47 protein-coding genes and 1 pseudogene (1 of these 48 running past the window's edge) are annotated in these 50,550 nt (G+C 64.6%); 26 read left to right on the top strand and 22 right to left on the bottom strand.

What is annotated here, in order from left to right:
- The first annotated feature begins 472 nt into the window (after positions 1-472).
- Entirely contained in the window at positions 473-1,435 is a 963-nt protein-coding gene (locus tag GRS80_RS14800) for a hypothetical protein (RefSeq protein WP_160048236.1), read from the top strand.
- Positions 1,436-1,634: 199 nt separating this feature from the next.
- Here GRS80_RS14800 and GRS80_RS14795 read toward each other — a convergent pair whose 3' ends face one another.
- The 3 genes from GRS80_RS14795 to GRS80_RS14785 all read right to left on the bottom strand — a co-directional run bounded on the left by GRS80_RS14795 (position 1,635) and on the right by GRS80_RS14785 (position 4,959).
- Positions 1,635-3,194 carry a hypothetical protein gene (locus GRS80_RS14795; RefSeq protein ID WP_160048235.1) on the bottom strand — a complete coding sequence of 520 codons (1,560 nt, stop codon included), beginning with the start codon at positions 3,192-3,194 and terminating at the stop codon, positions 1,635-1,637.
- A gap of 104 nt (positions 3,195-3,298) precedes the next feature.
- Complete coding sequence (locus GRS80_RS14790) at positions 3,299-4,276, bottom strand: ROK family protein (RefSeq protein WP_160048234.1); 978 nt, start codon at positions 4,274-4,276, stop codon at positions 3,299-3,301.
- Between the two features lie 221 nt (positions 4,277-4,497).
- The gene (locus GRS80_RS14785) at positions 4,498-4,959 is read right to left on the bottom strand and encodes a universal stress protein (protein WP_160048233.1); all 462 of its coding nucleotides are present in this window, start codon (positions 4,957-4,959) and stop codon (positions 4,498-4,500) included.
- Between the two features lie 120 nt (positions 4,960-5,079).
- Between GRS80_RS14785 and GRS80_RS14780 the strand changes: the two genes are divergently transcribed.
- Together GRS80_RS14780 and GRS80_RS14775 are read left to right on the top strand one after the other, a co-directional pair.
- Positions 5,080-5,820 (top strand): SDR family oxidoreductase, encoded by a 741-nt coding sequence (locus GRS80_RS14780; protein WP_160048232.1) that lies wholly within the window; start codon positions 5,080-5,082, stop codon positions 5,818-5,820.
- Between the two features lie 291 nt (positions 5,821-6,111).
- Positions 6,112-6,699 (top strand): cysteine hydrolase family protein, encoded by a 588-nt coding sequence (locus tag GRS80_RS14775; protein ID WP_160048231.1) that lies wholly within the window; start codon positions 6,112-6,114, stop codon positions 6,697-6,699.
- Positions 6,700-6,707: 8 nt separating this feature from the next.
- Here the strand turns inward: GRS80_RS14775 and GRS80_RS14770 are convergent, their stop codons facing one another.
- On the bottom strand, positions 6,708-7,952 hold the full coding sequence (locus GRS80_RS14770; RefSeq protein ID WP_160048230.1) for a digeranylgeranylglycerophospholipid reductase: 1,245 nt from the start codon (positions 7,950-7,952) through the stop codon (positions 6,708-6,710).
- Between the two features lie 315 nt (positions 7,953-8,267).
- Between GRS80_RS14770 and GRS80_RS14765 the strand changes: the two genes are divergently transcribed.
- The gene (locus GRS80_RS14765) at positions 8,268-9,047 is read left to right on the top strand and encodes a MarR family transcriptional regulator (RefSeq protein WP_160048229.1); all 780 of its coding nucleotides are present in this window, start codon (positions 8,268-8,270) and stop codon (positions 9,045-9,047) included.
- Positions 9,048-9,208: 161 nt separating this feature from the next.
- Here GRS80_RS14765 and GRS80_RS14760 read toward each other — a convergent pair whose 3' ends face one another.
- The 5 genes from GRS80_RS14760 to GRS80_RS14740 are packed head-to-tail and all read right to left on the bottom strand — an operon-like array spanning position 9,209 to position 11,446.
- A complete protein-coding gene (locus tag GRS80_RS14760) occupies positions 9,209-9,979 on the bottom strand; it encodes a proteasome assembly chaperone family protein (protein WP_160048228.1) in 771 nt (256 codons plus the stop codon).
- Between the two features lie 6 nt (positions 9,980-9,985).
- Positions 9,986-10,165, bottom strand: coding sequence for an RNA-protein complex protein Nop10 (locus tag GRS80_RS14755; RefSeq protein WP_160048227.1), 180 nt, complete (start codon positions 10,163-10,165; stop codon positions 9,986-9,988).
- Between the two features lie 23 nt (positions 10,166-10,188).
- Positions 10,189-10,989 (bottom strand): translation initiation factor IF-2 subunit alpha, encoded by an 801-nt coding sequence (locus GRS80_RS14750; protein ID WP_160048226.1) that lies wholly within the window; start codon positions 10,987-10,989, stop codon positions 10,189-10,191.
- Positions 10,986-11,159 carry a 30S ribosomal protein S27e gene (locus GRS80_RS14745; protein WP_160048225.1) on the bottom strand — a complete coding sequence of 58 codons (174 nt, stop codon included), beginning with the start codon at positions 11,157-11,159 and terminating at the stop codon, positions 10,986-10,988. Before GRS80_RS14745 ends, GRS80_RS14750 begins: the two co-directional genes overlap by 4 nt.
- 5 nt (positions 11,160-11,164) lie before the next feature.
- Positions 11,165-11,446 (bottom strand): 50S ribosomal protein L44e, encoded by a 282-nt coding sequence (locus GRS80_RS14740; protein ID WP_149080602.1) that lies wholly within the window; start codon positions 11,444-11,446, stop codon positions 11,165-11,167.
- Positions 11,447-11,596: 150 nt separating this feature from the next.
- Between GRS80_RS14740 and GRS80_RS14735 the strand changes: the two genes are divergently transcribed.
- On the top strand, positions 11,597-11,863 hold the full coding sequence (locus GRS80_RS14735) for an HAH_0734 family protein (protein ID WP_149080603.1): 267 nt from the start codon (positions 11,597-11,599) through the stop codon (positions 11,861-11,863).
- A gap of 217 nt (positions 11,864-12,080) precedes the next feature.
- Here the strand turns inward: GRS80_RS14735 and GRS80_RS14730 are convergent, their stop codons facing one another.
- The 5 genes from GRS80_RS14730 to pyk form a co-directional block, all read right to left on the bottom strand.
- On the bottom strand, positions 12,081-12,644 hold the full coding sequence (locus GRS80_RS14730) for a helix-hairpin-helix domain-containing protein (protein WP_160048224.1): 564 nt from the start codon (positions 12,642-12,644) through the stop codon (positions 12,081-12,083).
- Positions 12,645-12,814: 170 nt separating this feature from the next.
- A complete protein-coding gene (locus tag GRS80_RS14725; protein WP_160048247.1) occupies positions 12,815-13,618 on the bottom strand; it encodes a shikimate dehydrogenase in 804 nt (267 codons plus the stop codon).
- 103 nt (positions 13,619-13,721) lie between these two features.
- Complete coding sequence (locus GRS80_RS14720; protein ID WP_160048223.1) at positions 13,722-14,435, bottom strand: hypothetical protein; 714 nt, start codon at positions 14,433-14,435, stop codon at positions 13,722-13,724.
- A 120-nt stretch (positions 14,436-14,555) separates the two neighbouring features.
- Positions 14,556-14,918, bottom strand: a complete 363-nt coding sequence (locus tag GRS80_RS14715) for a hypothetical protein (RefSeq protein ID WP_160048222.1) — start codon at positions 14,916-14,918, stop codon at positions 14,556-14,558.
- A gap of 50 nt (positions 14,919-14,968) precedes the next feature.
- Complete coding sequence (pyk, locus tag GRS80_RS14710) at positions 14,969-16,717, bottom strand: pyruvate kinase (RefSeq protein ID WP_160048221.1); 1,749 nt, start codon at positions 16,715-16,717, stop codon at positions 14,969-14,971.
- Positions 16,718-16,881: 164 nt separating this feature from the next.
- Between pyk and GRS80_RS14705 the strand changes: the two genes are divergently transcribed.
- Both GRS80_RS14705 and GRS80_RS14700 read left to right on the top strand, forming a co-directional pair.
- Positions 16,882-17,169 (top strand): GYD domain-containing protein, encoded by a 288-nt coding sequence (locus GRS80_RS14705; RefSeq protein ID WP_160048220.1) that lies wholly within the window; start codon positions 16,882-16,884, stop codon positions 17,167-17,169.
- Between the two features lie 121 nt (positions 17,170-17,290).
- A complete protein-coding gene (locus GRS80_RS14700; RefSeq protein ID WP_160048219.1) occupies positions 17,291-19,681 on the top strand; it encodes a serine hydrolase in 2,391 nt (796 codons plus the stop codon).
- 157 nt (positions 19,682-19,838) lie between these two features.
- On the opposite strand, the gene GRS80_RS14695 is transcribed toward GRS80_RS14700, so the two are convergent.
- A complete protein-coding gene (locus GRS80_RS14695) occupies positions 19,839-20,330 on the bottom strand; it encodes a response regulator (protein ID WP_160048218.1) in 492 nt (163 codons plus the stop codon).
- A gap of 150 nt (positions 20,331-20,480) precedes the next feature.
- Between GRS80_RS14695 and GRS80_RS14690 the strand changes: the two are divergent.
- Positions 20,481-20,996: pseudogene (locus GRS80_RS14690) on the top strand (transposase); the annotation flags it as partial.
- 77 nt (positions 20,997-21,073) lie between these two features.
- Here the strand turns inward: GRS80_RS14690 and GRS80_RS14685 are convergent.
- Positions 21,074-21,595 carry an SRPBCC family protein gene (locus tag GRS80_RS14685; protein WP_343161593.1) on the bottom strand — a complete coding sequence of 174 codons (522 nt, stop codon included), beginning with the start codon at positions 21,593-21,595 and terminating at the stop codon, positions 21,074-21,076.
- A 238-nt stretch (positions 21,596-21,833) separates the two neighbouring features.
- On the opposite strand from GRS80_RS14685, the gene GRS80_RS20795 reads away from it, so the two are divergent.
- The 12 genes from GRS80_RS20795 to GRS80_RS14625 all read left to right on the top strand — a co-directional run bounded on the left by GRS80_RS20795 (position 21,834) and on the right by GRS80_RS14625 (position 36,135).
- Entirely contained in the window at positions 21,834-24,653 is a 2,820-nt protein-coding gene (locus GRS80_RS20795) for a PAS domain-containing protein (RefSeq protein WP_160048217.1), read from the top strand.
- Positions 24,654-24,749: 96 nt separating this feature from the next.
- Positions 24,750-24,965 (top strand): PLDc N-terminal domain-containing protein, encoded by a 216-nt coding sequence (locus GRS80_RS14675; RefSeq protein ID WP_149082047.1) that lies wholly within the window; start codon positions 24,750-24,752, stop codon positions 24,963-24,965.
- A 325-nt stretch (positions 24,966-25,290) separates the two neighbouring features.
- Positions 25,291-26,073 carry an NAD(P)/FAD-dependent oxidoreductase gene (locus GRS80_RS14670; protein ID WP_160048216.1) on the top strand — a complete coding sequence of 261 codons (783 nt, stop codon included), beginning with the start codon at positions 25,291-25,293 and terminating at the stop codon, positions 26,071-26,073.
- A 74-nt stretch (positions 26,074-26,147) separates the two neighbouring features.
- A complete protein-coding gene (gene coaBC, locus GRS80_RS14665) occupies positions 26,148-27,302 on the top strand; it encodes a bifunctional phosphopantothenoylcysteine decarboxylase/phosphopantothenate--cysteine ligase CoaBC (protein WP_160048215.1) in 1,155 nt (384 codons plus the stop codon).
- A gap of 244 nt (positions 27,303-27,546) precedes the next feature.
- Positions 27,547-28,107 carry a hypothetical protein gene (locus GRS80_RS14660; protein ID WP_343161595.1) on the top strand — a complete coding sequence of 187 codons (561 nt, stop codon included), beginning with the start codon at positions 27,547-27,549 and terminating at the stop codon, positions 28,105-28,107.
- A gap of 152 nt (positions 28,108-28,259) precedes the next feature.
- Positions 28,260-28,829: a hypoxanthine/guanine phosphoribosyltransferase gene (gene hpt / locus GRS80_RS14655; RefSeq protein WP_160048214.1), complete on the top strand. Its 570-nt coding sequence runs from the start codon at positions 28,260-28,262 to the stop codon at positions 28,827-28,829.
- 284 nt (positions 28,830-29,113) lie between these two features.
- Positions 29,114-30,733, top strand: coding sequence for an ABC transporter substrate-binding protein (locus GRS80_RS14650; protein WP_160048213.1), 1,620 nt, complete (start codon positions 29,114-29,116; stop codon positions 30,731-30,733).
- 249 nt (positions 30,734-30,982) lie between these two features.
- Entirely contained in the window at positions 30,983-31,936 is a 954-nt protein-coding gene (locus GRS80_RS14645; RefSeq protein WP_160048212.1) for an ABC transporter permease, read from the top strand.
- Positions 31,933-33,072 (top strand): ABC transporter permease, encoded by a 1,140-nt coding sequence (locus GRS80_RS14640; RefSeq protein ID WP_160048211.1) that lies wholly within the window; start codon positions 31,933-31,935, stop codon positions 33,070-33,072. Before GRS80_RS14645 ends, GRS80_RS14640 begins: the two co-directional genes overlap by 4 nt.
- Positions 33,072-34,169 (top strand): ABC transporter ATP-binding protein, encoded by a 1,098-nt coding sequence (locus GRS80_RS14635; RefSeq protein ID WP_160048210.1) that lies wholly within the window; start codon positions 33,072-33,074, stop codon positions 34,167-34,169. The genes GRS80_RS14640 and GRS80_RS14635 overlap by 1 nt, the downstream gene beginning before the upstream one ends.
- Positions 34,159-35,481 carry an ABC transporter ATP-binding protein gene (locus GRS80_RS14630; protein ID WP_160048209.1) on the top strand — a complete coding sequence of 441 codons (1,323 nt, stop codon included), beginning with the start codon at positions 34,159-34,161 and terminating at the stop codon, positions 35,479-35,481. Before GRS80_RS14635 ends, GRS80_RS14630 begins: the two co-directional genes overlap by 11 nt.
- Positions 35,482-35,613: 132 nt before the next feature.
- A complete protein-coding gene (locus tag GRS80_RS14625) occupies positions 35,614-36,135 on the top strand; it encodes a hypothetical protein (RefSeq protein WP_160048208.1) in 522 nt (173 codons plus the stop codon).
- Positions 36,136-36,243: 108 nt separating this feature from the next.
- Here GRS80_RS14625 and GRS80_RS14620 read toward each other — a convergent pair whose 3' ends face one another.
- Positions 36,244-37,353, bottom strand: coding sequence for a GTP-binding protein (locus GRS80_RS14620; RefSeq protein WP_160048207.1), 1,110 nt, complete (start codon positions 37,351-37,353; stop codon positions 36,244-36,246).
- Between the two features lie 167 nt (positions 37,354-37,520).
- Between GRS80_RS14620 and GRS80_RS14615 the strand changes: the two genes are divergently transcribed.
- Positions 37,521-37,724, top strand: a complete 204-nt coding sequence (locus GRS80_RS14615; RefSeq protein WP_160048206.1) for a hypothetical protein — start codon at positions 37,521-37,523, stop codon at positions 37,722-37,724.
- A 52-nt stretch (positions 37,725-37,776) separates the two neighbouring features.
- Here the strand turns inward: GRS80_RS14615 and GRS80_RS14610 are convergent, their stop codons facing one another.
- On the bottom strand, positions 37,777-40,491 hold the full coding sequence (locus GRS80_RS14610) for a PAS domain S-box protein (RefSeq protein ID WP_235019756.1): 2,715 nt from the start codon (positions 40,489-40,491) through the stop codon (positions 37,777-37,779).
- Positions 40,492-40,679: 188 nt separating this feature from the next.
- On the opposite strand from GRS80_RS14610, the gene carB reads away from it, so the two are divergent.
- Positions 40,680-43,865, top strand: a complete 3,186-nt coding sequence (gene carB / locus GRS80_RS14605; protein ID WP_160048204.1) for a carbamoyl-phosphate synthase large subunit — start codon at positions 40,680-40,682, stop codon at positions 43,863-43,865.
- A gap of 343 nt (positions 43,866-44,208) precedes the next feature.
- Here the strand turns inward: carB and GRS80_RS14600 are convergent, their stop codons facing one another.
- Together GRS80_RS14600 and GRS80_RS14595 are read right to left on the bottom strand one after the other, a co-directional pair.
- Complete coding sequence (locus GRS80_RS14600) at positions 44,209-44,466, bottom strand: hypothetical protein (protein WP_160048244.1); 258 nt, start codon at positions 44,464-44,466, stop codon at positions 44,209-44,211.
- Between the two features lie 22 nt (positions 44,467-44,488).
- Entirely contained in the window at positions 44,489-44,737 is a 249-nt protein-coding gene (locus tag GRS80_RS14595; RefSeq protein WP_160048203.1) for a HalOD1 output domain-containing protein, read from the bottom strand.
- 278 nt (positions 44,738-45,015) lie between these two features.
- Here GRS80_RS14595 and GRS80_RS14590 point away from each other — a divergent pair, with 278 nt between their 5' ends.
- Entirely contained in the window at positions 45,016-45,318 is a 303-nt protein-coding gene (locus tag GRS80_RS14590) for a transcriptional regulator (protein ID WP_160048202.1), read from the top strand.
- Between the two features lie 114 nt (positions 45,319-45,432).
- Here the strand turns inward: GRS80_RS14590 and GRS80_RS14585 are convergent, their stop codons facing one another.
- Positions 45,433-46,620, bottom strand: coding sequence for a Xaa-Pro peptidase family protein (locus GRS80_RS14585; RefSeq protein ID WP_160048201.1), 1,188 nt, complete (start codon positions 46,618-46,620; stop codon positions 45,433-45,435).
- A gap of 156 nt (positions 46,621-46,776) precedes the next feature.
- On the opposite strand from GRS80_RS14585, the gene GRS80_RS14580 reads away from it, so the two are divergent.
- From GRS80_RS14580 to aroA, 3 genes are all read left to right on the top strand, one after another.
- The gene (locus tag GRS80_RS14580; RefSeq protein ID WP_160048200.1) at positions 46,777-47,925 is read left to right on the top strand and encodes a DUF2092 domain-containing protein; all 1,149 of its coding nucleotides are present in this window, start codon (positions 46,777-46,779) and stop codon (positions 47,923-47,925) included.
- 70 nt (positions 47,926-47,995) lie between these two features.
- On the top strand, positions 47,996-48,379 hold the full coding sequence (locus GRS80_RS14575) for a hypothetical protein (RefSeq protein WP_160048199.1): 384 nt from the start codon (positions 47,996-47,998) through the stop codon (positions 48,377-48,379).
- Between the two features lie 137 nt (positions 48,380-48,516).
- A complete protein-coding gene (gene aroA / locus GRS80_RS14570) occupies positions 48,517-49,806 on the top strand; it encodes a 3-phosphoshikimate 1-carboxyvinyltransferase (RefSeq protein ID WP_160048198.1) in 1,290 nt (429 codons plus the stop codon).
- Between the two features lie 191 nt (positions 49,807-49,997).
- On the opposite strand, the gene GRS80_RS14565 is transcribed toward aroA, so the two are convergent.
- On the bottom strand, positions 49,998-50,550 hold the 3' portion of the coding sequence (locus GRS80_RS14565) for a bifunctional 4-hydroxy-2-oxoglutarate aldolase/2-dehydro-3-deoxy-phosphogluconate aldolase (RefSeq protein WP_160048197.1). The gene runs 101 nt beyond the window's last position; the window shows 553 of its 654 coding nt (coding positions 102-654); its start codon lies beyond the right edge, outside the window; it ends in the stop codon at positions 49,998-50,000.

Genomic DNA, 50,550 nt, shown 5'->3' with positions numbered 1-50,550 from the left:
TGGTTGAGGTATGGTGAACACATTCTCTCAACCGGACATTCTCCCAATCAGAGCAACGCTTTAGCTTCGGCTCTCACACCGGTCGGGAAGTACCGATATTGCGTTTAGGGATATTGAACCAGGTTCGTATACGTTCACGTTTGACAGCCCAGACACGACCGCTGAAGACCATGCTACAATATATATTGATGAAGGAGATAACAAGGTTGAGCTTTCGGTTTCATCAGAAACACCCATTGATATAACCGCGGGAGAAAGTCGCTCCCTTCCAATTGTAGTTAGTGATGCAACCCAGGGAATTAGTAGTTATACTATTGATCTCGAGCTTGCAGAGAGTCAATTAGCCACCTTTGATGACGTTGAACTGAATGGAGAGAACTCGGGCGTTGACATCACGTTAGAAGAAGACTTTGTATCAATTGCTGTTTCGGAGGTCTCGCTAGATTACCTTCAGGAAGCGGAACTAGCACATGTGACAGTTGATACCCAAGACCAAACCACATCAGCAGATACCAACCTCAAAATAGTGGAAGGCACTACACCAACCATCTATAACGACTTAAATGACCAGTACAACGTTTCTACGCCAGATTCACACGAAATTCAAGTCTCGCCACCGATGCCATCAGATGACAATATTGTAGACCTCAACGGTGTCGTATGGCAGGGGCAAACAGGAGCTACCAAGGGCGAACATATTGTCCCAAATACTGCCTACAATCTTCTAGAAGTAACGTCAACTGATGGCAATGAGATTGAAGATGCAAGACGTTACAGGCAAGTGTTGTCTGACGATAGCGGTCAGATCAAGGTTGATACTGGTGACTTAGATCCTGCGTTATATTTCATCGACATCGACGACCTTGATGCCACACTCGAGAACACATTCGAAATCGTCACCCAAGATTTTGATGTTGAATTCACTACCGCACAAGTGGATCAAGGTGAATCAACAACGGTTTCGGTTAATTCGAATCGAGGTTCGTTCCCTGTGCTGGTCTCCGCAAATGGCGAACTTCTCGGTGATGATTTAACCCAATCTTTTGTTAAGAGTGGTAGCTTTGAACTTGTGGACCAGCACCCAGAGAATGCCGAATTAATTACAATTGAGATGGAGGGCGATACTACAGAGAGCTTTTTCGCTGACGGAATCAGTCCAGGGACATATACGCTTGACTTTGAGGTTGCCGATACTGGTGTTAGCTCTACGGAAGTGGTCACTATTTCATCAAACGATGGTAACGGTGGAAGTAGTGAACTACCGGTTGATGAAGAGGTCTACGATGCAGTTGCCTCTCTCACCCACTCAGATGAAGTTACAGGTAGTGACCTAACACTTCTTCGTGGGAGGCTCCTTGACGGAGATAATGTTATTGAAGGTGTTGAGGTATCTGGGGGAGATTACACACTGCTTCAAGGCCACCTCTTGAGTTAGAGTTACAACCGGTCGCTCTGTCGGCTGAACGAGCGCCGAATCCCGCGGAAGACTTTTCGACCCGCTCGCGAAGCGTCGAGTCGGTGTCGGATTCGGTCGTTGGTCGCGTTAGGTGCTCGAGCGGTGAATAGGTTTGGTCACGCGACCGAAATCGTCAGGAACGACCCTGATGGTCCCCGGAAACGGTGACGGACGTCGATCAGGATCCGCCTCGATCGTTCACCCGGCTACGGCGTCGAAACCACTCGAGAGCCGCGACTCCCCCGACGACTCCGACCGTCCCGGCGGCGGTGAACCCCGGTGTTCGGTCGGTGCTTCCGGACGTGTCGTCTTCTGCGTCGTCGCTCGCTGCTGACGCGTCGTCGGTGGCGGCCGTCGCCGTCCCAGCAGCGTCGGAGCCACCACCGTTCGACGATTCGTTTCCACCGGTAGCCGGCTCGTCGAACTCGAGGGCGTCGAGGTCCGTAAGCGGCGGCTGGTCGGCCTGCTCGCCGGCCCGGATCGGGAACGTGTAGAGTGCCCCGTCGGTCAGCCCGTGGGGAATCGCGGGCGTCGAACTCGCCACGAACGTCTCGCCGGGATCGGCGACGCGTGCCGTCCAGAACGCCGCTGTCTCGGGATCGCGCCAGGAGGCGCGTTCTGTCGGCTCGGCAGGGTCGCTCACGTCGTGGATCGTCACGCCCCCTTGGTACCACGAGGCGTAGAGGTCGCCGTCGCGAAGCTCGAAGTTGTGGGCGGTCGTCCACAGCGGCCCGTAGTAGCGCTCGTCGGCGGCCCGCGGCGCGTCGATCGCCGCCCGAAACGCCGGCTCGGCGGGGTCGCTCACGTCGTAGAGGTCGATCCCGCCCGGCCCGTCGGGCTCGCCGCCGCCGGTCGCCCACGCCTCTCGCCCGACAGCGAGGAGGTCGCCCGTCTCGTCGACCGCGGCGTAGTGGTCGTTGCCCGGCAGGCCGAGCCGGGCGTCCCGGTCGTCGTCCATCTCGCGTTGGGACTCGAGGTCCGTATCGCTGACGTGTGAGAGGTATTCGGGCTCGGCGGGGTCGCTCACGTCGAGCAGGTAGGTGCCGGCGTTCCAGTGAGCGAGGTACGCGACGTCGTCGTGGACGGAGACGTCGTGGAGGTATCGTGCGAGCCAGTCGACGTCGCGCCAGCCGGGTTCGCGCTCGAGAAGCGACCAGCGACCGATCTCCTCGACGACCTCGCCCCCGACGTCGTAGACGACCAGCGGGTTCTCGTCGGTATCGTTCGCGACGACGTACAGCACCTCGCCGTCGAGATAGCAGTTGTGGATGTGGTATCCGGTCTCGTACGGTTCGCCGATTTCGACTGGGTTGGCGGGATCGCTCACGTCGTACCGGAGGAACCCGTGGAAAAACTCGTCGGAGCCGCGGTTCGCCGGTCCCGGGACGATCAGCATCTCGTCGTCGACTTTGACGTCGAGGATCTGGAGCACTGGCGCGCCGTCGACGTCGATGGCCCGTTCCTCCGCGAGGAGTGCCGGGTCGTCGGGGTCGCTCACGTCGACGGTCGCAAAGCCGGTCGTCGCGGCGAGGTACGCGACCGCGCCGTCGTCGCCGAGGACGGCTTCAGCGGCCCCCTCGACGGAGACGCGACCGAGCGGTTCGTAGGATTCCTGGGCCGACGCGAGCGTCGACCGGTCGGACGTTTCCCCCCACCGATCGGCTGCACTCGTCGATGCTGGGACGGTCAGGCCGAGTGAGGTGACGCCGCTCGTTCGGAGAAACGATCTGCGCCGCATACCCATCCCAGGTGACGAGCGAATAAATAGCGCTGGGTCGTTTTCGGCTGATCGAGGAGCGCCCACGAACTCGAGCGGTGTCAGCCGACGGGCCGAATCACGGCTCAGCCCCTGAGTCGGCGGCGATCTCCCGTCCCCCTCGTCATCGCGCTCGCGAGTGCTCCCTCGAGGACGACGTCGTCGCCGAGGTCGGTCACCCGGATCTCGGGGACGTTCGACATCACCATCTCGGAGACGCGCTCGCGGATCGGGTCGACGACCAGTTCCTCGTTGTGGAGTGCAACGGCGCCGCCGAAGGAGATGACGATCGGTGCGAACGAGTGGACGACGTTGGCGACGCCGATCGCGTTCCAGTGGGCGAGCTGGTCGATCACGTAGTCGGCTAGTTCGTCGTCGCCTGCGAGTTCGAAGACGTCCCTCGCGGTGAAATCCGGGTCCTCGAGCGGGAGTCCGGTCGAGATCGTCGGATCGTCCTCGGCGAGCAGTCGGGCGTAGTCGGGGATGGCGTTGCCCGAGCAGTACGCCTCCCAGTGGCCGTCGTGGCCACAGCCACAGGTCAGCCGGCCGCGCGGGTCCACGACGCAGTGACCGACCTCGCCGGCGTTGCCGTCCCAGCCGCCGATGATCTCGCCGTCACAACAGACGCCGGCACCGATCCCCGAGGAGATGGTGATGTAGACCATGTCGTCGGGGTTTCGACTCGCGTGGAACCGTTCGCCGATGACGCCCGCGTTCGTGTCGTTGTGAAGGTAGACCTCGTCGCTGTCGACCAGCTTCTCGATGGGGCCGGTCAGCGGGATGCGATCGATCGAATCCGGCAGGTTCGCGGGGTCGATCACGGCACCCTCCGCGAGGTCGAAGGGACCGATCGAGCCGATTCCCACGGCAACGATCTCCTCGGGATCGACGCCGGCATCGACACAGGCCGCTCGAAGCGTCTCGAGGACGCCTTCCGTCACGTCGATCCCCGTCGGGCCACGCGGCGTAGCGTTGCGACTTCGGCCGATCGTCGTTCCCTCGTCGTCACCGACGACGGCCCGCACGTTCGTCGCGCCGAGATCGACGCCCGCATAGTAGACCATGCTACCTGAAAGACGTCCGTCGCGACACTTAACTGCACATATTGTACTCGCCGACGAGTTCAGATTTCCTCGAACGACCGACCGGCGTCTCGGACGGTCGTCGCCGGCCACCACGGCGACACTCGTGACTGTCCTGTGGGGGCGTCGGGTCGGTACGCACGAACCTCAAAATGTGGGGGCGATCGACTGCCGGCGTCACAACCTGCAGTCGATGCCTGGTACTACTCCGCTTCGCTGCTCCGGACGAACGTCACCGGGCAGGGTGCCGATAGCAACACCTCCTGTGCGGTGGATCCAAACACCGCCTTCCCGGTCGGCGATCGGCGGCGGCCGCCGACGACGACCCGATCCGCATCGACGTCGGTCGCGACGTCGACGATCGTCGCACCGTGTTCGCCGACCGCTCCCTGAATCCGGTACTCGACGCCGCGGTCGTCGAAGACCGAACGGAGGTTTCGAACCGTCGAGTGGCGCGCTGCGACCTCGTCCGGATCGATCTCGTCGTTGTCGACGTCGAACTCGAGTTGCGTGAGTACTTCGTCGTACTCCGAGTCGGTGAAGACGTGTGCGAGGACGATCGTCGCATCGGTGGGTGCCGCGACCTCGACGACCGCTTCGGCCAGCTCGTCGCTCCGTTCCGCGTCGCCGGGTCCGATCGCGAGTAGGATTGTTTCCAGTGTCATGGGTCGGCTATCGCCCGGGTCCTACTTAAATTCAGGACTTTTTTCGAACAGTCGAAGTCCGAAACCGGTCGGAGAGTCCGGTTCCGAGCGATTTTTCGGCACAGTTCTCGAGGAATCCGTATGGACGGACCTGACCTCGAGGGGCGGACGGTCCTCGTCACGGGAAGCGCGAGAGGCGTCGGGCGCGAACTGCTGGTGGCGACCGCCGACTGCGGCGCGAAAACCGCGGTCCACTACCACACGAGCGCCGACGCGGCCCGCGACGTCGCCGACGGGGCGGCCGACCGTGGGGCGTCGGCGACGATGACGGTCCAAGGCGACGTCACCGATCCCGAGAGCGTCGACGGCCTCTTTGCGGCCGTCGAGTCGGAACTGGGCTCCGTCGACGTTCTCGTGAACAACGTCGGAGAGTTCGCGCCCGAACACTGGGAGGAGACGGATTTCGATCGGTGGAACCGGGTACTCGAGACGAACCTGAACGGAACGTACCTCTGTTCGAAACGTGCGCTGCCCGCGATGCGCGAACGCGAGTTCGGACGGATCGTCAACGTCGGCTACGCCTCCTCGGAGAAGGGACTAGTGAGCCCGAAGAACTTCCCGTATTTTGCCGCGAAAGCGGGCGTCCTGATGTTCACGCGAATGCTCGCGGCGGACACGCAAGATGACGGAATCACGGTCAACGCGATCTCACCGTACGTCGTCGAGAACTCCGCGGAGTTTCCCGACGAGTTGCCTCGAGACCGTCCCGCGAGTTTCGAGGATCTGATCCGGCCGCTGTACTTCTTCCTCGACCCCGACAACGAGTACGTCAGCGGCGAGAACATCGAAGTCGACGGCGGCTGGCTCCCCGAAGACGTCTGATACGGACCGCTGTCCCGGCCTCCCGGTTGGACCCCACGACGTGCCGTATTCGTACCGGAGCTAACGACATGAATATCGGTTGATATTAACCGCGAGGGAGTGAAAGGCAACTCCGGAGAAAAGCTAAACATACATTGGTACGAACGCCAAGTCGTACGCAATGAACGAGCCTGGATTCCAGACGGCAATGGACCAGGAAGCCCCCATTCAACGAGTTCGGCCCGGAAAGTTACGGTCGAAAACGGCGCCCAAGGTGGCTCGAGACCCGGCGATTCGTGCCGGCCGGTTCTCATGAGTGACGGAGCGTCGGCGCTCGACCATGAGGCGAATTCGGCGCTCGAGCGTGCCGTGTTGCTCCTGATCGACTTCCAGTCTGGGTTCGACGACGAGTCGTGGGGAGTTCGGAACAATCCCGACGCGGAACGGCGGGCGGCGACGGTGCTCTCGCGGTGGCGCAAGACCGACCGCCCCGTCGTTCACGTCCGACACGACTCGACCGAACCCGACTCGCCGCTTCGGGGTGATCAGCCGGGATTCGCGTTCAAGCCCGACCTCGAGCCCCGCGGTGACGAACCGGTGTTCGTCAAGTCCGTCAACGGGGCGTTCGTCGACACCGACCTCGAGGCGTGGCTCCGAGAACGCGGCCACGAGACGCTCGTGGTGATGGGGTTGACCACCGACCACTGCATCTCGACGACCGCACGGATGGCCGAGAATCGCGGCTTCGACGTGACCGTCGTCGCGGACGCGACCGCGACGTTCGACCGGCGGTTCGAGGGAGAACAGTTCGACGCCGACGTCGTCCACCGGACCGCACTGGCCCACCTCGAGGGAGAGTTCGCCACGATCACTCGAGCGGCCGAGATCATCGGTCGCTGACACCGAGTTCAGTTCAGGTCGCCGAGCCCGAGCTCCCAGCGGGCGAGCCTGGTGATAAGCGGCAGATCACCGAGTTCGAGCAGTTTCGCGATGGCGATGGGACTGCCACGGTTGGCCTTCGACAGCGTCTCGTCGTCCATCCGGTTTAGATCCCGCATGAACGCGTCGTATCGGTCGTTCTCCGCGAGATAGAGCAGTTTCGTCATCCAGAGCCGGTTTCGCACGTTCGGTGCGACCTCCTGGTGCCAGAGGGTGTCGTACACCTCGAGGTTCTCCGCAGTCGGCTCGAGATCGCCGTGTTTGAGACAGCTGTCGGCTGCGGCGGCGGCCATCCGACCCGACTGCATACACTTGTTGATCCCCTCACCCCAGAGCGGATCGACCGTCGGCACGGTATCGCCGATGGCCATGAACCGATCGGTGTGCATCTGTCCTGGCGGCTGGATGTGTGCCGACCCGCGGTGTTGTTTCCCCTCGAGTCGCTCGGCGTTTCGAAAGCGTGGATCGGTCTCGAGCCAGTGTTCGAGATAGTCGTCGATGGTAAATCCATCACGGGCGTAACGGCTGTGGATGTCGTTCTGGATGTAACAGAGACCGACCTTCGCCGTATCCTCACCGGTGTGGAAGATCCACGAGTAGCCGCCGGGTGCGATCGCGTGGTCGAGTCGGAGCATCATCGCGTCGTGGAGGTCGGCAAAGCCGGGACGATCGATATCGATGCCTTCGAACTCGTACTCGATGCCGACCGCGTGGTTCTCGCGTTTCAGGTCGACGACGTCGAGTTTCTTCGCGAGGGGGGCCGCCGGTCCCGTCGCGTCGATCACGATCTCGCCGTACACTTCCTCGTCGCCGTTGTATCGGACGCCGACCATCTCGCCGCCCTCGGTGATCGGCGCTGTTACGCGCGCGTCGAAGCGATACTCCGCGCCGTCGTCCTCGCCGTCGGCCACGAGGTATCGCTTGAAGTCGGCGAACTCGAGGACGGCACCCGGCTGTTCGCGCACGTAGTGGTCTTTCGGCGACTCGAGGACGACGCTGTCGGTATACTGCATCACCACGTCGTCGGGAATCCCGAAGGAGGCCATCATCGAGGGGAACGTCCCCGCGGTCGATTTGTTGCTCTGGCGGGGGAACTCATCTTCGGACTCCGTCTCGAGCACGACGACGTCGTAGCCTCTGGCAGCGAGGTCACGCGCACACTGGGCACCGGCCGGACCCGCGCCGGCGATCACCACGTCGTAGCGGTCGTTCATGCTCTCGAGACTGTGTCGAACCCTAATGAGTTTGTTCAGTCGTCGTCGCGCCCCCGTTCTCCGGTAGACGGGGCGTTAGACGCCCTTGGAAGCGCAGAGATCGGTTGGCCGGTTCGGTCAGGTGCATGACGTTACGGACGACGGCCACGAGCTTCGTTCTTGGCCGTGGATCGAAGATCCGATCGAACGCATGTGTGGAGATCCGGTCGATCGAGCCGACCGACCGATCCCGACGATCCGTTTCGAATCGCCTCGAGCCGGCGTTCGGAGGCCACGACCGCGGAACTTTTGCAACGCTGGTGAGAAGGGAGTGGTATGGTCGACGTCCTCGACAACAAGCGAGCCGCGACGCGGTTTCGGATTCTCGTGCAGATCGCCGAGCGCCAGCCCGCCGTCAGCCAGGGCGAGATCGCCGAGGAGGTCGGCGTCACGAGTCAGGCCGTCAGCGAGTACATCCGCGAACTCGTCGACGAGGGACTCGTCGAGAAGGAGGGACGATCACGCTACCGCGTCACCCCGGAAGGAGTCGACTGGCTGTTCCAGACCGCAGACGACGTCCGCCGGTTCGCCGATCACGTCACCGGCGACGTCCTCGACGCGATGAGCGAAGCGGCGTACATCGCCACCGACGACATCGACGAGGGCGAGACCGTCTCCCTGTTCGTCGAGAACGGCCTGCTCCACGCTCGTTCCGGCGACCAAGGGCCGGCGACCGGCGTCGCGACGACCGATGCCGAGGCCGGCACCGACGTCGGCGTCACCAGTTTCGAGGGCGTCATGGACCTCGAGCCGGGTTCGGTCACCGTCCTCCAGGTGCCGGCGGTCCGTACCGGAGGGAGCCGTGCCGTCGACTCGCGGTTCGTCGCAGACCACTGTGAAGACGCGGACCTGATCGTCGCGGCCGGCGTCGAGGCCGTCGTCGCCTGTCGCGAGGCCGGAACCGATCCCGCCGTCCCGTTCGCGGCCGGCGAAATCGCCGCTGAAGGGGCCGAACGCGGCCTCGCGGTGACCGTCGTCGTCACGACCGACGAGGTGGGTCGTGTCACCGACACGCTGCGCGACGCCGACGTCACCTACGAAGTGCTTGAGGGCTGATACCGGACGCCGGACGTTTCGGATCGAATCTTGAGAGTAACAGCTATTGGGTCGCGGCGTCACAGTCGGGCGAATACTCTCGGTAGTTGACGACCGCAAGAGCATCGCGCACCAGTCGCGCTCACATCGTGCGATCGGGGCCGCTGTCGCGAAACAGTTCGTTACCCGATGTAGCGCAGGTCGTCGTCCGTCGGCATCTCCATGTTCTGTTGTTGCTGTTCCATCTCCTGGATCTTGCCGATGACGTCCTCCATCTCGCCGGCGCGTTCGTCCAGCGACTCGTAGTCGAGGTCGAACTCGAGGACCGCCTCGAGCACCTCGAGCACGGCACGGGCGCTTTTCGGATCGACGAGATAGCCGCTGGTCTCGCCCATCAGACAGGCCGCCTCGAAGCCCCGGCGTTCGCCGAGGCCGAGCAAGAGCCCGGAGACCCCGACGATGCCGCCGGCGGGTTCGTCCTCGCGGAACTCGACGCCAGCCTCCTCGAGCGGGTCGAGCAGCGACTCGTCGCTGACCGCCCCGACGACGGCGTACTCGTCGATGAGTTCACCCGTCGGAACGCCGCCGAGTGCGAACGCCTCCGATGCGCCGAACTCCTCAGCGATGTCGAGAAAGGCGGTCGTCAGCACGTAGTGGCCCTCGTTAGTCTGTGCCTGGTTGTCGCCCGTCAACAGGAGCACGTCACGCCCCTCAGGAACGGTGATAGCGTAGATCTCTGCGCAGGTTAGCTCCGAGACGCCGTCCTCGATGGTCACCTGCGGCGGAAACTCCTGTGAGTAGACGCGGCGAACCAGCGTACTCTCCCCTTCGAGTTCCTCGAGTACGTGATCGACCGCAAGCTTTCCGACGTGGCCGACGCCCGGCAACCCCTCGACGAGAACGGGGTCGTCCAAGTCGGCCTCGGCGACTGCGTCGATCTCGAGTTCGTCCATACCGTATCAGCGACTGCGACGTTTAAGAGCGCGTCGGTACTCGCCGTACGGATCTTCGGGATCGAACGGGGCCGGGGCGCTGTTTTCCGTTTTGGCGCTACACTCCGGACACTCCGACGAAAGACTGTAGACCGGGCGGTCGTGTCGCTCGCGCCAGGCCGAACACACCCGGATATCTGATTTCATTGCTCGAGAGTCGATGTCGAACGTTACTCGTCGTCGGTTCGTCGCTCGCGGTGGAACTCGCCGTCGCCGTCGTGGCCTTCGATGGCGGTGACCGCCCGCTGGGCGCTCTCCTCGAGTTGGGCCTCGGCGGTCTTGTAGTTCGGTGCTTTGACCTTGATGCGGTACTCGGGTGCGCCGACGTAGTTGACCTCGAGGTCGACTTCGTCGGGAATGCCGCCGTTGCCCTCGGCGGCCTCGAGTGCGTCACGAATGCCGTCGACGCCGGTCGGCGACGGGTTCTCGAGGTCGACGTAGCCGGTGACGTTGACGTACGGGACCGAGACGTTTTCGCGGGCGGTCTCGACGATCGATTCGATCTCCTCGTCAGTGAGATCGGTACCCGAGAGCGCCTCCTCGCCGTGGATCGCCGCCTGCTTGAAGCCGTCGTAGAGGCTGCCGTGGGCACCGATCAGTTCGTTCGCGATCGCGGTGTACGCCTCGTCGTCGATCCCCTCGGTGACCGCCAGATCCATCCAGTTGTCGGCCTTCTGCTCGTTTTTCCACTGCTGGATCTTCTCGGAGCGCTGGTGGTCGTTGACGTCTTTGAGCGAGAGATCGATCTGCTCGTGTCCTTCGTCGACGTCTAACACCTTACAGACGACGATCTGGCCCTCTCGGACGTGGTCGCGGACGTTCTTGATCCAGCCGCTTGCGACCTCCGAGATGTGGATCAGCCCACGTTTGTCCTCGTACTCCTCGAGATCGACGAAGACGCCGAAGTCTTCGATCTCGTCGATCTTGCCGACGACGAGGTCGCCGGGATCGGGCCAGCCGGTGAATTTCATCGTGACTCGACTGTTTCTAAGATCTCGTGTTCGATCTCGGCTTTTCCTCCCGTCGGTCGGGCGAGGGTCGTACCGCAGACGGCGCAGGCGACCTCGGTGGAGGCCTTGCCGAAGACGACCTGTTCGTTCTCACAGTCACCGCATCGGACGCTGTAAAAGTTTCCTGCCATTGAAATCACTCCTGGAACTCGAGTCGACCGGTTCGCCACCCTTCGCGGAGGTGGGCTCTGCCACACTCGCTGCAGCGGTACTTGAGGTCGGTCTTCTTGGTCGGCTTCTCGCCGGCTGGCACCTTCGAGAAGCGACCCGAGTTACCGATCGACGCGGAGTTGCGCTTCGTTCGGCGAGCGTCCCACTTCATTCCCGAGGAGCGGCCGGTTCGGGCCTTCTCGACTTCGTGCTCGTGGTGTTCGTGGCAGTGCGGACAGTACGTATTGAATCTGCGTGGCATCTGCATGGTTATCTCACTTGCGGTGGGCTAAGGTAGGGCTGTTTAAAACCCGTTTGGTTCGTCGCCGTCCACTGGTGGTCCGGCTTGCGAACTGTTGGCAGTCCTCGCCGTGGCCCGGTCGAAGCGTTTAATCCGTCTTCTGTCGAACCGTCCCGTATGAAACAGCTCATCATCCACGGGGATCCCGGCATTCGTTCGGGCGCGATCATCGAGTACGAGGGCGAAGAGGTGGTCTGTTTCGGGATCAATCGAAACGGGGAGTGGAACGGTCCCGAGGAGGTCCAACTGTGGTGTACCGTGGGCGAAGAAGACGAGTACGAAGAGTACGAACGCCGAAACTACATTCCACACTTCCTCGAGGTCGACCACGTCGACGCCGAGGACGTCAGCGTGACTCGAGCGAAAGCCGACCTCGCGGTCTGATACGGTCTGCTGTAAATCGTTACCGGCGAAACCACGAGCCGTCTGTGGTTTCACCGGTAAACCGTTACAGCAATCCGTATGATACGGGCTGCGATCGACCGCGACCGACTCATTGCGGTCCGTATAATACGGCCGACAGCACCGAGATGCGGATCCGATCGCGACCCGATCTCGTTTCCCGTCCGCCCGGTGGAGGAACTCGAGTCCGCGATCGAGGCTACCGGACTTCGGCCCGGTCGATCCAGCCCTGAAGTCGTTTTTCGGAGATATCTGTTTGCTCGGCCAGTACACCGGCATCGGTATCGGCGAGATCCGCGACCGTCTCGACGCCGGCGTCGGCGAGGCGGTCGGCGTACGCCGGACCGATTCCCTTGATCGAGTCGACCGGCTCGCTCGGCTCGTCGTCCGGTTCCTCGAAGGCGGACTCGTCACCCATCTCGTCGGGCGAGCGCTCCGAAACGTCCTCGGCCGGCGGTTCGTCCACCGTCGTCTCTTCGGTAGGTGTCGCGTCCGTCTCCGTCGGTCCCGTCGCTTCCGCCGGCTCGGCAGCTTCCTCGGGTTCGTCCGGTGGATCCATGACGGAGTCGGTCGAAGCGGCGGCCGTCGAGCCGGCGGCGGCCGCCTCCTCGTCCGGCGACGGCGTCTCCGTGGGCGTCCCTCCCACCTCGCCCTCGCTCGAGCGCTCGCGTTCGACCGTTACTCCGACGTCTCGAGCGTCCTGTGACTGCGAACCCGAGTCGTCGATCCCCAACAGCGATTTCAACGTTTGGAGGATTCCCATCGGGAAGAGATACACGTTTGCTTCACTTAAAATCGTCCGATGTGGAACATCGTCGATCCGTCTGCCCGATACACTCCGGACTCCGGCGGATTCTCCCCGGTAGACGACTCGATCGTGAGTGCGACCGGTGGCGGTCGGCCCGGCAGTCGCCGACGTGGCCGACTCGAGAGCTACAGCTGCGACCGCAACGCCTCGCTCATCGCCTCGACCGGCACGTCCTCCCCGGTCCACAACTCGAGCGCCTCGACCCCCTGATACAGTAACATCCACGCGCCGTCGACCGTGGTCGCACCCGCAGCCGCGGCGTCGGACAACAGTCGCGTCTCGAGCGGGCGGTAGACCGCGTCCATCACCGCGAGATCGCCGTGAAGCGCCTCGGCCGGGACGGGCGTCGCGTCCTCCTCCATACCGACGCTCGTCGCGTTGACCAGCACGTCGGCGTCGGCGATCAGCGCCTCGAGTTCGTCGAGGCCGTACCCCGTCGCGTCGGGAACGTCGTCCGCGAGGTCGTGGGCGGTCGAGACGGTCCGGTTGGCGATCGAAACCGTCGCACCCGCGTCGGCCAACCCGAACGAGATCGCCCGGCCAGCGCCGCCTGCGCCGACGACGACGGCGTGTTCACCCTCGAGGGACACGTCGTGATCCCGTAACGCGCGAAGCGCGCCCACTGCATCGGTGTTGTGACCGGTCGGCGCGCCCGGCCCCGAGAAGTCGATCGTGTTGACCGCGCCGATTCGGGCGGCCAACTCGTCGGGTTCGACGATCTCGAGTGCGTCCCGTTTGAACGGAATCGTCACGTTCATCCCGGTGATTCCGAGCGCGTCGGCGCCGTCGATCGCCGCCTCGATGTCGTCGGGAGCGGGTTCGAACGTGACGTACCGCGCGTCGAGTCCGAGTTCGTCGTAGGCTGCCTCGTGCATCGGTGGCGACAGCGAGTGACCGACCGGATTGCCAAGCAGACCGAAGACGTCCATAGCCATCGTCCCGACGTCCGAACGGGACGACTATAATCCGTTTGACTTCGCCGCCGGTCACCAACACCGGAAACTGGACGAGATCGAACCCGAACTCAAGGAGCTACAGGAGTTGACCGAGAGTTAGACCGGCCGCCTCGAGCGCCGGCCGCCGGTCTTCGTCGTCGGTGAACGCCCACCAGGCGATCCGATCGATCGCGAGGGGCCGGTACGTGGAGACGAGCGACAGCCACTCACAGGAGGCGATCGTCAGCCGATCGGTCGCCGTCTCGAGCGGTGAGTGCTCGAGTTCCTCGTCGACGGCCTCGACGAACGCCGTGACCGTCGGGTCGGGCGTCACCGCGTCGACGCCCGCGAGCTGTCGGAGATACTGAAAACTCGAGGGGCCGACGCCGGAGATCGATCCGATCGGATCCTCGTCGTGTCGGTACTGATCGGCCTCGGCCGCCCACCCCCGCAAGGCGGCGAGGTCGTCGTCCTCCGGTCGGCTCGCCAGAACGGCGGCGGCCTCGAGCAAGACGTGACGGTTCCGTCGTGCACCGAACGCCGCCACGAGGTCGTCGTCCTCGAGTGAAAGTGCGGCGATATCGGCGACGGAACTGACGCGCCCGGTCTCGACGAACGCCTCGCGAAACCGGGTGACGGCCGGTTTGATGCCGTCGACGAACCGCTGTCCGGTCGTCGCGGCCGCGGCTTCGGCGACGAGCAAGCGGGGATCGTCGCCGGTCCACCGCTCGAACTCGAGAAACGGCTGGACGAGTTCCTCGACCGGGACGTCGTCGGCGTATCGATCGAGAACCGGCTGGACCGAATTCATGCCTACGGCACAACATATCACACGGCGTGCGTATAGCTGTGTCGACCGAATGGTGTGTCCAGCGACGAAAAACCGGGGACGTGGTCGACGGTCGGAACCGCGAGGTTCCACGCTCGGAGACTAAACCAAAAGCGAGACGACGCGGACGATCACGACGACCATCGCCACGACCCCCAACAACACGAACAACACGTTCTCGAGGCTCGGATCTCCCGACTCGACCGGGGCCGAACTGGGCTCGGGTTCGTACGAATCGTCGTCCGCTGGTCCCTCGTCGTCCGGTTCGGGATCGTCGGAGAGATCGATCGGGATCCGTTCACGTCCCGCGTCCGATTCACCCTCGCCGGTCGTCGAACCGTCCCACTCCCTCGAGTCGCGGTCCCAGCCGGATTCGGTGTCGGTTCCGGGTTCGAAGACGTCCGGCTCGGAATCGGGGCCTCGAGCGCCCGTCTCGTCGTCGACACCGGACGAGTCGTCTGCCATACCGACTGCTACTGGCCGGATCGACAAAAATCCGCGGTCCCGCGTCGGCGTTACACTCGATCGCCAGTATCGCCGCCGTAGACGACGCCACGTTCGGCGTCGAGCGTCACGGTCGCCCCCGACTCGGTCTCCGCGACGTCCGCGCCGCTTATCATCGGAATCCCGATCTCGCGAGCCACGAGCGCCGGATAGCCGGTCATCCCGCGCTGGGCGTTGACGATGCCGCCGATCTTCGTGACGTCCCCGGCGAACTCCTCGTCGAAGTCAGGCGAAAGCGCGAGGATCGCCCCCTCCGGGACGTCCGCGAGGTCACCGTGGTCGACGTGCTCGAGCGGGCCAGTGACCCGACCCTCGACGACGACCCGGCCGGTCGTCAGCGCCTCCGCGGCGACGTGAACCTTCAGCATGTTCGTCGTGTTTGCCCCCTCGAGTTCGGTCATCATGCCACAGAGGACGACGACGGTGTCGCCGCTCTCTGCGATGCCCGCCTCGAGTGCCGACTGGACGGCCTTCTCCACGACGGCGTCGGCTCCCTGATCGGAGACGCGGGCGTAAAGCGGCGTCACGCCCCACGAGAGCGCGAGGCGACGGCGGATCTCGTGGCGTTGCGTCGAGGCGACGACGGGGACGCCGGGTCGGTACTTCGCCGTCTTCAACGCCGTGTAGCCGGACTCGGTCGCCGCGACGACGGCGTCGGCACCGATGTCCCGCGCGAGAAATCGCGCCGACCGGGCCAGGGCGTCCGTCCGCGCCTCACCGGCCGAGGGAACTCGTTGCTCGAGTAACTCGGCGTACTCCGTGGAGTTCTCGACTTCGGTGACGATGCTGTCCATCGCGTCGACGACGGCCACGGGGTGGTCGCCGATCGCGGTCTCGGCCGAGAGCATGACCGCGTCGGTGCCGTCGAGGACGGCGTTTGCGACGTCGGACGCCTCCGCGCGCGTCGGCCGGCGGGCGTGAACCATCGAGTCCAGCATCTCCGTCGCCGTGATGACCGGCAACCCCTCGGTCCGGGATTTTCGGATGATCCGCTTTTGGATCATCGGCACGTCTTCCATCGGACACTCGACGCCCAGATCGCCACGGGCGACCATGATCGCGTAGGAGGCTTCGATGATCTCGTCTAAGTTCTCGACTGCGCCGGCGCGCTCGATCTTCGAGATGATCGGAATCTCGACGCCCAGCTCCTCTAACACCTCGCTGACCTCGTAGACGTCCTCGGCGTCGCGGACGAAACTCGCGGCGACGAAGTCGACTTCCTTCTCGGCGGCCAACTCGAGATCGGCTCGATCCTTCTCGGTGACGATATCGAGGTCGAGATCGACACCCGGAACGTTGACCCCTTTTCGGCCGCCGAGTTCGCCGCCGGTGTCGACGTGAGCCCTGATGACGTCGCGGTCCTGTTCGACGACCGTCGTCTCGATCAACCCGTCGTCGAGCAAGATGCTGTCTCCTTCTTCGACCGGATCGATCGGCAACGAGAGCCCGACGGTTTCGGGCGTACTCACCTCACCCTCGACGAATCGGATCTCCGATCCGGTCTCGAGCGTGACCGTCTCACCCTCTGGAAGGGGTGCCGTCCGGATCTCAGGCCCCTGCATGTCGAGCATGACCGCGACGGGCTCTTCCCGACTCTCGTCGACGGCTCTCACCCGGTCGACGAGGTCGGCTCGATCCTCGGGGCTGCCGTGGCTCGCGTTGAGGCGTGCGACGGACATGCCGGCGTTGGCGAGTTCCTCGATCGTCCGGCGATCGTTCGATGCCGGACCCAGAGTACAGACGATCTTCGCGTTTCTCATGGCTCGAGGTAGCGCGAGCACGGCCAAAAAGATGTGTGACTTACTCGATATCGAATACATCTTTTCGACGACCGCTCGCCGTCGTCCGATCGCGATGGTCGCCTATCCCAGTCCATTCCCGTGCCACGCCAACCGTTTTCCGTCCATCCATTGTGGCTGACGCCATGCCGACGTACGCGTCACTGATCGAACTCGAGGACCGCGACGTCCAGAACGCCCAGGAACTCGCGTCGATCTGGGGCGAGATACAGACGGAGTTCGACCAACACAACGCCTCACTCGAGGACTCCTACGCGATCCTCGGCGAGCACGACTTCCTCATCGTCTTCGAGGCCGACGACCGCGAGGCGGCGTTCAAGTCCGCTCTGACCCTGCGCCGACACGGCCTCACCGGGCAGACGATGGAGGTCGTCGACACCGACGCCTTCTCACAGTTAGTCGACGAGATCTGATCGGTCGTCGCGTCGTCGACGAACGGCGTCGTCCAGAACCGTCGGTCGGTGACGACCGTTAGGAGGAAACTATTGCTCCAAATACATATGCACCTCCCTCGAGACGTGAGACGTACGATCGATGTCGGACAGACCATCGCGCAGACGCGTGCTCGCGGGATCGGCCCTCCTCGGAACGACGGCACTCGCCGGTCGTCTTCCCCGCGACGCCGCCGCCACTCCCGCGGAGTCGCCGAGTGCGGAACCAACGGCCCCCCGAACCGAATCCCAGGGGGCGACGGAGACGCCCCCCGCCAGTCGAATCGCCAGACAGCCACCTCAAGACCTCGACCTCGAGGGCCTCGAGTCGTTCGTCGACGAGCGGATGGACGACCTGCTCGAGACCCACGACGTCGTCGGCGCGTCGGTTGCCGTCGTCCACGACGGCACCGTCGAGCACCTGGGAGGGTACGGCGAGGCCGACGCCGAGGACGGCACCCCCGTCGACCCCGAGGAGACTGGCTTTCGGATCGCGTCCGTCTCCAAGCCGATCGTCTGGACTGCCCTGATGCAACTGATCGAAGACGGCGAGATCGACCCCGACGAAGACATTCGAAGCTCCCTCGAGTCGGTCTCGATCCCCGAGACGTACGACGAGCCGATCACGGCCGCCCACCTCGCGACCCACACGGCTGGCTTCGAGGAGCGAGCCCGGGGCACCTGGGTCGTCGACCCCGACGACGTGCGGCCGCTGCCCGACGTGCTGGCGGAGGAACAGCCAGCGCGGGTCCGACCGCCGGGCGAGATCGCCTCCTACTCGAACTACGGAACCGCCCTCGCGGGCCAGCTCGTCGCGGACGTCGCCGGCACCAGCTTCGCGGAGTACGCCGAAGCGAACGTCTTCGATCCCCTCGAGATGACGTCGACGACGTTCGACCAGCCCGTCCTCGAGGGGTTCGACGCGACCGTGGCGACCGGATACACGGCGTTCGCGGGGACGACCCAGTCCGTTCCGGACCTCTTCCTCGAGATCAGTCCCGCCGGCGCTGTCACGTCGACAGCCGCCGATATGGCGCAGTTCCTCCGTGCACACCTCGAGGGCGGCGCGATCGGCGGTGGCGACACCGGTGATACCGGGAACGGCGCGGCCGAGGAGTCGGACGGGTCGGACGCCGAGAGACGGATACTCGCGCCCGAGTCGGTCGACGCGATGCACGAGCGGTGGTTCTCTCACCACGAGGCGGTTGACGGCGTCGGCTTCGGGCTGATCGAGGGCGAGCGAAACGGCGTCCGGACGCTCGAACACGACGGCGCGATCCCCGGCTCGTTCACCAGCTTCCTCGTGGTGGTCCCCACGTACGATCTCGGACTGTTCGTCGCGACGAACACGAACACGGGCGCGCTCGCGACCGGTGACTTTCTCGATTCGTTCTTCGAGGAGTACGTCTCTACGACCGAGGTCGAACCGGGAGACGGCGGCGAACCCGAAGCGGACGAGGACGCACTCGAGGGGAACGGTGACACGCTCGAGCCGGACGGCAGCCCCGAGCGCGCCGCCGAACTCGAGGGTACCTACCGGGCCGTTCGGGTGGCGGAGACCTCCCACGCACGGCTCTCGACGACAGTCCAGGCCGAGTCGGTCGACGTCTCCGTCGACGAGGACGACTATCTCGTCACCGACTTCGGCGGCGGTTCGGACCGTTGGGTCGAACGTGAACCCCTCGTCTTCGAGGCGGTCGACGGCGTGGATACGCTCGCGTTTCGCGAGGGAAACGGCGGGATCCGATATCTCTGTCTGGGCTTTCACGCCTTCGAGCGGGTCTCCCGTCTCGACTCGCTCGCCACTCACGGGGGCCTCGCGGCGGTCACGACCCTCGGGATGCTCTCGGGCGTCGCGGCCTGGCCGCTCTCCTGGGCGAAACGTCGATTCGTCGACCGCGAGTCGCCAGCCGGTGTCGACGAAAGCACGGACGAGAGGGGGAACGAACGCGAGACGCGAGGCGCGGTCGACGACGACGTCGACTCGAGCGATGGTGCGCAGGCGGCCGAGGCTACCTCCGGTGTGTCGGTGGCGGCCGGCGATAGCGGAGACGATTCGGCCGAGGGTGGGGATGGCGGAGATAACTCGGACGAGAATGGTGATGACGGTGACGTCCCAGCCGAAAACGCGAGGGCCGGTTCGGCCGTCGACTGGCGCTCGCGGGTGACACCCTCGCCGGAAGCCCGTCCGCGGTGGGTCGCGGCCGGAGCCATCGCCTGCCTGTTCGGGTTCGTCCTCGGGGTCGTCGTGCTTGCGTTTTTCGTCTACCCGTACACGCTGTTCAGCAGGCCGCCGCTCGTCTACGAACTCGTCTCGCTGTTGCCGATCCTCGGCGCAGCCGGGACGGTGGTCGCCGCGGGGTACGCCGTCCTCGCCTGGCGAGAGGGGTACTGGGGACGCCTCTCGAGGATCCACTACGCGGTCGTGGTCGCCAGCATGGCCGGCTTCTGCTGGCTGCTCTGGTACTGGAACTTCCTCCGGATTCCGTTCTGACCGCGCTTCCCCGACAGCGTATCGTGCACCGGGTCGTCGTCGACCTCGAGTGATCGATCCTATCGTAATCGTTGAAACGATTTATTCACCGCTCGCACTCGAGCGGCCAGCACCGGTCGTGCTGGCCGCTGATTCGCGAGTGGGAGTGCAATGACTTTCAACGATCACTATACCGTTCGGTCCCGGTGTTAACAGGAGGGAGTCGAGCCGCCGACAACCAGAACGCTTCGAACGCTCGAATGATCTCCTCGAGTTCCTCGGGGTCTGTGGGTTTCGTGAGACATGCGTTCGCGTTCTGTTCGTAGATGGTGCGGACTTCTCGTTCGGACACCGTCCCGGTCGTTACGATAACGGGGATGTGATCGGTAGCCGGATCGCTATTCAGTTCCGCTAACACCGTTTCACCGGTGACGCCTGGAAGGTGCCAGTCGAGGATGACGAGGCCAGTCGGCGGCGCGTCAGCGTACTCGCCACGTTGATGGACGAAATCGAGCGCATCCGATCCGGTCGTAACGATAGCGAGCACGTCCGCGAGTCCCCGGTCCTCGCTCACCTCTTCGACGAGACGCGCGTCACCCGGGTTATCCTCGACGAGCAGGATGCTAGAGGGCGAACTCGCGTTCGTATCCTGGTCGTCTCGGGACGACATTACAGTCAAACACATCATTCCTCCCCGTATAAATCTACCATACGGGCGGTGGTGCAGAAGGCTTCACAAGGAAGTGGTAGGACGGCTTTGCTGCTGGACACATCAAATTCGTCCTACCACTTCCTTGTGAAGCCTTCTGCACCACCGCCCCACACGGTCGCCAACGAGATTGTCTCGGAAGCCGTCGAATACGACTGCGACGTAATCGTGTTCGAGGACCTAACGGACATCCGAAAGAACATCCCGCAGGCGAAGTGGCACCACATATGGGCGTTTCGACGCCTGTTCGAGTACGTCGAGTACAAGGCACCGGAACGCGGCGTCGCGGCAAAGCAGGTTGCACCGAATCACACGTCCCAACGCTGTTCTCGGACGGACTGTGGGTTTACGCATGAAGCGAACCGCGACGGCGAACACTTCCACTGCCAGAAATGCGGTTACGAGGTCAACGCGGATTACAATGCCGCGAAGAACATCGGGCTACGCTACGCCCGGAAACGGAAACATAGACTCCGTTCCTCGCCCAAGTCGGGGAGCGGAGACGTCTTGGAAAGCGGAGCTTTCCAATGGTCAGGAAATCGGAGATTTCCTTCGACACCAGTAAACGTGTGTTTGAATGGTGGGACGTTGAACGGCAAGAGTCATCGGCAGATTACCGGCGACTGATTGCCGGGAGTCCACATCAAAGCCCTACCCTCAACGAGCGAACCCCGTATGGGATGAGCGAAGTAGAGTAGGGTAGTTTACGGCATCTCGTGAATCGTCAACTCCACGTCGCGCCGATCCCCTTCGATGTCCTCGACGAGTCGCTCGACGACCGTCTCGGCCTCCTCTACCAGCCGCGGTCGAACCCGATCGACGATTCGGTCGATCGAGACGAACCGTGGCAACGAAATCGCACTCTCGTCGGCCGAGTGGGGGTCGTACAGCGCCTCGAAGAAGATCCGGCTCGCCGTCTCCGCGTCGGCCGGTGCGGCCTCGGGTTCGGGCTCGACGCGCCACTCGCCGCGAGCGTCGACGTCCTCGACCAGTCGCCACTCGAGGGACTCCGGCGGGCTGATCGCGGTCACTTTCGAACTGGCGGTGTAGGTGAGCTTCCACCAGGCGAGTTGGAGGTCGTACACCGAACCGGCGTCGCCGTTCCCGTGGACGCGGACGCCCTTTAGATGTTCCGTGTACCGCGGATACTCCGTAAACGAGCGAACGTACGGGAAAACCTCCTCGGGCGGACGGTAGGAGACGGTGCTGAGGAGAATTCTGTCCACGCTCGGGATAGGAATGCCGTGACAGTAAGGATTGCCATCCTGGCCACTGGACGTCAGTTCCCACCAGATCACCAGCCTGATGGCCGATCAGTGTGTAAACCGTCGCGTCGTTACCGTCCCGGCCGGCGGCAAACGGTCGTTACTGGTCACAACCGGACCTTCGGCGGACGAGTCGGCAACCGATGCAATCTATACGTGTCGATTCCCAATGGCTGATACAGTATCGATATCACCGGACATGTGTGACTCTGTCTCTGTCCTCCTCGTCGACGCCGATGTCGAATTTGCGGCCGAAGCTGCCGGGTACGTCGAGCGGAGGTACGATCGGATCACCGTCGAAACGGCGACCACCGCAGCGGAGGGAGTGACACAACTCGAGCAGGGCACGTTCGACTGTGTCGTCGCCGATTGTGTGACCGGGACGAACGACGCATTCGATTTTCTCGAGGCCGTCCGGGATCGGGACCCGGACCGTCCGTTTATCGTCGTTGCCGAACAGGACCCCGAGACGGTCGCCGCTGAATCGATCTCCCGCGGGGCGACCGATTACCTCCAGAAGCGTTCGGGCACCGGGCAGTTCGACCTCCTCGCGAACCGCGTATTGAACGCCGTCGAACGGTACCGCGCGAAACGTGCCGAGCGGCGACTGGGTGAACTCACCGAACACACCGACAAGATCCTCTCCATCTTCGACGCCGACTGGACCGAACTGCAGTTCGTCAACTCCGCGTACGCCGATATCTGGGGGCGCTCGCTCGAGCGATTGCACGACGACCCAACCGACTTCGTCAACGGCGTCCACCCAGACGACCGCGAGCGCGTCGAGGAGGCCATGGCTGCACTCTCCAGCGGCGATCCCGTCGATCTCGAGTGTCGCGTCAACGAAGACGAGGCGTACGGTCGGTGGGTCAGGATCCGGGGTAAACCGATCGTCGAGGGCAACGAGGTCGTCCGTGTCGCCGGGTTCGCCACCGAGATCACGGACCAAAAGCGCCAGGAGCGCGAACTACGGGACGCGAAACTCCAGTTGGAGGCTGCGATCGACGCCGGTACGGTCGGCACCTGGGAGTGGGACGTACGCGAGGATCGGTTCGTCGCCGGGCCAGCGTTCGCCGAGACGTTCGGCGTCGACCCCGCGGCTGCCCAGGAGGGCGTCTCACTCGAGCGGTTCGTCTCCTCGATTCACGCGAACGACCGCGACCGGGTCGAATCGGCTATCCAGGCTGCGATCGACGCCTGTGAATCCTACGAACAGGAGTACCGCGTTCACAACGCCGCGGGCGAACTCCGGTGGGTGCTCGCGAGAGGACACGTCGAGTGTGACGAAGACGGGGCCGCGATCAGGTTTCCCGGTGCACTGATGGACATCACCGAAAAGAAGCGGGCCGAACACGAACTCCAGCGCCACGAGGCGTTTCTCGAGGAGTCGACCGACATCGTCACCGTCGTCGACGCGGCCGGGACGATCGAGTACCACAGCCCGTCGGTCGACGAGATACTGGGGTACGATTCGACCGACGTCACCGGAACGAACGCGTTCGAACTGGCTCACCCGGACGACCGCGGCGAACTGGTCGAAGCGTTCGGCGATCTACTGGGGGTGTCGGGTGCGTCCGAACGCGCCGAGGCCCGGTTTCGAACCGCCGACGGCGAGTGGCGCTGGCTCGAGGTCCACGGCACCAACCAGCTCGCCAACCCCGCCGTCGACGGCATCGTCGTCAACAGTCGGGACATCACCGAACGCAAGCGACAGGAGCGAGAGCGAAAAGCGTTGATCGAGTTCCTCCAGCGGCTCTACGACCTGACGACCGACGTCGATCGCTCGCTCGAGGAGAAGATCTCCCGGCTGCTCGAGTTGGGCTGTGAGCGACTCGACCTCCCGTACGGCTTCCTCTCGCGTATCGAACGCCGCGAAGCCGACGAGCCGGGCGGCACACAGACGATCGTCCAGGCCCACGGCACGCACGATCGGCTCCAGCCGGGCGAATCCGGCCCGCTCTCGCGGACGTACTGCCGAGAGACGATCGACTCCGACGATCTGCTCGCGACTGCCGACGTGGCCGCGGACCACCGCTACACCGGGGAGGCCTACGAGCAGTTCGAACTCGGCTGTTACGTCGGCGGCCAGGTCCGGGTCGAGGACGAACTGTACGGGACGCTTTGCTTCGCCGCCGACGAACCCCGCGAAGAGGAGTTCTCGACCGGCGACCGCATGATCGTTCGGCTGATGAACAGGTGGGTGAGCTACGAACTCGAGCGCCACCGGACGACTGCGGAACTCGAGCGGACGAACGAACGTCTCGAGCGAACGAACGAACGCCTCGAGTCGTTCGCCAGCGTCGTCTCTCACGATCTCCGGAACCCGTTGAACGTCGCCAGCGGACACCTCGAGTTAGCCCGGACGAATCAGGACAGCGACCACCTCGCGGAGGCCGACGCGGCCCTCGACCGAATCGAGACGCTGGTCGACGACCTCCTCACGCTGGCTCGACAGGGCGACAGCGCGGTCGAGCCGGAGCCGGTGTCGCTTCCGGATCTCGTCGACGATTGTTGGCGGAGCGTCGAGACGGGGAACGCGGCGTTGCACGTCGAGACCGACCGGACCATCAGCGCCGACAGGACGCGTCTCCAGCAGTTACTCGAGAATCTGGTCCGCAACGCGATCGACCACGGTGGCGAGGGCGTAACCGTGACCATCGCCGACGTCGACGGCGGATTCGCCCTCGAGGACGACGGTCCGGGAATCCCCCCCGAGGAGCGCGACCGGGTGTTCGAACCGGGGTATACGACCGATCCGGACGGGACCGGCCTCGGACTGCGGATCGTCGAGGAGGTCGTCGACGACCACGACTGGTCGATCGACGTCGCCGACGGGAACGACGGCGGCACCCGGTTCGACGTCACCGGCGTCGACGTTCTCGAGTCGGCCGACGACGAGGGCAACCACGGTAAGAAGCCAGCCGACGACGAAGGCGACCACGCCACGGAGTCGATCGACGACGGGGACGGAGCGCGCTCGGTCGAGAGACGCCAGTCGGGAGCCGACGAGTCGGACTGAGCGTCCGCAAGTCTCTCGAGTGCGTCGCTGTTTCGAACGCACCGTCCAGCGGGAAGTTCACAAAGTATTTGGTTCGATGATACGTTCCCGCCGCACATGCCCTCCAGCATCGTGTTACAGTCCGGCGGCGCGGGATTCGTCGTGCTGTTCGGCCTCGTGATGGTGCTCGTCACACTCGCCCTGATCGTCTGGACGTTCGTCGACGCCCAGGAGAACAGCAGCCACCCCGCGTTTCTCTGGGCGCTCGTCGTCTTCTTCGCGCCCTTCCTCGGGGTCGTGTTGTACGTCCTGATCGGACGGGATCGTCTGTAGGCACACCTCGAGACGGGACCGTGAGACGGGCTGCTATGGTACGGTTTACTGTCCGTCTCAACCGAGAGAGTCGTTCGTCCGTCGGTCCGTTGGGACTCGAGGTGGTATGCGTCGCCTCGAAACGTGAGAAACGGGATCGCGACGAGCGAAACCGCGATGGCGACGAGTGCTGGTATCACTCTTATCGGGACGGACGAATTACCATTTTCCCTGACAAATCGACACCGGGACGAACTCGCGGAGTGGACACTGGAGCGCTCGAGGACGTACCTCTAGATGGACTCGAAAAGTGAACGTTTTGCGTACGGGTGAGAAACGTCGGCCGATGAGAGACGTTTGCATCGTCGGCGGAGGCGTTTCCGGCCTCGCCGCGTCGATCTTCACCGCTCGAGCGGGACTGGACACGCTGATCGTCAGCGAGGGACCGGGTCCCTCGAGCAGCCGGACTGCGTCCGGCGACGACGGCGGAGAGTCGATCCTCGCTCGGAACGCCAGCCTCGAGAACTATCCCGGCTTCCCGGACGGCGTCGACGCTCGCCGATATCTCGACCTCGCCCGCGAACAGGCCCGAAACGCCGGTGTCGCGTTCGAACTGGGGCGGGTGACGAGCGTCGAACTGCGAGACGAAGACGACCTCGAGGCGGGGTTCGTCCTCGAGACCAAGGGTGGCGATCCGCTCTCCGCCCGCCGCGTGATCGCGGCGTCGTGGTCGGACAGCGAGTACCTGGTGCCCCTCGACGTCGGCCGCATCCAGCGGGGGAGCAAACACTTCGTGAGCGTCGACGACGGTGGACGGACGGCCGTCGACGGCGTCTACGCGGCGGGGAGAATCGCAGGCGAGCCCCACCAGGCGATCGTCGCCGCCGGCCACGGCGCGAAAGTCGGGCTCGCGGTGATCCACGACTCCGACGCCAACTTCTATCACGACTGGGTCGTTCCCGAGGGGTACTTTACGGGCCGGGACCGTGACGTGCCGCCTGGCTGTGTGGAGATCGACGACGACGAACGCCGAGAGCGCGACGAGCGGGCCCGGGAAACGATCCTCGAGGCGTTCGCCGAGCCGCTCGAGGAGCGGCCGACGATGCATCCGGGCGTCGACCGGGACTGATCGCATCGACGGCGAACGGATCAGACGGCGGCACCTCGCTACGCTTAACACGCCGCCGTGAGAAGGGCGAACGAATGCTCGAGGGAGTCAACGTCGCGCTCGGGGTGACGGGCTCGATCGCCGCCGTCAAGACGGTCGAACTGGCCCACGAACTGCGCCGACGCGGTGCCGACGTTCGTGCGGTGATGACCGACAGCGCACGAGGGATCGTCCACCCGTGGGCGCTCGAGTTCGCGACGGACGCCGACGTCGTCACGGAGATTACGGGCGGCGTCGAACACGTTTCACTGTGTGGATACGACGGCTGGGCGGACGTCTTCGTGATCGCCCCGGCGACGGCAAACACCGTCGGAAAGATCGCCGCCGCGGTCGACGATACGCCCGTCACGACCTGTGCGACGACGGCCCTCGGCGCGGGAACGCCCGTCGTGATCGCCCCCGCGATGCACGAGCCGATGTACGACCACCCCGGCGTCCTCGAGGCCATCGAGACCGTCGAGGGATGGGGCGTCGACTTCGTGGAGCCGCGAATCGAGGAAGGGAAAGCCAAGATCGCGACCGAGGAGGCGATCGTCTGCGAGACGGCTCGAGCGGCGGGTGAGCGACCACTCGAGGGGACACGGGTCGTCGTCACCAGCGGCGCGACGAGCGAGTCGATCGACCCGGTCCGCGTGCTGACAAATCGTTCGTCGGGGAAGATGGGGCGGGCCGTCGCCCGTTCGTGTTACGTTCGCGGCGCGGAGGTCACCCTCGTCCACGACGGCGAAGCGGTCCCCTACGCCGACGTTCGTCCGGTCGAGAGCGCCGCCGAGATGCTCGCGGCGACGCGGGAGGCCGCCTCGAGCGCCGACGTCCTCGTCTCCGCGGCGGCGATCGGCGACTATACCGTCGAGGCGAGCAAGGAGAAGATCCGCTCGGGACAGGAGCTCACGCTCGAACTCGAGCCGACGCCGAAGCTGATCGATGCGGTTCGCGAGGAGCGGCCGACGTTGCCGATCGTCGGCTTCAAGACGGAGACGTCCGGGGAGGAGGCGGCGATGATCGAGCGGGCGCGGGAGGCGATCGACCGGACGGACCTCGCGTTCGTCGTGGCCAACGACGCCAGCGTGATGGGCGAAACGGAGACGCGGGCGCTGCTGGTTCACGAAAATGACGCCGCCCGGTACGAGGGAACGAAAGCCGGGCTGGGCGAAGAGATCGCCGACTCGATCGCCGTCATGCTCGCGTAGCCGCCGGACCAGGCACATATAAGATCGTCAACAGCTGTGCATCGACGACCCGTCGTTCCCGCTGTTTCAGAGGGGTCAGGAGAATTATATAGGTGGCGTTCCTGCCAGGAAATAATGGGTGTACGAACGGATATGGAATCGAGTGTGGGACGTCCGAGGGAGGTGAGCTGTAGTGGCCCAACAACACCACAATGAGGCCCACAGCACGGCTGAAGCCGCCGACGATGACGACCGCGACACCGGAATCGAGGAACCCGAGGACTTATCGAAAGGCGAGGTTTTCGAGGTCCTGCGCAACCAGCGTCGGCGGTACGTGCTCCACTACCTGAAACAGGACGACCGTCCGATCGAACTCGGCGACCTCGCCCAGCAGGTTGCCGCCTGGGAGTACGAGACGACACTCGAGGGCGTCACGCCCGAACAGCGAAAGCGGGTGTACACGACGCTCCAGCAGACGCATCTCCCGAAGATGGACGAGGCCGGCATTCTGACGTTCGACTCCGACGAGGGGATCATCGCGGGAACCGACCGGACCGGTGACATCAGCATCTACCTCGAGATCGTCCCCGGCCACGAGTTCGCCTGGCGGGAGTTGTATCTCTCACTCGGTGCGATCGGCTGTGCGCTGGTCGCCGCACTCTGGCTCGAGATCTATCCGCTGACGGTGCTGTCCGATCTGACGTGGACAGCGATCATCTCGATCACGATCACCGCGACGGCGGCCGCACACCTCTATCACGAACGGAACATGCGCCTGGGCCACGGCGACCAGCCGCCGGAACTCAGCTTCGGTAGCGACGAGTGATCGAGGCCGTCGTGACTCGTTGTCGGTGAAATCACGGGAAACCTGTGATTTCGCCGGTCGCTCCGTACACCAGTTCCGACGAGCATGGACCGATCGCGCCCGCGGTGCGATCGGATCGTCACATTTTACTCCGATACCCACCGACCCACGACATGGATCAGTTGAAGCGATCGCTTCTCGAGGCCCCAATCATCGAGAAAAACGGTTACCACTACTTCGTCCACCCGATCAGCGACGGCGTCCCGAAGCTGGATCCGACGCTGTTGCGCGAGATCGTCATCCGGATCATCCGCAAGGCGAGACTCGAGGAGGTTGACCGGATCGTCACGCCGGCGGCGATGGGGATCCACATCTCGACTGCGGTCTCGCTGATGACCGACATCCCGCTTACGGTCATCCGCAAACGCGAGTACGGCCTCGAGGGAGAGGTCGCCATCGCCCAGCAGACGGGCTACTCGGAGAACGAGATGTACATCAACGACGTCCGCGAGGGCGAGCGCGTGCTCGTTCTCGACGACGTGCTCTCGACCGGTGGCACGCTCGCGTCGGTGCTCGAGGCACTCGAGGAGATCGGTGCCGAAGTCGTCGACACGGTGGCAGTCATCAAGAAAGTCGGTGGCGAGAACAAAGTCGACGCCGCCGGCTATCACGTCAAGACGCTGATCAACGTCGACGTCGTCGACGGCGAGGTCGTGATCGTCGACGAGGACGGCGACAGCTGAGACGGAACGGATTGGTGCACCTGTGTCCTGACACTCCCGGAGAACGAGTCCCGGGAGCGGCGGTACCGACGGACAGTAAACCGTCTGAGACAGTCTGTGCCAGTTCTGTCGATATCTCCTCACAGCCGGTCGGAGACAGCCCTCTCCGGCGACGGCCGATCCGCATGCGATCGCCAGCGAAAACGGGCCTCGAGGCGACCGTCTCCTCGAAAGGATGTCAGCGCGGCCGGGTGATTGGTGTTGGGTCACAACCCATATGCCCGCTGCGTTTCAACCGATGAGATATGGGCTGTCGGAAGGGGTTCGACGAACGGGTTGGACGACGAACGATTCTACGTGGACTCGGTGCGGTGGGGACGATCGGGCTGTCGGGGTGTATCACCGCCGAACGCGACGACCGGGTTCCGGAGAGTGGCCCGACAGAGCTGATCCAGCGCGGGTTCGAGGCGACAGGAGTTGACGCGCCGTTCGAGACGACGATCTACGCGAACGCGGAGAACGGCGAGCGGAGCCGCTGGGCGCAACTCGTTCAACACGAACTGAACGAGACGGGACTGTTCGACGTCGATTTCGAACAACTCGAGTGGGGGAGCTACGAGCAGTTGTGTCTGAACATGGCAGAGAACGCAGAGAACGCGCTCGTGACCCTCGACATCAGCGGTGGCTGGGATCCCCACACGTACGTCAACTCGCTCTTTCACTCGGACCGTCGGTCGCCGAACGGCTTCAACTTCAATCACTACACCGACGATCGGACCGACGAACTGATCGACTCCGGCCTCGCCGAGAGTGACCCGGAGCGACGAGCCGACATCTACCGAGAACTACAGGAACGACTCGCGAGACAGGTGCCGATATCGATCGTTCGATCCGGCGAGGAGACGGCGATCTACCGGTGTGACGCCATCGACGACTGGCGTCAGTACCCGTTACCCGGCAGCGAGTACGATGCGGTGTACGCACCGTACGGCCGAGAGTTCCTCGAGTCGGAGGACGGTGCGGCGCTCGTCGTCGACCTCCCCGCGACGGTCTCGAATCCGGATCCGGTACGGATGAACGACACCACCTCGAACATGGCGACGACGCCGATCTACGAGGGGCTGCTCGCGGTGGACTTCGAGGGAGCGGTCCGGCCCTCGCTTGCGACCGACTGGGAGCAACTCGATCCGACGACGTATCGGTTCGAACTCAGAGAGGACGTCGAGTTTCACAACGGTGAAACGCTCACCGCCGACCACGTCCGTGCGACGTTCGAGCGCTACGCGGGGACTCCCCGGGAAACGGACGTCTACGACTGGTACGAAGAGACCGTCGTCATCGACGAGACGGAACTCGAGATACACCTCGTCCGGGAGTACGGCCCGTTCGAGGTGAGCGTCGGCGTCCCGATCGTTCCGCTGGCAGCGAGCGAGGGAGATCATTCCCTGAGCGAAACGCCCGTCGGAACCGGTCCGTATCGCTTCGCGGAGCACGCCGACGGCGAGTACTGGCGACTCCACCGGTTCGATGGCCACTGGTTCGATGGCGACGAATCCGTCCCTGCCCGGCCACCGGTCGAGACGATCACCATGCGGATCATCCCCGACCCGGCGTCCAGACGCGCCGCGATCGAGGCCGGAGAGCTTGATCTGGCGACCCAGATTTCAGCGGCGGACGTCACCGACCTCGAGACCCAATCGGCGTACTGCGTCGAGCGATCCGCCGCCGGAGCGATCGACTTTCTCGTCTATCCGGCGTACCTCGAGCCGTTTACGAACGCCGACGTTCGCCGCGGCATCGATCGGTTGATTCCCCGCGAGACGATCGTCGAAGACGTCTACGCTGGAGTGGGTGCCGTCGCCTACACGCCGATCCCGTCGCTTCTCGAGGAGTTCGCCGTCGACAGCATGGACTCCGATCGATAGCGGTCGTCGCTCCCGACGACGCTCTCTCAGGTACCGTTAAGTGATGGACTTTCGTACTGGTTGCTGATCGGACCGAGACGGAACGCTGTACCGGGTTTCGGTGCGACCGCGACAGTCTGCGGTTGGCCCCGAAACTCGACACAGCGACCGGACGACCGTCCGCGTCGGTTCGGGCCAGCGAAGGTCGCGATCCGTCGTCCCGATCCGAAGCTCGCAACGCCGACGCGATCGTCTTCCGAACTCCGCGCTATGTCGATCATCCGATACACACTCAGACGCGCGCTGACGGCCGTCCCGGTACTGCTCGGTGCGACGGCGATCACGTTTTCGTTCGTCTATCTCACGCCGGGGGACCCGGTCGACGTGCTCGTCGGCTTCGACCACGTCGATCCGGAAACCCGGGCCGCACTTCGGGCCGAGTACAACCTCGATCGCCCGCTCTGGCAGCAGTACCTGCTGTGGCTCGGTGACGTCGTCACCTTCGAGTTCGGCGAGTCGCCGATCACCGGCCGCGACGTCGGCGAGACCGTCGCGAGTCGCCTCCCGCACACGGTCGCACTGGGCGTCGCCTCGTGGACGCTGTCGCTCGCGATCGGCGTGCCACTCGGGATCCTCGCCGCGGTCAAACAGGGGCAACCGGCGGACGAGGCCAGTCGAATCGCCGCGCTCGTCGGTATCGCCACGCCGAACTTCTGGCTCGGACTCGTCCTCCTGTTCGTCTTCGCGGTCCACCTCGGCTGGGTTCGAGTTACCCCGCCCGACGCACCGCTCGTGAGCCTCGAGATGGCGTGGTTCGTGATCTTGCCGACCGTCACACTCGCGACCGCACTGGCCGCCATCGTCACCCGACTGATGCGCTCGTCGATGCGTCGCGAACTCGACCGGGAGTACGTCCGGGCCGCTCGAGCCAGGGGGCTTCGCGAGCGGACGGTGATCCTGAAACACGTTCTCCGAAACGCCTCGACGGCGGTCGTGACGGTTGCGGGTCTCCAGATCGCGTTTCTCGTCGACGGCGCGGTGGTCGTCGAGCACGTCTTCTCCTGGCCCGGGATGGGACAGTTGCTCGTCGAATCGATCGGCCGGCGGGACGTTTCGGTCGTCCAGGCGAGCGTGTTGCTCATCGCGGTCGCGACGGTCGCGGCGAACCTGCTCGTCGACGTCGCCTACGCGATCATCGACCCACGAATTCGACACGACCGATGAACGAGCAAACGACACGACGAGGGCGCATCAGAATCGACGGCCTCGAGGAGCACCTGTCGTCTGACCGAGCAGACGGTGATCGGCCCGACGGCGACCGACCCGGGGGCCACCGGGACGCGTCCGATCGACAGATGGCCGCGGCGAACACCAGGCCGTCGGCCACCTCGGCGTACACCGGTCGATCGACGCTGGCGCCTCGAGACGGTACCAGCGCGGGAACCGTCCACAGTCGGAGCCGGCTCGAGGAGAGCTGGCGTCGGTTTCGATCGAACCGGACGGCGCTGTTCGGACTCGCGATCGTCGCGGTCCTGTCAGCGGTCGCGATCGTCGCCCGTCCGGTCGAGTTCTCCACGATGGGGTATACGATCACGCTTCAGCCGTTCTCACTCGCGCCGTACGATCCGAACGAGCTGTACGTCGGGCCGCCGAACGCCGGCCCCTCGATCGCCCATCCCTTCGGGACCGACTGGGCGGGTCGGGACCTGTTCTCCCGGGTTCTCGTCGGGGGACGGTACAGCCTGAGCATCGGTGCGCTGGCCGTCGCCCTCGCGCTGTGTGTCGGCATCCCACTCGGCGCGATCGCGGGCTACGTCGGCGGCTGGCTCGACGAGGTGATCATGCGGATCGTGGATATGCTGTACGCGTTCCCGTTTCTCGTCCTCGCGATCGCCATCGTCGCGATCGTGGGACAGGGGTACTGGAACGTCGTCTTCGCGCTCGTCGTCACCGGCTGGCTCACCTACGCTCGGCTGCTTCGCGGCGAGGTGCTCTCGATCGTCGAGACCGACTACGTCGCCGCCTCGAGGGCGCTCGGCACGCCCCATCGGACGATACTCGCGCGCCACGTCGTCCCCAACGCCGTTGCGCCGGTGATCGTCCAGGCGACGCTCAACGTCGGCTCGGTCGTCACCGCGGCCGCGGCACTTGGCTTTCTCGGTCTCGGTCTCGAGCCGGGAACCGCCGAGTGGGGGGCGATGCTCGCCCAGGGCCGGTCGTCGCTGCTCCGCGGGAACTGGCACGTCACGGTCTTCCCCGGCGCGGCGATCTTCCTGTTCGTGCTGGCGATCAACCTCGTCGGAGACGGACTCACCGACGCGCTCGGCTCGCGACACGGACGCGAACGGAGGGGGCGGTGATGGCGCTGCTCGAGGTCGAGAACCTGACGGTTCAGTTTTACACGGAAGACGGCGTCGTTCGCGCGGTCGACGGCCTCAGCTACGAGATCGAGGCCGGCGAGACGTTCGCGATCGTCGGCGAGAGCGGCGCTGGAAAGAGCGTCGCCAGCCTCTCACTTCTGGACCTCGTCGATCGCCCCGGCGAGATCGTCGACGGCGAGGTCCGGTTTCGTGGTCGAAACGTCCTCGAACTCCCCCGCGAGGAACTCCGACGGCTCCGTGGAAACGACGTCGCAATCGTCTTCCAGGACCCCGAAGCGGCGCTCGATCCGGTCTACACTGTCGGCGAGCAGATCGTGGAGACGATGCGCGCCCACGGGGTCGCGTCCGGGCGCGAGGCCCGCGAGCGGGCGATCGCCCTCTTAGAGCGCGTCGGGATCGCCGACGCCCAGTCGCGGTACAGCGACTACCCACACGAACTCTCCGGCGGAATCGCCCAGCGCGTCCTCGTCGCCGTCGGGCTGTCGTGTGAGCCGGACCTGTTGATCCTCGACGAGCCGACGACCGGACTCGACGTGACGATCCAGGCCCAACTGCTCGAGTTGCTCGAGGAACTCGCATCGTCGTTCGAGACGGCGATTCAGCTCGTGACCCACGACCTCGGGGTCGTCGCGGAGTGTTGTGACCGCGTGTTGGTGATGTACGGCGGCCGCGCGGTCGAACGCGCTCCGGTCGAGGAGCTGTTCTACGATCCCGCCCACCCGTACACCGCCGGACTGTTGGCCTCGATTCCACGGATCGGGGCGGATCGAGAGCGGCTCCCGTCACTCCCCGGCGGCCCGCCCAATCCGATTCAGCCGCCGACCGGCTGTCGGTTTCACCCGCGCTGTCCGTACGCCGAGGAGGTGTGTGCGACCAGTGAACCGGATCTCGTCGAGACCGAGACCGGAACCGCTGCGGACGCGACCCGCCAGGGTCACGTCGCCGCCTGCCACGAACACACCGGCGATCTCGAGGACGGACTCGGCTACGAGGTTCGGGTCGTCGACGATTCGCCGGACGCTACCCGCGGGACGTCACCCGACGGAAATTCCGGGAGGAGCCACGATGACCGGTGACGACCCGCTGCTCCGGGCCGAGGGCCTCGAGAAACGGTTTACGACGAGTGACGGGCTCCTCGAGCGGCTGCTCGGACGCGGCGAGACGATCCGCGCGGTCGACGGCGTCGACCTCGAGATCGCGGAGGGCGAGACGCTGGGACTCGTCGGCGAGAGTGGCTGTGGGAAGACGACGCTCGGGCGGCTCCTCGTCGGCCTCGAGGAGCCGTCCGCAGGCTCGGTCGTCTACCGAGGTCGAGACCTCGCGACGCTCGATCGGCGCGAGCGACGAGAGCTGCGGACGACCGTCCAGTACGTCTTCCAGAATCCGCTCGCGAGCCTCAACCCACAGCTTCCGGTCGGCGACATCGTCGGCGAACCGCTCGCAGTTCACGATATCGTCCCGCCGGATCGACGCGACGATCGGATCACCGACCTGCTCGAGACGGTCGGCCTCGAGCCCTCGGCCGCGAACCGCTACCCACGCGAGTTCTCGGGCGGCCAGCGCCAGCGGATCGCCATCGCACGTGCACTCGCCGTCGAACCGGAGGTTCTCGTCTGCGACGAACCCGTCACGGCGCTCGATGTCTCCGTCCAGGCGCGAATTCTCAACCTGCTTTCGGAGCTCCAGGCGGAGTTCGGCCTCTCGTATCTGTTCGTCAGCCACGACCTCTCCGTCGTCGAACACGTCGCCGACCGCATCGCGGTGATGTACCTCGGTCGGATCGTCGAGCGTGGCTCACCGACACAGCTGTTCGAGGGCGACTCCCACCCCTACACCGAGGCGCTGCTGTCGGCGATCCCCGAACCGGACCCGTGCTGGGAGGGCGACCGGATCGTCCTCGAAGGAGACGTGCCGTCGGCGATCGATCCGCCGTCCGGCTGTCGGTTCCACACCCGCTGTCCGAAGGTGATTCCGCCTTCGGCGTACGACCTCGAGTGCGAAGTGTTTCGCGGCGTGATGGACTTGCGCCTCGACCTCGCGGATGCCGTCGCCGACGGCGGCGATCTCCGCGAGGCACTTCGCTGGCCGCCGGTCGGCATGCCAGATGCGACGTCGATCGCCGCCGACTCGACTTTCACGGCTGGCGCGATCAGAGACGCCTACGGGATTCCGCGGACGCTGACCGACGAGGACGCGGAGGCGGCGCTCGCTGAGGCACTCGAGGCGCTCGCGGCCGGCGACGCCGAGCGAGCGCGGTCGAGTCTCAGCCGGACGTTCGAGTCGCCGTGTGGAATGGACCGACCGGAATCGTGGGATGTCGACGACTCCGGCGACGCCCGCCATCGGATCGCCTGCCACCGGTTTTACGATCGGGCCACCCGCGAGTGAGACGGGTTGCTGTGCCGACCTCCCGGCACACCCGCCGTTCGGGCCGCGGATGCCCCGGAACTGACGTACGCCAGGCCGTACGAGACGGGAGACCGGAGGCGATTTCAGCCCGGCCTGCGAACCGTCGGCCCGATGCGGCGGATCTACGACTCTCGTGCACTCGAGCGCTCGGAAGACGACCCGTTCGTCCCCAACGCTGCGGACGAGTCAGGGTCGCGGACGGTCGACTGGGCGGCGTTCAGCCACGCGTTCGTCCCGACGGCGATGCGAACGCGGGCAATTTCGGTGACTGTCTCGACCGACCGCGATCGCTACGCACCCGGCGACGGAGTCGAGATCGCCGTCGAGTTCCGCAACCCGCTCCCGGTTCCGATCCGTCTGCGGACCGACTCGCCGAACGTCTGGCGCTGGGCGGTCGACGGCCACGACGCGGCCTCGACGATCCCTCGAGGCGTCCCCGAGCGCCCCTCGACGTTCTCGTTTGCCCGCGGCGAGCGCAAGCGGTTCAACCGACGGTGGCCCCAGCGGCTCCAAATCGACGATGGTGAGTGGGAGACGGTCGGTCCCGGCACCTACACCATCGAGGCAGGGGTTACCCGCGACGACGCGGCGGACCGCGGACTGACGGACCGGACGACGATCGAAATCCGGTGACTCAGGGACGCCTCGTGGTCGTCCGTCGCGGAGGCCGAACCGGACGCTCACCGTCTGAGCGAGGAACGCTCGTGACTCCGACCGAATCGATACGGCTCGATGAAGTCCCTACCGGCGTAGAATTAGCTTGAGGACGTCCTCGTCCTCGAGAACGTGGTCGGTACCGACCTGCTGTTCGTCGTGGGTTGCACTCGGCCCCGTCACGCGGGCGAACCGGAACCGCCCTTCCATCTCTCCGCCGAGATTTTCGATCGCCTCGCCGACGGTGGTCCCCTTCTTGATGACTAGCGGCTCGTCCCAGTCGATCCCGCGACCCGGCTTGTTCATGTAGACGCGGATGAGCCCCAGGTTCTCCCAGATACGATCCTTGAGCGCATCGAGCCCTCGCTCGACTTCGGCGCTGATGAAGGTCACCTCCTCCGGGTCGAGATCGCGCTCTCGGAGCTGTTCGTCGACCGTCTCCTTGTACTCGGGGTCGATCAGGTCGACTTTGTTGACGCAGGTGATCGACGGGATGTACTCGCGGTTGTCCATCAGCCCGTCGATCAGCCGGTCGATCGTGACGTTCTCCTGGAGGTTCAGGTCGGCGTTGACGTAGCCCTGGTCGCGCAGGACGTCGGAGATCGTCCCCTCGTCTAAATCCTGTTCGGTGCTCGAGGTGATCTTGATGCCGTCTTTGATCTTCGGGCGGACGGTCACCCGCGGGGGCTCTCTGTCGACGCGGATGTTGATGTCGTAGAGCTCCTCCTGGAGGCGGTCGTACTGGTCGATCTCGAACACCGAGAGCACGAAGACGATGAGATCGGCGTTTCGGACGACCGCGAGCACCTGCTGGCCGTCACCTCGGCCCGACGCGGCACCCTCGATGAGCCCCGGAACGTCGAGCATCTGGATGTTCGCGCCGCGGTGTTTGAGCATCCCGGGATTGACGTCGAGCGTCGTGAACTCGTAGGACCCCGTCTCGCTTTCGGCGTTGGTCAGTGAGTTCAAAAGCGAGGACTTACCGACGCTCGGAAAGCCAACCAGCGCGACCGTCGCGTCGCCGTGTTTCTCGACGGAGTAGCCGGTGCCGCCGCCGGCGGAGCTCTGGTTCTCGAGTTTCTCTTTTTTCTCCGCGAGTTTCGACTTCAGCCGACCGATGTGGGCCTCCGTCGACTTGTTGTAGGGCGTGTTGGCGATCTCTTCTTCGATTGCATCGATCTCCTCCTTGAGCCCCATTTGTCTGTATCCAGCCGGCGGCGCGGAAAAACACTTTCCATGCGACCGCGATCGACGTTCGTGCCACCGCGACCGAACTGGCGCGAATCTAGAGTATCCGAACCATTACCAATGCAAACGAGATTCGATACTCATAAATTATGAGGAATAGAATCCGGGTCTGTAGAATGCCTGATCCGACGCGGCTCCGCGATAGTACCCAGATCGTCCTCAGACGCGAGACTCTCGAGGATCTCGCGTGTGACCTCGAGAGTGAGTTCGCCGTCACCGTCTTTCGGGAGAACGAGGAGTATTATCGGATCATCGGGAGCCCCGTCGAGATCAAAGCCGCGAGCGAGTTCCTCTCGCGACGCGGCGTCAACGTCCGCTGAGCGTACGCCCCAACGCAGAGACGCCGCCAGTACATCGGTATAGCAATCCGTCTCAGCCGCCGGTCGAGACGTTCAGTTGCAGTCCGCCGGAGTCGCTCTCGCCGAGGGCGATCTCCCAGCCGTGAGCGTCGACGACCTCCGCGACGATCGCTAGGCCGAACCCGGTACCGCCGGAGACTGTGCTGTACCCCGATTCGAACACCAGATCGCGCTCGCCGGGTGGAATGCCGGGGCCGTCGTCGGCGATTGCGAAGCCGTTCTCGGTCGCCGAGACCGTGATCGTCACCTCCTCGCCGACGTGTTCGCGTGCGTTTCGAAACGCGTTCTCGAAGAGAACGGTGAGGCGGTCCTCGTCGGCGTCGACCGTCGGCAACGGCTCTTCGCAAACGATCTCGAGGTCCGCGTCGACCGACCGCTGGGCGCGGTGGACAGTGGTCTCGAGGTCGATCGCCTCCGTCTCGGCGAGTCGGGCCCCGCTTCTGGCGAGTTGGAGGACGTTCTCGATGAGTTCGTCCATCCGACCGAGCGCCCACTCGATCTCGTCTACGTGTGTGCTCTCGTCGGGAACGCCGTCGATCGCCTCGAGGTGACCGGACGCCAGCGTCAACGGATTTCGAAGGTCGTGGGCGACGGTTTCGGCGAACTGCTCGAGGCGTTCGTTCTGGCGCTCGAGTTCGTGGCTTCGCTCCGCGAGTTCGGTCTCCCGCTGGGCGCGGTCTAAGGCCGCCTCGACGTTTGCGGCGAGGATCTTCGCAAGCGCCAACCCTTCGGTGTCGAACTCGTTGGGTTCGGTCGAGCTAATGATGAACACGCCGTGTTCGCCGAGGGGAACGTACACCTCGCTCCGGATCGGCGTCTCCGGATTTCGGACGTTCGGATCGTGCTTGACATCGCCGTGGGCGATCGGTTCGCCGGCCTCGTAGGCGTCCCAGGCGATCCCGCCACCGGGTTCGATCGTCGGCACCGAGCCCAGCAGTTCGGCCACTCCCTCGGTCGTCGCAACCGGCGCGAGTCCGCCGGCGTCCTCGTCGAAGAGATGAATCCCGGTGAGTCGGAGACCGAGAGCGTCCTCGGCGATCTCGGTGGCGACTTTCGCGACCTCGTCGCTGCCCGCCGCGGCCATCAGTCGACGCGTTCCGTCGTGGAGTTGCCGAATCCGTCGTTCGCGGCCTTTCCGTTCGCTGATGTCCCTGATCACGCCGACGCTGCCGGCGAACGATCCGTCCTCGTCGATCAACGGGGCGAGGTTGTCCTCGGCGAGGTAGGGCTCGGCGTTTGCCGGTTCGACCGCCATCTCGACGGAATCCCACTGTCTGTCGTCGTCCGCGACCAGCTCCGTAAGGAGGGTTGTCGCCCGTTCGACGTCCTCGGTGGGAACGTACTCGCTGACGTGCGAGCCGACGATCGTTTCCCAGGTGTCGCCGAGTGAGGCTGCCATCGCGTCGTTGATCATCTCGATTCGACCCTCGGCGTCGAGGACGTACATCGGATCGCCGACCGTCTCGACCAGCGTTCGGTAGCGCTCGAGTTCTCGCTCTCGGCGCTTTCGCTCGGTAATGTCGGTGTAGATGGCACATTCGTGGACGTCGTCGCCGACCTCGATTGCGAACCCTCGAAAGAGAAACTCCCGGCGACCGTCGGCGGCGATCCGTTCGACTTCGGCCGAGACGACGGTTCCCAGGCCGACGTCGTCGTAGATCGCGATCGGTTCGCCGTCCGCGGGGACGAGCAGATCGTCGATCGATTCGTCGACGAGAGCGGACCGGTCGTAGCCGAACGTCTTCTCGAAGGTGTGGTTGACGTCGAGGATTCGGTTCGACTCGAATCCAACGAGTACAACGGCGTCCGGAACGGTATCGAACAGGGTGCGGAACCGATCCCGTTCTTCCTCGAGCGCCCGTCGTGAGCGGATCCGATCGATCGCCGACCCGACGTGTGTGCCGAGACAGTCGAGCACCGCGACGTCGCCGTCGGTGAACGGAACGGTGGCCCTCGAGACGGCCTGGACGGCACCGACGGAACCGACCGGGACGCTGACGACCGACTGGTTCGCCGAGTCGGGTCGGTCTTCGAGAAACGAAACCGTCTCGATTCGCTCGGTCTCGTCGGAGCCGTAGACGCGTCCTGCGAGTCGTTCGTGCGTTTCGCGTGCGACGGGCCAGGAGTCGTCCGGGTCGCTCGTCGACACCACCTCGAGGTCGTCGTTACCGGAGGACCTCGCGTTCTCGGCGTCGACGAACAGCACGGCGAACTCGGCGTCAAGGAGTCGTTTCGCTGCGTCGGCCGCGATCCGGGCGGTCTCCTCGATCGTCTTACACGTACGGAACTCGAGGGAGACCTCGTGGACGGCCTCGAACGCGTCCCGTTTGTGGTCGTTCGTCGTTGCAGAGACGATCTGGTCGACGAGGACCTCGAGTCGGTTCGTACAGTCTTTCGGCGCGTACCCGGCCGCGCCGGCCGCGATGACGTCGGCGGCGATTCGTTCGTCTCCGTCGGTGTGGACGACGACCGGCGTCGTGTCCCGTTCGCATTCGAGCATCGTCGGCGTGTCGCCTTCGCCGTGCTCGGTGACGATGCAATCGTATCCCGTGCCGGGAGCGTCGGCGATCGCGTCGCGGGCGTCGTCGACGGTCGCGACGGCGTCGACGGCCCCGATCGCCGCGTGATCTTCGAGTCCTCGTTCGATCGTGGACCGGTCGCTCGAGTCAGGGTCGACGGCGAGAACGGAAAACTGTCGCTGTGAACGACCGGTGCCGAATCCACCCATCACGTCGTTGGCAGATAGACGGTCGGATTTCTTATAAGACGTTCGGCCCCCCGAGTCGGCCGAGAACGGGAGAACGGGTCGGCACCACGACCGAACGCGACAAAATTCGAATTTCGAAAAGTGATTTCGAGAATCGTATTGTTTCGTGGGGCTTATTACGATGTACGAACTCCGGACGAACAAGACCAATGAGTACGGACACCGACGGAACGGAGACGGGGGACGGGCGCACGATACTACTAATCGGGAGTGGCCCGATCCAGATCGGGCAGGCAGCCGAGTTCGACTACTCGGGGGCACAGGCCTGTCGCGCACTGCAGGAGGAAGGTGCGGAGGTCGTCCTCGTGAACTCGAATCCGGCGACGATCATGACCGATCCGGAGATGGCAGACCGGGTCTACATCGAGCCGATCACGACCGACGCCATCGCCGAGATCATCGCGAAGGAGAACCCCGACGGCGTTATCGCCGGCCTCGGTGGTCAGACCGGCCTGAACGTCACCGCCGAACTCGCCGAGGAGGGGGTCTTAGAGGAGTACGACGTCGAGATCATGGGCACTCCCCTCGACACGATTTACGCGACCGAGGACCGCGACCTCTTCCGCCAGCGCATGGAGAAGATCGGTCAGCCCGTACCGGGATCGACGACCATCTCGCTCGAGGAAGGGGAGGAGGTCTCGGAACTCACCGAAGAGGACCTCCGCGAGCGCGTCCAGGCGGCCGTCGACGAGGTCGGCGGGCTGCCGGTTATCGCCCGCACGACCTACACGCTGGGCGGATCGGGATCGGGCGTTGTCGACGACTTCGACGAACTGCTCGCCCGCGTCCGCAAGGGACTTCGCCTCTCGCGTAACAGCGAGGTCCTCATCACCGAGTCCATCGCGGGCTGGGTCGAGTACGAGTACGAGGTCATGCGCGACGCCGACGACTCCTGTATCATCATCTGTAACATGGAGAACATCGACCCGATGGGGATCCACACGGGCGAGTCGACGGTCGTCACGCCCTCCCAGATCGTCCCCGACGAAGGCCACCAGGAGATGCGCACAGCCGCACTCGACGTCATCCGGGAACTGGGCATTCAGGGTGGCTGTAATATCCAGTTCGCCTGGCGCGACGACGGCACTCCAGGAGGAGAGTATAGGGTCGTCGAAGTCAACCCGCGCGTCTCTCGTTCCTCCGCACTCGCCTCCAAAGCGACCGGCTACCCGATCGCTCGCGTCACCGCGAAGGTCGCCCTCGGCAAGCGCCTCCACGAGATCGAGAACGAGATTACGGGTGAGACCACGGCCGCGTTCGAGCCCGCGATCGACTACGTGGTGACGAAAGTTCCCCGGTGGCCCAAGGACAAGTTCGACGACGTCGACTTCGAACTCACCACGGCGATGAAGTCGACCGGCGAGGCGATGGCCATCGGCCGTACCTTCGAGGAGAGCCTGCTGAAGGCCCTTCGCTCGAGCGAATACGAACCCGACGTCGACTGGGCCGAGGTCAGCGACGAGGAACTCGAGGAACACTACCTCGAGCGCCCCTCGCCCGATCGCCCGTACGCGATGTTCGAGGCCTTCGAGCGCGGCTACACCACTGAGGAGGTCGTCGAACTGACGGGTATCTTCGAGTGGTACACCGAGCGCTACAAGCGCATCGCCGACTCGACGCTCGCGGCCCAGGAGGGCGACTTCACCGAAGCCGCGATCGCCGGTCACACGAACGCGACGATCGCCACCGCGGCAGGTGCGGACGTCGACACCGTCGAGAGCGAGGTCCCTGGGCGCACCTACAAACAGGTCGATACCTGTGCCGGCGAGTTCGAAGCCGAGACGCCATACTACTACTCCGCGCGCAAAAACGAGTTCGAGTCCGGCCCACTGATCGGCGACGCCGCGGCCGGCGAACTCGAGGTCGACCGCGACGTCGAGAGCGTGATCGTCGTCGGTGGCGGCCCGATCCGTATCGGCCAGGGTGTCGAGTTCGACTACTGTTCGGTCCACGCAGTCCAGGCACTGCGCGAACAGGGCATCGACGCCCACGTCGTCAACAACAACCCCGAGACGGTCTCGACGGACTACGACACCTCCGACGGGCTGTTCTTCGAGCCCATCACTGCAGAGGAGGTCGCCGACGTCGCGGAGGCGGCCGACGCCGACGGCGTGATGGTCCAGTTCGGCGGCCAGACCTCGGTCAACATCGCCGAACCCCTCCAGGACGAGATCGAGCGCCGCGGCCTCGACTGTGAGGTCATGGGCACCGCCGTCGAGGCGATCGATCTCGCGGAGGACCGCGACCGATTCAACGCCCTCATGGACGAACTCGAGATCGCCCAGCCCGAGGGTGGAACGGCCGTCTCGAAGGAGGAAGCGCTGGAACTCGCCCACGATATCGGCTACCCCGTCCTCGTCCGCCCGTCGTACGTCCTCGGCGGTCGTGCCATGGACGTCGTCTACGACGACGAGGAACTCGAGACGTACATCGAGGAGGCCGTCCGCGTCAGCCCCGGCAACCCGATCCTCGTCGACGACTTCTTGGAGGACGCGGTCGAACTCGACGTCGACGCCGTCGCCGACGGTCGATCGGTGCTCATCGGCGGCATCATGGAGCACATCGAGACCGCGGGCGTCCACTCCGGCGACTCGGCGTGTATGATCCCGCCGCGCTCGCTCGACGAGGACACCTTAGAGCGCGTCCGCGAGGTCACCGAGGACATCGCCAAGGCGCTGAAGACGAAGGGGCTGATGAACGTCCAACTCGCCGTCACTGGCGTCGGCGAGGACGAGAAGAGCGAGGTGTACGTCTTGGAGGCGAACCCGCGCTCCTCGCGGACCGTTCCGTACGTCTCGAAGGCCACGGGCGTTCCGATCGCCAAGATCGCCGCGAAGGTGATGGCCGGCGAGACCCTCGAGAGTCTCGGGGTCGCCGAGCAGATCCCCGAACACACCTCGATCAAGGAGGTCGTCCTGCCCTTTGACCGCCTGCCGGGATCGGACCCGCGTCTCGGCCCGGAGATGAAATCGACCGGTGAAGTGATGGGCACTGCAAGCGAGTTCGGCACCGCCTACTGGAAGGCCCAGCAGGCCGCCAGCAACGCCGTCAGCGAGGGAACCGCAGTCGTCGACTTAGACGTCGACGGCTTCGAGGACCACTTCGACGTCGAGGCGTTCGATGATGTCCCGCAAGCGATCCGCGAGGGCGAGGTCGACTTCGTCGTCAGCCGTAACCGCGACTCCCTCGAGATGGCCGTCGAAGAGGAGATCCCCTACCTCTCGACGGTGGCCAGCGCCGAGGCCTACGTCGAGGCGCTCGACTCGTTCGACGGGGAACTCGAGGTGGCCGCGGTGACGGATCGCCCACACCGCGTCGAAAACTGGGGCGAGTAACGGTTTCCGCCGACGCGGCGAGGTCGGCGTCGAACGGGTACCGCTCTCGATCCAGTCGATCATGTGTGCGTCGGTAACGTTTTCAGGCAATGACGACAGTAGGTGTAGCAGGATTCGTTTTCGGTTCCGCAGGCGCGACATCGGACCGCTCGACCGCTCGGAGACGATTGCATACGGTTCTCGGAACACCTCGAAACCGGATAGTGCTCGGGCCGACGGCTGCAAGCCGATCAGGTATCGACCGTTTCACCGGGAAACGGGCTCGAGTGCCCTACTAGCGCTACTAGGCCGACTTCCGTCAGTGTTGGCTCCGCGTAGAAAACGCCCGTATCGACGAGTACCGTCATTTGTACAAGACATCGTCGACGTCAGATTCGTCAGTTTCGACGCCAGAATTGATTTGGCCTCGTCGCATCGCCTTCTTCTCGTCTTCCGAAAGCGGAACCGTTGATTCCCGAAACGAGTCGATGACGTCGTCGCGTGATTCGTCGGCGTCGTCGATGAGTCGTGTGAGAAGTTCCTGTTGAGTTATCTTTGACCCGGTTCGGAGTCGAATCTCTGCCTGTCGCTCCTTGAGTGTCGATCCCCCCGTCACCGACATCACCAGTCCGTTATTCAACGATTTACACCTCGGATACGGTTATTTCGCCCGATTCGTCGACCGTGACGTGAAACCCGGAGTACGTGAACGAGACGGTCATCTCGGTCGACTGTGTCTCACGGACGTGTGAGACGAGCGACTCGAGCGCGTTCGGATCAATCGTGTTCGCCAACGGCTCGAGGGACGTTGGATCGGTATCTTTCCGAGCCGCAACAGCCCTGACGACATCGACGACGACTGAATTCGTCGGTGCGTGGTTTCGTCCGATCATCGGTTCACCCGGGGCTTCGGTGACAGTGTGCGCGGCGATACGAACGCGACGGCCGATTTCTCGATCCAAATCGGCGCAACCGTGATGGGGAAGCCTTCGGAACGCCGTTCCTCTGCCCTCGAATCGTTCGCAGCAGACATCATTACTGATCAGTCTCTCGTACAAGTTCAGGATTAATTATCTTTTCGTAACTATACCGTAATCTAAAGATAATTATATAGTGTTTGCCAGGGGTGAAGTCAACGAGACTAACATCGGGAACGGCGTTCTCTGGCAAAATGCGTGCACGCATTCGATGGCTCACACGCGTCGATATGGCGATTCTCGAGTACCTCGACGGGCACAAGCTATCGACGTTCGAACAGCCGCCATCGGCCATCGCGGCGAACATCGAAACATCGTCTGGACACGTTCGTCGCCGCGTCCGGACGCTCGCCGCCGCTAACCTCCTCGAGCGCACCGACGATACCGCAGGCTACTACAGAATCACGGATCTCGGAAGACGATATTTGAGAGGAGAACTGACGGAAGACGAGCGGGAGACGCTTCGGGAGTTCGATCCGGACGATACCGGTAAGTAGCGTCGTTACTCGTTAGACGCTCGGGCCGTCTCGGGGCCCCCTCTCGTACGGAAACCACACGTAGACGGCGAACCGACCCTTCGATCACCATCCCCGTGGGTGGATTGGACCGCCTCACTGCGCGACCGGCTCGAGTGCCACCCGATAGTCGGTCAGGTTGTCGTAGCCCTCGGCGGTGACGACCACGAGGTCCTCGATGCGGACGCCGCCGACGGCGGGGTCGTAGATCCCGGGTTCGATCGTGATCACGTGACCCGCCTCGAGTTCGCCGCCGGCGGGGGAGACGCTCGGCTCCTCGTGGATGTCGAGTCCGACGCCGTGGCCCGTGCTGTGGATGAATCCGGTTTCGGTGCTCGGATCGCTCCGTAGCGTCTCGTAGCCCGCTTCCTCGATAACGTCACAGGCCGCGTCGTGGACGGCCGCGCCCGTGACGCCCGCCTCGACGGTCTCGAGGGCGGCCTCGAACGCTCGCTCGGTCACCTCGTAGCGCCGGCGGGCCTCCTCGTCGGGATCGCCGCGGGCGAACGTCCGCGTGAGGTCGCCGAAGTAGCCCGACTCCTTGTCGCGGGGGAAGATGTCGATCACGATCAGTTCGTCAGCACGGAGTGGGCCGCTGCCCCGGTCGTGGGGGTCGGCCCCGTCGGCACCGCAGGCGACGATGGTCTCGTCGAGACCACAGCCGTGCCGGAGGAGGGTGATCTCGATCTCCTCTTTGACGCGCTCGCTCGTGAGAGGATCGCCGTCGTGGACGAGCACGCCGTCGTCGACGTCGGCCTCGGCGATCAACCCCTCCGCAGTCGCCATCGCGGCCTCGTTCGCCCGCTGGGTCGTCGCGATCCGGTCGATCTCCCACTCCGTTTTCGTCGCGCGAATCCCCTCGACGATTCCGTCCGGTTCGACCGTCACGGTGAGCCCGCGCTCCCGGAGGCCGTCGGCGGTTCCCGTCGGAAAGTTTCGCGGGACCGCGACCGACTCGACGTCGTGGTCGGCGAGAAACGCCTCGAGTGCCCGTATCTTCGCGCCGTGTCGTCCGTGCTCGGCGGCCAGTTCCTGATAGTCGTACTCGGCGCGGCGGGCGACGGAATCGGCGTTCGCTTCGGCGCTCGCTCGGCCGTACTCGAGTCCCGAAACAAGCAGGTGGACCCCGTCTCCGGTGACGACCGTCTGGTACGGATCGGGCGCGGTAAAGCCGGAGACGTACCGCTGGTCCGAATCCGTCGCGTCGTCGTCGATACAGTAGCCGTCGATGCCCTCGGCCTCGAGATACTCCCGGAGCGCCGAGAGGTCGGCTTCCACGTCCATGCACCGTGTTCCGGTCGACGGCCACATATACGGTTCGCTGTCCGCTCTCGAGGCGATAGTCGACGGTAGAACGCACCAGGAAATCGGCGCCGCCTCCGAACCGAGAGAGTGGTCCGAAAGACAATCGGTTTATCGAACGTTTCCGAACTGTCGTGCATGCGTCGACGACGGTTTCTGACCGCAACCGCGGGGATCGGACTCGCCGGCTGCGTCACCGTTCCCGGTGCCGGCGACGATCCCTCCGGGGAGGATCTCCTCAAGGACGCGGTCGAGACGCGAACTGATCTGGTCGACCTGGCGGCGCGTCGAACGCTGACCGCGGAAACGCCGGACGACACGTCGACTCGAGTCGAACGAATTCGGCGTCGCCCACCCGGCGAACGACGGATGGAGGTCCTCGAGTCGGACGACCCCGCGACCCCGCCGGGGACGACGATCGTCAGGAGCCGTGCGGTGACCTGGACGTACGATCCTGCCGTCGGCGACGTTCGCGAACGCCACCACCCCAATCGCGTCGTCGCCGACGGGACGCGACTCGCACTCGAGGCGCTTCTCGCGGAGTACGACCTCGCCTACGACGGATCGGAAACGGTCGACGGCCGGGACGCCCACCGGATCGAGGCGACGCCCACGTCGGCAGACCTCGGGCGATCGATCGAACTCCTGGTCGGCGAGACGGTGTACGCGATTCCTCTCGGGGCGACCGACGACGAACTCGAGGATACGGCGGTGTCGCGGACGATCTGGATCGACGACGAGCACCGCTACCCCATCAGGGAACGCGACGCGGTTCACGACGGCGACGGGACGCTGTTTCACCGCCTGACGGTCACGTACGAGGAGCTCGCGATCGACGAGGGTCTCGAGCCAGGGACGTTTACGTTCACGCCGCCGGCCGAGGCCGACCTCGTCACGACCGGTCTCGAGCCGGAGGGCATCTTCGACTCGCCCTCGGAAGCAGACGCCGTTACGCCGTACGATCTTCCCGACCCCGAGATCCCGGAGCCGTACGACCTCGATCGGATCACGGTGGTCGACAAGGGAGCCGACGCGGGAACGACGACGACGTTCTGGTACGTCGCAACCGACGGACGCACTCGCGAGCTGTACGTCGCCTGTCGCGACCACCAGCGCTTCGACCCGGACGCCCTGGAGGAGATCGAGTTCGACGGGCACACGGCCTACCGACGCGACGGCCGAATCGAGAGCATCTTCTGGGCCTGCAACGGGACGAACTACGAGGTCTCGAGTCCGGCCGGCGACGTCCCGGTGCTCGATATCGCTTCCTCGATCGGGTGCTATTGATAATACATTGATATTTCGTGTTTCTATAGGTAATGTTTTACCGGCACGGATACGTTTGGTATGTATAGTCATGACACGATCAGGTGACGGCATCCGAGCCGTCGAACGGTGGGACGAGGTGTTCAAGGCCGTCTCGGCCGAACCACGTCGGCAGATCGTCGTATCGGTGATGGACTACCCCGAGGATGAGCCGGCGTCGTTACCGGAGGCGGCAACGAACCCGAACCGTCCGGCTGACCCGGTCCGTCTTCGAAGCGAGTTGCGCCATACGCATCTTCCGATGCTGTCGGATATGGGGTTCGTCGAGTGGGAGTCCGACCCGTTCGTCGTATTTCGTGGGCCGCGCTTCGAGGAGGTTGCGGCCATCTTCGAAGCGATGTACGACTCGGCTACCGAGCTCCCCGACCCGCTGGTGGTCGGCTGTCGGCGACTCGAGAGAGAACGGAGCGCGTAGCGGTTCTCGAGGGATACGACGTTGTCGACTGTCGGTCAATGGGGTCGCGACGACACAAGACGGCGAGTCGAATTGGAGCCCGCGTTTTCGGACGGACGATCGGTACCGGTATAGGGAATCCACTCCACAGACCGACCATGAACGTCACGATCTCGCCCTCGAGCGTCGAGGGGACGGTTCGGGCACCGCCGTCGAAGAGTTACACCCACCGGGCGATTCTCGCCGCCGGCTACGCCGACCGGGCGACGATCAGCGACGCACTCTGGAGCGCGGACACCCGGGCGACCGCCCGCGCCGTGGAACTGTTCGGCGGCGACGTGAGTCGAGACGAAGCGGGCACGCTCGAGATCGAGGGATTCGACGGGACGCCAGCGGTTCCGGCGGACGTCATCGACTGTGAGAACAGCGGGACGACGATGCGTCTGGTCACGGCGACGGCCGCCCTCGCCAACGGCACCTCGGTGCTCACCGGCGACGAGTCGCTTCGATCCCGTCCCCAGGGGCCGCTTCTCGAGGCGATCGCCGATCTCGGCGGCGAGGCCGAGAGCACCCGTGGAAACGGCCAGGCACCGCTGGTCGTCACCGGCCCCATCTCCGGAACGTCGGTGTCGATCCCCGGCGACGTCTCCTCACAGTACGTGACGGCCCTGCTGATGGCGGGTGCCGTCACCGACGACGGGATCGAGATCAGCCTCGAGACGGAACTCAAGTCCGCTCCGTACGTCGAAATCACGATCGAACTGCTGTCGGCGTTCGGCGTCGACGTCCGCCGCACCGACGACGGGTTCGCCGTCGACGGCGGCCAGCGCTACGATCCCGACGGCGGGGAGTACGCCGTTCCCGGCGACTTCTCGTCGATCTCCTACCCGCTCGCGGCGGGTGCGATCGCGGGCGATGGCGGCGTCCACATCGAGGGCGCTCACCCGAGTGCACAGGGCGACAGCGCGATCGTCGACGTCGTCGACCGGATGGGCGCGAGCGTCGACTGGGACCGCAACGCGGGGACGATCGACGTCGCCGCCGACTCGCTCGAGGGCGTCTCCGTCTCCGTCGAGGATACGCCGGATCTGCTGCCGACGATCGCCACCCTGGGTGCGGTCGCGGAGGGCGACACCCGAATCGTCGACGCCGAACACGTCCGCTACAAGGAGACCGATCGCGTGAGCGCGATGGCCGACGAACTCGGGAAGCTCGGCGTCGAGACGACCGAAGAACACGACTCGCTGACGGTCCACGGAAGCGAATCCGACCTCGAGGGGGCGTCCGTCGACGGCCGCGGCGATCACCGGATCGTCATGGCGCTCGCGCTCGCGGGCCTGGTCGCGGACGGCGAGACGACGATCGCAGGGGCCGAACACGTCGACGTCTCCTTCCCCGGCTTCTTCGACGCGCTCGAGGGCCTCGGTGTGAGCCTGGATCGATCGTAACGTCCACGAACGCGACCGGCAACCGGCGGTGCGATTCGGAGGGGACACCGCCGATCGTCCAGTGATTTTCCGATTCGCTTCGGTGTGCCAGCCGTGGGACTCGAGGACCGAGAATTTCGCCACTCGGGAGAACGGGTACGAGAAGATGATGGCCGGAGTGAACGAGATTGCGCCGACCGGGGCGGACGAGGTTACGCCGATCGGGCGTCGTCGACGGCGTCGACGAAGGAGGCGGCAGTCTCTCTCACCTGATCCATGTCGCCGTCCGCGATCGCGTCGTAGTCGACGATCGCGCTTCCCGCGCCGACGGCGATCGCACCCGCATTGAAGTAGTCCGCGACGTTATCGGGCGAGACGCCGCCGGTCGGGATGACGTCGACGTCGCCGAGGGGACCCTGAAGCGCGCCGATGTGTGCCGGGCCGACGGTCTTCGCGGGAAACATCTTGAGAATGTCCGCACCGGCTTCCATCGCCGTGACGGCCTCCGTCGGCGTCATGACGCCGGGCGCGGAGAGAACGCCGTGTCGGTTGCACGTCCTGATGACCTCGACGTTCGTATCCGGCGCGACGACGAACTCAGCGCCCGCGTCGATCACCGACGCAGCGGTCGGCGCGTCGAGCACCGTTCCCGCCCCCACGACGGCGTCGGTATCGGCCAGTTCACGGTCGACCGCGGCGATCTGTTCTGCCGCGCGAGTGCCGTCCGCCGTCACCTCGAGGGCACCGACACCCGCGTCGTAGATC

It is taken from the genome of Natrialba sp. INN-245 (assembly GCF_009807105.1).
In the GTDB taxonomy this organism is placed as follows: domain Archaea; phylum Halobacteriota; class Halobacteria; order Halobacteriales; family Natrialbaceae; genus Natrarchaeobius; species Natrarchaeobius swarupiae.
This window is presented reverse-complemented; position numbering and strand designations above follow the sequence as displayed.

What these genes read in the sequence shown, in the direction of transcription:
- coaBC (WP_160048215.1), top strand. Translation starts at nt 26,148, where the DNA reads ATGCTCGAGGGAGTCAACGTCGCGCTCGGGGTGACGGGCTCGATCGCC.
- GRS80_RS14780 (WP_160048232.1), top strand. Translation starts at nt 5,080, where the DNA reads ATGGACGGACCTGACCTCGAGGGGCGGACGGTCCTCGTCACGGGAAGC.
- GRS80_RS14770 (WP_160048230.1), bottom strand. Translation starts at nt 7,952, where the DNA reads ATGAACGACCGCTACGACGTGGTGATCGCCGGCGCGGGTCCGGCCGGT.
- GRS80_RS14650 (WP_160048213.1), top strand. Translation starts at nt 29,114, where the DNA reads ATGGGCTGTCGGAAGGGGTTCGACGAACGGGTTGGACGACGAACGATT.
- GRS80_RS14715 (WP_160048222.1), bottom strand. Translation starts at nt 14,918, where the DNA reads ATGGCAGACGACTCGTCCGGTGTCGACGACGAGACGGGCGCTCGAGGC.
- GRS80_RS14755 (WP_160048227.1), bottom strand. Translation starts at nt 10,165, where the DNA reads ATGAAATCAGATATCCGGGTGTGTTCGGCCTGGCGCGAGCGACACGAC.
- GRS80_RS14795 (WP_160048235.1), bottom strand. Translation starts at nt 3,194, where the DNA reads ATGCGGCGCAGATCGTTTCTCCGAACGAGCGGCGTCACCTCACTCGGC.
- GRS80_RS20795 (WP_160048217.1), top strand. Translation starts at nt 21,834, where the DNA reads ATGTGTGACTCTGTCTCTGTCCTCCTCGTCGACGCCGATGTCGAATTT.
- GRS80_RS14720 (WP_160048223.1), bottom strand. Translation starts at nt 14,435, where the DNA reads ATGAATTCGGTCCAGCCGGTTCTCGATCGATACGCCGACGACGTCCCG.
- GRS80_RS14695 (WP_160048218.1), bottom strand. Translation starts at nt 20,330, where the DNA reads ATGTCGTCCCGAGACGACCAGGATACGAACGCGAGTTCGCCCTCTAGC.
- GRS80_RS14760 (WP_160048228.1), bottom strand. Translation starts at nt 9,979, where the DNA reads ATGGACGAACTCGAGATCGACGCAGTCGCCGAGGCCGACTTGGACGAC.
- GRS80_RS14790 (WP_160048234.1), bottom strand. Translation starts at nt 4,276, where the DNA reads ATGGTCTACTATGCGGGCGTCGATCTCGGCGCGACGAACGTGCGGGCC.
- GRS80_RS14610 (WP_235019756.1), bottom strand. Translation starts at nt 40,491, where the DNA reads ATGGGTGGATTCGGCACCGGTCGTTCACAGCGACAGTTTTCCGTTCTC.
- pyk (WP_160048221.1), bottom strand. Translation starts at nt 16,717, where the DNA reads ATGAGAAACGCGAAGATCGTCTGTACTCTGGGTCCGGCATCGAACGAT.
- GRS80_RS14600 (WP_160048244.1), bottom strand. Translation starts at nt 44,466, where the DNA reads ATGTCGGTGACGGGGGGATCGACACTCAAGGAGCGACAGGCAGAGATT.
- GRS80_RS14745 (WP_160048225.1), bottom strand. Translation starts at nt 11,159, where the DNA reads ATGGCAGGAAACTTTTACAGCGTCCGATGCGGTGACTGTGAGAACGAA.
- GRS80_RS14730 (WP_160048224.1), bottom strand. Translation starts at nt 12,644, where the DNA reads ATGGGAATCCTCCAAACGTTGAAATCGCTGTTGGGGATCGACGACTCG.
- GRS80_RS14615 (WP_160048206.1), top strand. Translation starts at nt 37,521, where the DNA reads ATGCCTGATCCGACGCGGCTCCGCGATAGTACCCAGATCGTCCTCAGA.
- GRS80_RS14630 (WP_160048209.1), top strand. Translation starts at nt 34,159, where the DNA reads ATGACCGGTGACGACCCGCTGCTCCGGGCCGAGGGCCTCGAGAAACGG.
- GRS80_RS14580 (WP_160048200.1), top strand. Translation starts at nt 46,777, where the DNA reads ATGCGTCGACGACGGTTTCTGACCGCAACCGCGGGGATCGGACTCGCC.
- GRS80_RS14620 (WP_160048207.1), bottom strand. Translation starts at nt 37,353, where the DNA reads ATGGGGCTCAAGGAGGAGATCGATGCAATCGAAGAAGAGATCGCCAAC.
- GRS80_RS14765 (WP_160048229.1), top strand. Translation starts at nt 8,268, where the DNA reads ATGGTCGACGTCCTCGACAACAAGCGAGCCGCGACGCGGTTTCGGATT.
- GRS80_RS14725 (WP_160048247.1), bottom strand. Translation starts at nt 13,618, where the DNA reads ATGGACGTCTTCGGTCTGCTTGGCAATCCGGTCGGTCACTCGCTGTCG.
- GRS80_RS14645 (WP_160048212.1), top strand. Translation starts at nt 30,983, where the DNA reads ATGTCGATCATCCGATACACACTCAGACGCGCGCTGACGGCCGTCCCG.
- GRS80_RS14750 (WP_160048226.1), bottom strand. Translation starts at nt 10,989, where the DNA reads ATGAAATTCACCGGCTGGCCCGATCCCGGCGACCTCGTCGTCGGCAAG.
- GRS80_RS14740 (WP_149080602.1), bottom strand. Translation starts at nt 11,446, where the DNA reads ATGCAGATGCCACGCAGATTCAATACGTACTGTCCGCACTGCCACGAA.
- GRS80_RS14640 (WP_160048211.1), top strand. Translation starts at nt 31,933, where the DNA reads ATGAACGAGCAAACGACACGACGAGGGCGCATCAGAATCGACGGCCTC.
- carB (WP_160048204.1), top strand. Translation starts at nt 40,680, where the DNA reads ATGAGTACGGACACCGACGGAACGGAGACGGGGGACGGGCGCACGATA.
- aroA (WP_160048198.1), top strand. Translation starts at nt 48,517, where the DNA reads ATGAACGTCACGATCTCGCCCTCGAGCGTCGAGGGGACGGTTCGGGCA.
- GRS80_RS14595 (WP_160048203.1), bottom strand. Translation starts at nt 44,737, where the DNA reads ATGATCGGACGAAACCACGCACCGACGAATTCAGTCGTCGTCGATGTC.
- GRS80_RS14635 (WP_160048210.1), top strand. Translation starts at nt 33,072, where the DNA reads ATGGCGCTGCTCGAGGTCGAGAACCTGACGGTTCAGTTTTACACGGAA.
- GRS80_RS14700 (WP_160048219.1), top strand. Translation starts at nt 17,291, where the DNA reads ATGTCGGACAGACCATCGCGCAGACGCGTGCTCGCGGGATCGGCCCTC.
- GRS80_RS14585 (WP_160048201.1), bottom strand. Translation starts at nt 46,620, where the DNA reads ATGGACGTGGAAGCCGACCTCTCGGCGCTCCGGGAGTATCTCGAGGCC.
- GRS80_RS14735 (WP_149080603.1), top strand. Translation starts at nt 11,597, where the DNA reads ATGAAACAGCTCATCATCCACGGGGATCCCGGCATTCGTTCGGGCGCG.
- GRS80_RS14590 (WP_160048202.1), top strand. Translation starts at nt 45,016, where the DNA reads ATGCGTGCACGCATTCGATGGCTCACACGCGTCGATATGGCGATTCTC.
- GRS80_RS14705 (WP_160048220.1), top strand. Translation starts at nt 16,882, where the DNA reads ATGCCGACGTACGCGTCACTGATCGAACTCGAGGACCGCGACGTCCAG.
- GRS80_RS14675 (WP_149082047.1), top strand. Translation starts at nt 24,750, where the DNA reads ATGCCCTCCAGCATCGTGTTACAGTCCGGCGGCGCGGGATTCGTCGTG.
- GRS80_RS14775 (WP_160048231.1), top strand. Translation starts at nt 6,112, where the DNA reads ATGAGTGACGGAGCGTCGGCGCTCGACCATGAGGCGAATTCGGCGCTC.
- GRS80_RS14575 (WP_160048199.1), top strand. Translation starts at nt 47,996, where the DNA reads ATGACACGATCAGGTGACGGCATCCGAGCCGTCGAACGGTGGGACGAG.
- GRS80_RS14785 (WP_160048233.1), bottom strand. Translation starts at nt 4,959, where the DNA reads ATGACACTGGAAACAATCCTACTCGCGATCGGACCCGGCGACGCGGAA.
- GRS80_RS14670 (WP_160048216.1), top strand. Translation starts at nt 25,291, where the DNA reads ATGAGAGACGTTTGCATCGTCGGCGGAGGCGTTTCCGGCCTCGCCGCG.
- hpt (WP_160048214.1), top strand. Translation starts at nt 28,260, where the DNA reads ATGGATCAGTTGAAGCGATCGCTTCTCGAGGCCCCAATCATCGAGAAA.
- GRS80_RS14625 (WP_160048208.1), top strand. Translation starts at nt 35,614, where the DNA reads ATGCGGCGGATCTACGACTCTCGTGCACTCGAGCGCTCGGAAGACGAC.